This window comes from Variovorax endophyticus (genome assembly GCF_025376855.1).
Taxonomy (GTDB): Bacteria; Pseudomonadota; Gammaproteobacteria; order Burkholderiales; family Burkholderiaceae_C; genus Variovorax.
Genome location: NZ_JAHUTH010000025.1, coordinates 1 through 54659, shown reverse-complemented (window position 1 = coordinate 54659; position 54659 = coordinate 1). Strand labels below are relative to the sequence as shown.

Sequence of the window (54659 nt, the reverse complement as noted above, 5' to 3'; positions counted from 1 at the left end):
AGTACAAGCAGCGCGTCGACCCCGAGGGCCGCTTCAACAAGGGCAAGCTGCTGCGCGAGCCGGGTGCCGGCGCGCAGTCGCTGCATGCCGACCTGACCAATGCCTACACGCCGAGCTTCGGCCTGATGGGGCACGAGTCGATCATCATGCAGCAGAGCGACATCGGCGCCATCGCCGACAGCGTCAAGGACTGCCTGCGCTGCGGCAAGTGCAAGCCGGTGTGCGCCACCCACGTGCCGCGCGCCAACCTGCTCTACAGCCCGCGCAACAAGATCCTCGCGACTTCGCTCCTGGTCGAGGCCTTCCTCTACGAGGAGCAGACCCGGCGCGGCGTGAGCATCAAGCACTGGGAGGAGTTCGAGGACGTGGCCGACCACTGCACGGTGTGCCACAAGTGCCTCACGCCCTGCCCGGTGAAGATCGACTTCGGCGACGTGTCGATGAACATGCGCAACCTGCTGCGCAAGATGGGGCAGAAGAGCTTCCGTCCCGGCAACGCGGCCGCGATGTTCTTCCTCAACGCGACCAATCCGCAGACCATCAAGACGGTGCGCGCGGGCATGGTGGGCATCGGCTTCAAGGCGCAGCGCATGGCCAACGACCTGCTGCGCGGCCTCGCGAAGAAGCAGACGGCGGCGCCGCCGGCCTCGCTCGGGCCGGCGCCGGTCAAGGAGCAGGTGATCCACTTCATCAACAAGAAGATGCCGGGCAACCTGCCGAAGAAGACGGCGCGCGCGCTGCTCGACATCGAGGACGCCGACTACGTGCCGATCATCCGCAACCCCAAGGCCACGACCTCGGAGACCGAGGCGGTGTTCTATTTCCCGGGCTGCGGCTCGGAGCGGCTGTTCTCGCAGGTCGGGCTCGCGACGCAGGCCATGCTCTGGCATGCGGGCGTGCAGACGGTGCTGCCGCCGGGCTACCTGTGCTGCGGCTATCCGCAGCGCGGCAGCGGCCAGTTCGACAAGGCCGAGAAGATGATCACGGACAACCGCGTGCTGTTCCACCGGGTGGCGAACACGCTCAACTACCTCGACATCAAGACGGTGGTGGTGAGCTGCGGCACCTGCTACGACCAGCTGCAGGGCTACCAGTTCGACAAGATCTTCCCGGGCTGCCGGATCATCGACATTCACGAGTACCTGCTCGAGAAGGGCATCACGCTGGGCGACGCCGGCGGTGCCGGCTACCTCTACCACGACCCCTGCCACACGCCGATGAAGCAGCAGGACCCGATGAAAACGGTGAAGGCGCTGGTCGGCGACAACGTGCTCAAGAACGACCGCTGCTGCGGCGAGTCGGGCACGCTGGGCGTGTCGCGGCCCGACATCTCGACGCAGATCCGCTTCCGCAAGGAAGAGGAGCTGAAGAAGGGCGAGGCCGCGCTGCGCGACGGCGGCAAGATCGGCGCCGGCGAGAACGTGAAGATCCTCACCAGCTGCCCGAGCTGCCTGCAGGGCCTGTCGCGCTACGGCAGCGACCTGAACAACGGCCTGCTCGAGGCCGACTACATCGTGGTCGAGATGGCCAACAAGATCCTCGGCGCCGACTGGATGCCCGAGTACGTGGCGGCCGCGAACCAGGGTGGCATCGAACGGGTGCTGGTGTGAGCGCGGCGCCGGGCTGCGTGCTGTGCGAGGGGCCCGGCGGGCGCCTCGTGTTCGAGGGCGCGAAGCTGCGCGTGATCCATGCGCAGGAGGCGGGCTTCCCGGCCTTCTACCGCGTCGTGTGGGCCGCGCATGCGCCCGAGTTCTCCGACCTCGATGCGGCCGACCGCGTGCGGTGCATGGAGGCCGTGACGGTGGTCGAGCAGTGCCTGCGCGAGCACCTGCGGCCGGCGAAGATCAACCTGGCCGCGCTCGGCAACATGGTGGCGCACCTGCATTGGCACGTGATCGCGCGCTTCGCGGACGACAGCCATTTCCCGGGCTCGGTGTGGGCCGGCGCGCAGCGCGAACGCGATGCTGAGCGCGAAGCGCAAGTCGCGGCGAGCCTGCCGGCCGCGGAGGCTGCGATGATCGAGCGCCTCGGCCGCATGGGTGGTCGAGGCATCTGAGGAGTTCGTGATGGCAGGCTTGAAACAGGGCGCACCGACGCCGCAATCGATCACCGTTCACGGCCGCTCGCGCGTGCTCGAAGTGGGCTTCTCCGATGGCGCCACCTTCCGCATTCCGTTCGAGCTGATGCGCATCCATTCGCCCTCGGCCGAGGTGCAGGGCCATGGCCCGGGCCAGGAGACGCTGCAGACCGGCAAGCGCGAGGTCGAGCTGGTCGCGCTCGAGCCGGTGGGCAACTACGCGGTGCAGCCCACCTTCAGCGACGGGCACGACACCGGCATCTACTCGTGGGATCTGCTGTATCAACTGGGCTCGCAAGAGGCCGAACTCTGGGCCGCCTACGAGCAGAAGCTGGCCGAAGCGGGCGTCGATCGCGACGCGCCGATGGCCGCGAAGGGCGGCCACGCCTGCGGCAGCCATTGACCGGCGTTTGCTATTGAAAGCATAGCTTCGTCGGTAGACGTGACGGGCGTTACAAGACCTCTGCGTTTGCAGAAAAAGCAACAAATGACCGCCGGTACAGCGGGGTCGTCGTCTTGATGCGAGGACGAACGGCCTAACATCGGTCGCATGACCACCACCCATTTCGGCTTCGAGAAAGTCGACGAGAGCGAGAAGGCCGGCCGCGTGCGCGGCGTGTTCGACTCGGTCGCCACGCGCTACGACCTGATGAACGACCTCATGTCCATGGGGCTTCACCGCGCATGGAAGGCCTACACCGTCATGGTCGCGAACGTCGGCGAAGGCTCGCGCGTGCTCGACATCGCGGGCGGCACCGGCGACCTCGCACTGGCCTTCGCGAAGAAGGTCGGCGCCAGCGGCCAGGTGGTCCACACCGACATCAACGAGGCCATGCTGCGCACCGGCCGCGACCGCCTGCTCGACGCCGGCGTGGTGCTGCCCACCACGGTCTGCGACGCCGAGAAGCTGCCCTTCCCCGACGACCACTTCGACGTCGTCACCGTCGCCTTCGGCCTGCGCAACATGACGCACAAGGACGTCGCGCTCAAGGAGATGAACCGCGTGCTCAAGCCGCGCGGCAAGCTGCTGGTGCTCGAGTTCTCGAAGGTCGCGAAGCCGCTCGAGAAGGTCTACGACTGGTACTCCTTCAACGTGCTGCCGCGCCTGGGCAAGGTGGTGGCGGGCGACGACGCGAGCTACCGCTACCTGGCCGAATCGATCCGCATGCATCCGGGCCAGGACGAGCTCAAGTCCCTCATGAAAGAGGGCGGTTTCGGGCATGTGGACTATCACAACATGACGGGTGGCGTGGTCGCCCTCCATGTTGGAATCAAGTGTTGATCAGACGAGATTTCGTTCGAGAGGAGACGTTATGAAGAGTTTGGGTACTTTGCTTCTGGCCGGCGCACTGGCGCTCGTCAGCATCCAGGCCGACGCCGCACGCATGGGCGGTGGCAAGTCGGTCGGCCGCCAATCCTCGAACGTGACGCAACGCCAGGCCACGCCGCCGGCCGCGCCCGCGCAACAGAACGCCGCCAACGCGGCGCCGAGGCCCGGCACGCCGGCGCCCGCCGCCGCGGCTCCGAAGCGTCCGTGGGGCGCCATGCTCGGCGGCCTGGCCGCGGGCCTGGGCCTCGCCTGGCTCGCGAACTCGCTGGGCCTGGGCGCGGGCTTCGCCAACATCCTGCTGATCGGCCTGCTGGTGCTGGCCGCGGTGTTCGTGTGGCGCATGATCAAGTCGCGCTCGCAGCCCGCCGGTGCACGCCAGGGCGGCTTCGCCTTCCAGGGCGCGGGCGGTCCGGGCAACCCGGCGGCGCCGGCGCAGTACAGCCCGAACAACGTCGGCAACGATGCCTCGGCCCGTCCGTGGGAGCGCAACACGACGAACTTCGATGCCACGCCCGCCGCGACCTCGCACGGCAGCAGCCTCTCGTCCGCGGGTGCCGCGGCCGGTGGCGGCAGCATGATCGGCTCGGCCCTCGCGGGTTCGCAGAGCTGGGGCATTCCGGCCGGCTTCGACGTCGACGGTTTCCTGGCCGCGGCCAAGCGCAACTTCGTGACGCTGCAGGACGCCTGGGACCGTGCCGACATCACCATGCTGCGTTCGATGATGACCGACGAGATGATCGCGGAGATCCGCAGCCAGCTCGCCGACCGCGCCAGCCACACCGGTGGCGCGTCGAACAAGACCGAGGTCGTGATGCTCGACGCCAAGCTGCTCGGCATCGAGGAACTGGCCGATGCCTACATGGCCAGCGTGGAGTTCTCCGGCATGATCCGCGAAGACGCCTCGGCGGGCCCGGGCCCGTTCCGCGAAGTCTGGAACATGACGCGCCCGACCACCGGCGGCAACGGCTGGCTCGTGGCCGGCGTGCAAGCCCTGCAATAAGCAGCGGCTTCGAGGGCGGCCCGGCCGCCTGCAGAAAGGATAATGGGGACCATGGCCACACCATCGTCCCCTTTTTCTTTGCTCGGCGATCTGTTCAATCGTGTCGGCGAGCGCCTGCAGCCGCCGCCCTGGGCCGTGCACGAGATCCAGCACCGCGCCGTGCTGTTCCTCAACCACGTGCTGCAGCAGGAGCCCGAGGCCCAGCAGCGGCTGGTGCGCCAGCAGGGCCGCGTGGTGCGCTTCCAGTGGCGCTTCGTCACGATGGAACTGGTGGCCACGCCCGCCGGCCTGCTCGACCTGGCACCGCCGGGCTCGGTGCCAGAGCTCACGCTGTCGGTCACCGATGACAACCCCTTCGAGATCGCGCGCGCCACGCTGCGCGGCGACAAGCCCTCGGTGCAGATCGTGGGCGACGTGCAGCTCGCGGCCGAGGTCAACTGGCTGGTCGACCATGTGCGCTGGGACGTCGAGGACGACCTCGCGCGCGTGATCGGCGACGTGCCCGCGCATGCCATCGGCAATGCGGTGCGGCGCGTGGTGGGCGCTTTGCGCCAGTTCGTGGGCAACCGCGCGGCGGCCGGCAGATCCGGTATCGGTTCGGCGGGCACCGCCGAATGAGCCGCTTCTATCGCAGCCTCTTCATCGTCTGGGTCGCGCTGCGCTACGGCCTCGACGAGCTCGTGCTCACGAGCTTCCAGAAGCCCTGGCTGCGCGTGGTCGCGCGCATTGTCTCCTTCGGCCGCCGGCTCGATGCACCGCGCGGCCAGCGGCTGCGCGAGGCGCTCGAGCGGCTGGGCCCGATCTTCGTCAAGTTCGGCCAGGTGCTCTCCACGCGGCGCGACCTGCTGCCGCCCGACATCGCCGACGAACTGACCTTCCTGCAGGACCGCGTGCCGCCGTTCCCCTCGGCGGTGGCGGTGGCGACCATCGAGCGCGCGTTCCGCCGGCCCGTCGGCGACGTGTTCGTGCAGTTCGACGAAACGCCGATCGCGAGCGCCTCGATCGCGCAGGTGCACTTCGCGACCATCCGCACCGGCGACGGCCAGCTGCGCGAGGTGGCGGTCAAGGTGCTGCGCCCCAACATGCGCGGTGTGATCGAGAAGGACCTGGGCCTGATGGCCATGATGGCCGGCTGGGTCGAGAAGCTCTCGCCCGACGGCAAGCGGCTCAAGCCGCGCGAGGTGGTGGCCGAGTTCGACAAGTACCTGCACGACGAGCTCGACCTGGTGCGCGAGGCCGCCAATGCCGCGCAGCTGCGCCGCAACATGGCCTCGCTCGACCTGGTGCTGATCCCCGAGATGTTCTGGGACTTCTGCCATCCCGAGGTGATCGTGATGGAGCGCATGAAGGGCGTGCCGATCGCGCAGCTCGAGCGGCTGCGCGCCGCGGGCGTCGACATCCCGAAGCTCGCGCGCGACGGCGTCACCATCTTCTTCACCCAGGTGTTTCGCGACGGCTTCTTCCATGCCGACATGCACCCGGGCAACATCCAGGTCAGCCTCGAGCCCGAGGCCTTCGGGCGCTACATCTCGCTGGACTTCGGGATCATCGGCACGCTCACCGAGTCCGACAAGGAGTACCTGGCGCAGAACTTCGTGGCCTTCTTCCGGCGCGACTACAAGCGCGTGGCCGAGCTGCACCTCGAGAGCGGCTGGGTGCCCGAGGGCACGCGCATCGACGAGCTCGAGGCCGCGATCCGCACCGTCTGCGAGCCCTACTTCGACCGGCCGCTCAAGGAGATCTCGCTCGGCATGGTCTTGATGCGCCTCTTCCAGACCTCGCGCCGCTTCCATGTCGAGATCCAGCCGCAGCTGGTGCTGCTGCAGAAGACGCTGCTCAACATCGAGGGGCTGGGCCGCCAGCTCGACCCCGAACTCGACCTCTGGCACACGGCCAAGCCCTTCCTCGAGAAGTGGATGGTCGACCAGATCGGCCCCAAGAAGCTGTTCCAGCAGCTCAAGGACGAGGCGCCGCGGTACGCCAAGCTGTTGCCGGAATTGCCGCGCCTCTTGCACGATTTCCTGGAGAATCGGCCGCCCGACCACCGGCGCGAGCTGCTGGAGCTGCTGGCCGCGCAGAAGCGCACCAACCGGTTGCTCCAGTCCATCCTCTACGGTGGCATAGGTTTTGTATTGGGTCTGCTGGCCATGCAGTTGCTGGTGCGCGTTCGGATTTTCTGAACCGCGCGGGCGCTGGCCGCCACGGCCTGAAAGAAAGGCGTGCTGCCTTGGAACGAGGAAAGAGGAGAACCTGACGTGCTGCTGACCCTGGTCATCGTCTATCTGTTGCTCACCATCGCCATCGGCCTGTATGCGGCCCGGCGCGTGAAGAACACCACCGACTTCGCGATCGCCGGACGGCACCTGCCGCTCTTCATGATCGTCACGACCACCTTCGCGACCTGGTTCGGTTCCGAGACGGTGCTGGGCATCCCGGCCAAGTTCATCGAGGGCGGCCTCAACGGCGTGGTCGAGGACCCGTTCGGCGCCGGCACCTGCCTGATCCTCGTGGGCCTGTTCTTCGCGGGCAAGCTCTACCGCATGACCTTGCTGACCATCAGCGACTACTACCGCGAGCGCTACGGCCGCGGCGTGGAGGTGGCCTGCACGCTGATCATCATGCTGAGCTACCTGGGCTGGGTCTCGGCGCAGGTCACGGCGCTGGGCCTGGTGTTCAACGTGCTCTCGGGCGGCGCCATCGGGCTGTCGACCGGCATGGTGATCGGCGTGGTCTCGATCCTGGCCTACACGCTGTTCGGCGGCATGTGGTCGGTGGCGGTCACCGACTTCATCCAGATGATCATCCTGGTGGCCGGCCTGGCCATCATCGCGATGTTCGCGGGCAACATGGCCGGCGGCGCCGACAAGGTGGTCGCCTTCGCGGTCAGCAAGGACCTGTTCAAGTTCTGGCCCGAGCCCAACTGGCACGACATGGTCTTCTTCTTCGCGGCCGCCATCACCATGATGCTCGGCTCGATCCCGCAGCAGGACGTGTTCCAGCGCGTGATGTCGGCCAACAGCGTCAAGGCCGCCACCCGTGGCCCGGTGATCGGCGGCCTGGCGTACATCCTGTTCGCCTTCGTGCCGATGTTCCTTGTGGCCAGCGCGCTCCTGATCATGCCGGAGCAGACCGCCACGCTGCTCAAGGAGGATCCGCAGAAGGTGCTGCCCACGCTGGTGCTCGAGAAGATGCCGTTCGTGATGCAGGTGCTGTTCTTCGGTGCGCTGCTGTCGGCCATCAAGTCGACCGCCTCGGCCACCTTGCTGGCGCCCAGCGTCACCTTCACCGAGAACATCTGGCGCCAGTTCCGGCCCTCGGGCACCGACCGCGAAAACCTCATGACGATGCGCATCACGGTGCTGCTGTTCAGCGCCGCAGTGCTGGCCTACGCGATCCGCATGCAGGGCACGCCGATCTACGAACTGGTTTCGGGCGCCTACCAGGTGCCGCTGGTCGGGGCCTTCGTCCCGCTGGTGTTCGGCCTCTACTGGAAGCGCGCCACCACCCAGGGAGCGATCGCCGCGATCCTGTTCGGCATCGGCACCTGGCTGCTGTTCATGGCCATGCCCTGGGGCGCGGTGTTCCCGGCCCAGCTCGCGGGGGTGCTGGCCTCGTTCGCGGGCATGGTGCTCGGCTCGCTGGCGCCGCAGTGGGTGGTGAACACTCACACGCCGCACCGCCCGCTGGCGACCGAAACGGCCTGAATCCGGCCCGGGGCGCAATCCCCGGGGACGTCGGGCGGCCGGGGGGCGCCCCTATAATCGAGGGCTTTGCGAGCGGCCGCCTGGCCGCTTTCCCCACTCGATTTCCCATGCCCATCTACGCCTACAAGTGCAGCGCCTGCGGCTTCGCCAAGGATGCCCTGCAGAAGATGTCCGATCCGCCTCTGACGGTGTGTCCGGCATGCGGCGCGAGCGCGTTCGAAAAGCAGGTCACCGCGGCCGGGTTCCAGCTCAAGGGCTCGGGCTGGTACGTCACCGACTTCCGCGACGGCGGCGGCAAGAAGTCCGAAGCCGCCACCGCGCCGGTCGCCTCGGGCGATGGCGCCGCCAAGTCCGCCGATGCGCCCGCCGCCGCGCCCAGCCCGGCACCCGCGCCGGCTCCCGCCCCCGCGCCGGCCGCCAAGAGCGCCGACTGAGGCGCCGAACCGCCCGCCGCTGTCCCAGAAGAGAAACCTCCCGATGCTCGCCCTGCGCAAATGGTTGCTGTCCGGCCTGCTGGTGATCGTGCCGCTGGTCATCACGCTCGGCGTGCTGAACTGGATCATCGGCACGCTCGACCAGACGCTGTGGCTGCTGCCCGAGCAGTGGCAGGTCTGGCTCAGCGACCACCGGGTGCGCGGTCTGGGCGTGCTGCTCACGCTGGCGATCCTGCTGGTGGTGGGCGCCGCCGCGAGCAATTTCGTCGGCAAGCGCCTGCTCGGCTGGGGCGACGCCGTGGTGCGCCGCATCCCGGTGGTGCGCTCGATCTATTCGAGCGTCAAGCAGGTCTCCGACACGCTGTTCTCCGAGAACGGCAACGCCTTCCGCACCGCGGTGCTGGTGCAGTGGCCGCGCGAGGGCGTGTGGACCATCGCCTTCGTCACCGGCGCGCCCGGCAACGAGGTCGCGGAACACCTGGGCAACGAGGAGTTCCTCAGCGTCTACGTGCCCACCACGCCCAATCCCACGGGCGGCTACTTCGTGATGCTCAAGCGCAGCGACTGCATCGAGCTCCGGATGAGCGTGGACGAGGCGCTCAAGTACATCGTCTCGATGGGGGTGGTCGTTCCTGGCAGCCCCGCCAGCATCGCGACGACCAAACCGTCCAACCCATAAAAACGAACGCGCCGCAACGGCGCCGGAATCTAGCCATGGCCATGCGTACTCACTATTGCGGTCTCGTGACCGAAGCCCTGTTGGGCCAAACCGTCACCCTTTGCGGCTGGGTCAACCGTCGCCGCGACCACGGCGGCGTGATCTTCATCGACGTGCGCGACCGCGAAGGCTACGTGCAGGTGGTGTGCGACCCGGATCGCGCCTCGACCTTCGCCGTCGCCGAGAACCTGCGCAACGAGTTCTGCGTGCAGATCACGGGCCTCGTGCGCGCACGCCCCGAAGGCACCACCAACGACCAGCTCAAGAGCGGCAAGATCGAAGTGCTCGCGCACGAGCTCAAGGTGCTCAACCCCTCGGTCACGCCGCCGTTCCTGCTCGACGACGACAACCTGTCGGAAACCACGCGCCTCACGCACCGCGTGCTGGACCTGCGCCGCCCGGCGATGCAGCGCAACCTGATGCTGCGCTACAAGGTGACGATGGAAACGCGCAAGTTCCTCGACGCCAACGGCTTCATCGACATCGAGACCCCGATGCTCGGCAAGTCCACGCCCGAAGGCGCGCGCGACTATCTCGTGCCCAGCCGCGTGCACGACGGCAGCTTCTTCGCGCTGCCGCAGTCGCCGCAGCTGTTCAAGCAGCTGCTGATGGTGGCCGGCTACGACCGCTACTACCAGATCGTGAAGTGCTTCCGCGACGAGGACCTGCGCGCCGACCGCCAGCCCGAGTTCACGCAGATCGACATCGAGACCTCGTTCCTCGCCGAGGAAGAGATCCGCGAGATGTTCGAAGGCATGATCCGCAACGTGTTCCGCAACGCCGCGGGCATCGAGCTGCCGGTGTTCCCGACCATGACCTACGGCGAGGCGATGTTCAAGTACGGCTCGGACAAGCCCGACCTGCGCGTGAAGCTCGAATTCACCGAACTCACCGAGCTGATGAAGCGCGTGGAATTCAAGGTGTTCTCGAACGCCGCCACGATGAAGGGCGGCCGCGTGGTCGCGCTGCGCGTGCCGGGCGGCGGTGCCGAGGGCGGCCTGTCGCGCGGCGAGATCGACGCCTACCAGGAGTTCGTGAAGATCTACGGCGCCAAGGGCCTGGCCTACATCAAGATCAATGACGCGGCCGCGGGCCGCGAGGGCCTGCAGAGCCCGATCGTGAAGAACCTCGACGACAACGCGCTGGCCGAGATCATCGCCCGCACCGGCGCGCGCAACGGCGACATCCTGTTCTTCGGCGCCGACAAGGAGAAGGTGGTCAACGACGCCATCGGCGCGCTGCGCGTGAAGATCGGCCACAGCGCCTTCGGCAAGAAGAGCGGCCTGTTCGACGACCGCTGGGCACCGCTGTGGGTGGTGGACTTCCCGATGTTCGAGTTCGACGAGGAAGGCCAGCGCTGGAGCGCCGTGCACCACCCGTTCACCGCGCCGAAGGACGGCCATGAGGACCTCATGGACACCGCGCCCGAGAAGTGCATCGCCAAGGCCTACGACATGGTGCTCAACGGCATCGAGATGGGCGGCGGCTCGGTGCGTATCCACCGCGAGGAAGTGCAGAGCAAGGTGTTCCGCGCGCTCAAGATCAGCGCGGAGGACGCGCAGCTCAAGTTCGGCTTCCTGCTCGACGCGCTGCAGTACGGTGCCCCGCCGCACGGCGGCATCGCCATCGGCCTGGACCGCCTCGTCATGCTGATGACCGGCGCCGAGTCGATCCGCGACGTGATCGCCTTCCCGAAGACCCAGCGCGCGCAGGACCTGCTGACGCAGGCGCCGAGCCCGGTCGACGAGAAGCAGCTGCGCGAGCTGCACATCCGGCTGCGCAACGTGCAGCCGCAGCCGGCGGCCTGATCGGCGACAGGGGCACTCGATGAGTGCCCTTTTTTTCTTGTCAGCTTCCTTGCGAAGCCGGTGACACGAAGGAGCCTCGCCCCATGCGGCCTTTCAAGATCCCCCAGTCCGTGCTGGTCGTGATCCACACGCCCGCCCTCGACGTGCTGCTGATCCGCCGCGCCGACGCCGAGACCGAGTTCTGGCAGTCGGTCACGGGCAGCAAGGACGCGGAGGACGAGCCGCTCGCGCTCACGGCCGCGCGCGAGGTCGCGGAGGAGACCGGCATCCTGTGCGGGCAGGGCAGTGCGCTCGCGGCGCAGCTGGTCGACTGGGAGCTGCGCAACGTCTACGAGATCTATCCGCGCTGGCGCGCGCGCTATGCGCCTGGTGTCACGCACAACACCGAGCACCTGTTCGGCCTGTGCGTGCCCGAGCGCGTCGTGCCGGTGCTGGCGCCGCGCGAGCACACCGACTGGCGCTGGCTGCCGTACCGCGAGGCCGCCGACGCCTGCTTTTCCCCATCGAACGCCGAAGCCATTCTGTTGCTGCCAGAATTTGCGCGATGAACTCGCAGACGCCCAACTTCCGGGTCGCCACCTACAACATCCACAAGGGGGTGCAGGGCATCGGGCCCGCGCGGCGGCTCGAAATCCACAACCTCGGCCACGCCATCGAGCAGCTCGATGCCGACATCGTCTGCCTGCAGGAAGTGCGCAAGATGAACCGCCAGGCCGCGGTGCGCTTTCCGCGCTGGCCCGAGCTGCCGCAGGCCGATTTCCTCGCGCCCGAGGGCTACACGGCGGTCTACGAGACCAATGCCGTCACGCGCCACGGCGAGCACGGCAACGCGCTGCTCACGCGCTGGCCCGTGCTGCGCACCAACCACCAGGACATTTCCGACCACCGCTTCGAGCAGCGCGGCCTGCTGCACGTGGTGATGGAGGTCGAAGGGCGGCCGGTGCACGCCATCGTGGTGCACCTCGGGCTGATCAAGGGCAGCCGCGTGCGGCAGGTGGCGCGGCTGCGCGAATTCATCGAGCGCGAAGTACCCGATGGCGAGCCGGTGGTGGTGGCCGGCGACTTCAACGACTGGGGCGCGCGCATGCGCTACGCGATGAACGCCATGGGCCTGCGCGACACCAGCGACCTGCGCGGTCCGCGCACGCTGACCTATCCCTCGCGGCTGCCGGTGGCGCAGCTCGATTTCATCTACGGGCGCGAGCTCGAACCCCTGACCAGCAGCGTGCCGCGCGGCCCGATCTGGGCCCGCATGTCGGACCACCTGCCGCTGGTCACCGATTTCTTGCTGCCGAATTGATAGCAAGGCCCGCAGAAGGGGCGGGCATTCGCGGCCCGAACGGCGGGCATCGATTCACTGGTACGATGGCCCGATGCTGAGGAAAACCGAAGTGGACACGCTCCCCGTTCCCAAAGACGACGACGAGGGCACGCCCGTCTCCGTGAAGATCCGCGAGCGCCTGAACGCGGCGCGCCGGCGCTTCAACGCCAACGACAACATCGCCGAGTTCATCGAACCCGGCGAGCTCGAGGCCCTGCTCGACGAGGTCGAGGTCAAGATGAAGGGCGTGCTCGAGAGCCTGGTCATCGACATCGAGAACGACCACAACACCGACAACACCGCGCGGCGCGTCGCCAAGATGTACGTCAACGAGGTGTTCCGCGGCCGCTACGTGCCGGCGCCGCCGCTGACCGAATTCCCCAATGCCGAGCACCTCAACGAGCTGATGATCGTCGGCCCGATCACGGTGCGCAGCGCCTGCTCGCACCATTTCTGCCCGATCATCGGCAAGCTCTGGATCGGCGTGATGCCCAACGAGCACACCAACGTCATCGGCCTGTCGAAGTACGCGCGCCTCGCCGAATGGGTCATGGGCCGTCCGCAGATCCAGGAAGAGGCCGTGGTGCAGCTGGCCGACCTGATCCAGGAAAAGACCCAGCCCGACGGCCTCGCGCTGGTCATGGAGGCCGAGCACTTCTGCATGGCCTGGCGCGGCGTGAAGGAAATGGACAGCAAGATGATCAATTCCGTGATGCGCGGCGTGTTCCTCAAGGATCCGAGCCTGCGGCGCGAATTCCTGTCCCTCCTGCCCCGAAAGAGCTGACATGCTGGTCCGACTCCTCTACGCCAGCCGCGCCGTCGACACCAGCCCCGCGGCCATCGAGGCGATCCTCACGCAATCGCGCTCGCACAACACGGCCTGCGGCATCACGGGCATCCTCTGCTACGGCGGCGGCACCTTCCTGCAGGCGATCGAAGGCGGCCGCATGGCGATCAGCGAGCTCTACGGCCACATCCAGCGCGATGCGCGCCACAAGGACGTGGTGCTGCTGCACTACGAGGAAATCTTCGAGCGCCGCTTCGGCGGCTGGACCATGGGGCAGGTCAACCTCTCCAAGCTCAACGCCTCCACGCTGCTGAAATACTCCGAGAAGCCCGAGCTCGACCCGTACAAGGTCTCGGGCAAGGTCTCGCTGGCGCTGCTCGAGGAATTGATGGCCACGGCGGCCATCGTCGGGCGCCACTGAAATGCGTCGGGGGCCTCGGCCCCCTTTTTGTTGCCCGCCGGCCGGCGGGCGAGCGACTTCCCTGATCTGATCCCGTGCCTCTTTCCGCATTCGCGCTGATCCTGCTGGCAGGGCTCATCCACGCGGGCTGGAACATCGTCGCCAAGAAGGCCAACGGCGACGTGCGCTTCAGCTTCCAGACCAGCGTGTTCAACATGCTGATCTGGGCGCCCGTGGGCATCGCGCTGGGCTGGAACGTGGTGCCCCACTGGGGCGCGACCGAGTGGGGCTTCGTCGTGCTCAGCGGCGTGCTGCACATCTTCTATTTCATCGTGCTGCTGCGCGGCTACCGCAAGTCGGACCTCACGGTGGTCTATCCGCTGGCGCGGGGCTCGGGCCCGCTGCTGTCGTCGCTGGTGGCGGTGCTGTTCCTCGGCGAGAAGATCAGTCTCGTGGGCGTGGCGGGCATCCTGGGCGTGGTGGGCGGCGTGTTCCTGGTCGCCGGTGGCCCGAAGCTCTGGCACAAGGCGCACGACCCGGCGCAGCGCGAACGCGTGCACAAGGGCATCCGCTACGGCGTGCTGACCGGCGGCTTCATCGCGGCCTACACCGTGGCCGACAGCTACGCCGTCAAGTTCCTCGCGATGTCGCCGATCCTGCTCGACTACTTCGGCAACCTCGTGCGGCTGGTGCTGCTGCTGCCGGCCGCGCTGCACGATCGCGCCACCACCGCGCGCATGTGGCGCGCGCAGTGGAAGTACGCGCTGGTGGTGGCGGCCGTGAGCCCGGTGTCTTACGTGCTGGTGCTCTACGCGGTGCAGCAGGCGCCGATCTCGCACGTGGCGCCCGCGCGCGAGGTGTCGATGCTGTTCGCGGCGCTGATCGGCGGCCACCTGCTGCGCGAGGGCGACCGGCTGCTGCGCCTGCTGGGCGCGCTCTTCATCGCCGCGGGCGTGGTGGCGCTCGCGCTGGGCTGAGCCATGGGCGCGACGCTGCCGGCCCCGGTGGTGCTGTTCGGCTGCGACTTCTCGAGCGCTCCGACCGCGCGCAAGCCGATCGTGGTCGCCACCGGCGAATCGATGCCCGATGGCGTCCTGGCGCTGCGCGAGCTGCAGCGCTTCAGCACGCTCGAGGCCTGGAGCCGCTGGCTGCACGCCACGCCGGCCTGGGTCGGCGGGTTCGACTTCCCGTTCAGCCTGCCGCGCGAGCTGGTCGAACACCTGGGCTGGCCGCTGCACTTCGAGCCGCTGATCGCGCACTACGCCGCGCTCACCCGCGCCGAGATCCGCGAGACCTTCGCGGCCTTCTGCGCCGCGCGGCCGGTGGGCGGGAAATTCGCGCATCGCGCCACCGATGCGCCCGCGGGTTCCAGCCCGTCGATGAAGTGGGTCAATCCGCCGGTGGCCTTCATGCTGCACGCCGGGGTGCCGCCGCTGCTCGCGGCCGATGCGCATCTGCCGGGGCTGCGCGAAGTGCGGCCGGCCGAGCGGGTGGCGCTCGAGGCCTATCCCGGGCTGCTGGCGCGCGAGCTCGTCGGGCGCCGCAGCTACAAGAGCGACGAGCTCGCCAAACAGACGCCCGAGCGCCGTGACGTGCGGGTCGAATTGCTGGCCGCGCTCGAGGCCGGCCGCACGCGGCTCGGCCTGCGCCTCGAGCTCTCGCCCGGGCGGCGCCGCGAGTTGCTCGACGACCCGCGCGGCGACGACCTCGATGCCGTGCTGTGCCTGGTGCAGGCGGCCTGGGGTTTGCAGCGCGCGGACAGCGCGGGCCCTGGCTACGGACTGCCCGCGGGCATCGATCCGCTCGAGGGCTGGATCGTCTCCGCCTGACCCCGGCCGGCCCCGGTTGTCCTACAGCGCTTTGCGCCCCCGTCGTGGCGTGGCTCACAGGTCGCGTCGCTAGATTGAAGTCATGGGCCGCCGGCTCATGCATCCGGTCTCCGGGTGCTTCGTGACCGAATCAGGAAGGACATCGCAATGAACAAGGATCAAGTGGAAGGCCGCGTCGACCAGGCCAAGGGCAAGATCAAGGAAGTCGCCGGCAAGGTCGTCGGCAACGAGAAGCTTCAGGGCGAGGGCATCGCCGACCAGGCCGCCGGCAAGGTGCAGAGCACCTACGGCGACGTGAAGGAAAAGGCCAAGGACGCCATCAAGTCCGGCGCCGACAAGCTCTGATGCAACATGGCTGCGGCCCGCGGGCGCGCAGCCATTTTTCTTTTCATTCCATCGATGTGGAGGTTCCCATGACCCTCTCGATACAGCCGTCCGCCTCGCGCACGCGCACCTGGCTTGCCGTGCTGGCGATCGCCGGCGGCAGCCTTGCGCTCGCCGCCTGCGACAGGAACGACGGCCGCACCGCCGGCGAGAAGCTCGACAGCGCGGTGGCGCGCACGGGCCAGGCCGTCGACACCGCGCGCGACAAGACCGTCCAGATGGCCGAGGAGGCCAAGGCCAAGATCGATTCGCAAAGCGTGAGGGACGGTGCCGCCAATGCGAAGGAAGCCGTGAAGGACGCCGGTACCGCCGTGGCGAACACGGTGGACGACGCGGCCATCACAGCCGCCATCTCGGCCGGCCTGGCGAAGGATCCCGATCTCAGCGCCATCAAGATCGACGTCGACACCAAGGCCGGCGCCGTGAGCCTGCAGGGACCCGCGCCGAGCGCCGCCGCCAAGGAGCGCGCCGAGCAGATCGCCAAGGGCGTGCAGGGCGTGACCTCGGTCGACAACCGGCTCGAGGTGAAGGGCTGAGTTTCCGGATCCGCGTTTCCGCCTCCCCAAAAAAGAAAGCCCGGCATGCCGGGCTTTCTCTTGGGTGGCTGCCGGGTCAGTGGCCCAGCCAGTCCTTCAGTTCGTCGGCATGCTCTTCCTCGTCCGAGAGGATGTCCTCGAGCATGCGGCGGGTGGTCGGGTCCTTGTCGCCGATCAGGTTGATCATCTGGCGATACGACTCGACCGCGATGCGCTCGGCCACGAGGTTGGCGCGCACCATGGCCTGCAGGTCGGTCGATTCGTCGTAGCCGGCATGGCTGCGTTCGCGCAGGTGTTCGGGCGCGAAATCGGGCTCGCCACCCAGTTGCACGATGCGCTCGGCGATGCGGTCGGCATGCGCCGATTCCTCGTTGGCATGCACGAGGAATTCGTCGGCGATGGCCGGCGATTCCACGCCGTTGGCGGTGAAGTAGTGGCGCTTGTAGCGCAGCACGCAGACCAGCTCGGTGGCGAGCGCGTCGTTCAGCAGCTTGACGATGTCGTCGCGCCACGGACCGTAGGCCGGGGTGACGGCGCCGTCGTCGAGGCTCTTGGCCGCGGCGTCGAGGCCCTTCTGGTCCAGCACCAGGTGCTGGTGGTCCTTCGCCGGAGTGGAGGCATTGGCTTTCATGGGGGATCCTTTCGTGGGGGAGTTGTTTTCTGCTGCATGAGCGTGTTCACGATGTCGGCCAGGTCGGAAGTCTTGAGCACCGCCGCCAGCACCGCCGTCACCGACAGCAGCCGCCAGGGCCTGACCAGCACCACCACCGCGCCGGTGGCGGCGGCGATCGCCATCAGCTTGGCCGGCTCCTTGCGCGCATAGCGTTCGAGCAGCGGCCGCGCCAGCTGGCCCGCCGCATGCGCCGGATGGCGGCGCCACCAGCGCTCGGCCATGCTGCGCGCGACCGAGGCCCAGATGCGGGCATTGCCGCCGCGGCCGCCGCCCGGATCGTGCGCGCGCTGGCCTTCGAAGGCGGCGCCGGCATCGTCGGGGTCGGATGGCGCGAAGGCCGCCTCGGCATCGCGCCGGGCGCGTTCCTGCTGCGGCGTGCGGTGCTCCGGCTCGGGATCGCGGCCGCCGTTGAGCTCGCGCACCAGCGCGCGGCGCGACAGCGCCAGCCGTTCCTTCGGCGTCAGCAGGGCGCGGGGATCAGTGCCGGCCATGGCGGCCTCCGGCTTCGTGAAGGGCCTGCAGGTCGGCGTCGACCTGCGCACGCAGATCGTCGAACCCATGGGCGATGAAGGGACGGGATGCGATCCAGGCGCAGATCGCGGCGATCGCGAGCGCCACGCCGGGGACCGCGACCAGCACCCAATGAAAACTGCCGTGCAGCACGCCCAGCAGCACCGCCACGCCGATGAGTCCCAGCGCCAGCACGAAGGTGGCTGCGGCCAGGATGCCCGCGACGATGCGGGCGATCAGCCCGCGGGCCGCGGTGCCCGACTCCTGCCGGACCAGGGCCGCGTAGTTGGCGATGTGTTCGGCGATGAGCTCCGGATGCCCGAGCACCGTGGAAAAGATCGGATGAAGCATGGTGCTGCGGAGCGGAGCCGATGCTTCAGTCGATCAATAGTCGTCCCGACGGCGGCTGGCCAGCACGATCAGTGCGGTGATGGCGGCACCGGCCGCGGCGGCGATCAGCACCGAGCGCACGGGCTGGTCGGAGATGTAGCGGCCGGTCACGTCGGCGGCCTGCTCGAGACGGCGCTGCGCGCGCGCGCTGGTGGTCGAGGCGGCATCGAGGCCGCGCTGCACGGCCTGCTGCACGCGCGCCGCCAGTTGCTCGACCGCCGGTTCCGCGTCGCGACGCAGCTCGCGGACCTTTTCGCCCGCCGCATTCACCGCATTCTGTGCATAGGCGCGCGTGGTATCGACAGCGTCGTTGGCGGTCTGGCGTGCGTCGTCGGCGAGTTGCTGGGGGGTCTTGGTCGTGTTCATGAAAAGTCCTTTCCGGGAATGAATTGCGAGAGCCTGTGGATCGTACCGACGCTACTTGCTTCGTAGCAAGCCGGCCAGGAAGCTCGCGATGGCGAGCACCGCGAAGATCACGAAAAGGATCTTGGCGATACCGACGGCGCTGGCGGCGATACCGCCGAAGCCGAACAAGGCGGCGATCAGCGCGATGACCAGAAAGACCACTGCGTAGTGCAACATGCGGAACTCCTTGGAGGCTGCCCTCGTTGTTGGAAAAGCCGCGTGTCCGAGGAGGAGGAACACGGCATGGACAGACCTTAAGGGCCGGCCCATGGCGGACCTGTCAGTGGCAGGGGGGGCGGGGCGTAGGAGATGGCCGAGTCCGCCCGGCGGCCCTGGAAATCGCGTGAATTCCGGCACGGATGCGCCGGCGCGGGGGGGGCGTGGTCCGGGCCTATGCCACCGGCAGCATCGCCGCGATGCGCGTGCCGTGCCCGGGCGTCGATGTCACCGTGAGCTTGCCGCGCGCGGCCTCCACGCGGTGGCGCATGCCGGCCAGGCCGTGCGTCGACGGGCGCATCTTCTGGGCGTCGAAGCCCTTGCCGTTGTCGAGCACCTCGACCACCACGTGCGTGTCGTGGTTCTTCATCGCGATCGTGGCCTCGGTGGCCTCGGCGTACTTGCCGATGTTGGTGAGGCTCTCCTGCACCATCCGGTAGATGGTGAGCTGGCGCGACTCGTCGGTGCTGACCGGCTCCAGCTGCATGTCGACGCGAATGCCCGAGCGCTCGCCGAACTCGCGCCCGAGGATCTCGAGCGAGGCCACCAGCCCGAGGTTGGCCAGGGACGACGGGCGCAGGTCCTCGATGATGCGGCGCTTGAGCGCGATGCCGCTGTTGAGCAGCTCGGTCAGATGCTGCAGCCGCTGGATCGCATCGGGCGCGTCGGCCAGCCGCGACTTCAGCCGCGCCACGTCGAGCTTGGCGGCGGTCAGCAGCGAACCCAGCTCGTCGTGCAGCTCGCGCGCCAGGAAGCCGCGCTCGGTCTCGCGCACGTCCTGCAGGTGGGTCGCCAGCTCGGCCAGCGAGGCGGTGCGCTCGCGCACCTCGTCCTCCAGGGCATTGCGCTCGCGCTGCAGGGTCTCCTGCTGGCGCTCGCCGATCGAGCGCAGCACGTGCGTCTGGCGCAGGTACAGAAAGAAGGCGAACAGGGCGGCCAGCGCCACGATGCTGGTGCCGAAGCGCGCCAGCCGCAGCGACAGCATCACCTGGGTCTGGCTGTCGTGCAGGGTCTTGTTGCTGAGTTCCACCAGGCCCCGGGCCTTCTCGCGGATGGCATCCATTTCCTCGCGGCCGACGTCGGTGGTGATGACGAACTTCCAGGCGTCCTCCTTGCCGTCCGAGCGCAGGCGCACGCTCATGTCCATCTCGGACACCTTGCGCAGCACGTGTTTCGACAGCTCGGCCAGCTGGGCCGTCTCGGCCGGCCGGCCGGCGTACTGCTCGCGCAGGCTCGCCAGGTTGCCGTCGATCTGCTTGATGGCGTTGTCGTAGGGCTGCCGGTAGGCGGCTTCCCCTGTCAGCAGATAGCCGCGCTGGCCCGTTTCGGCATCGAGGATGTTCTGCAGCAGCTGGTTGAGCACGCTGCGCACCTTCTGCGCGGCGTCGATCTCGGCCAGGGCGATACTGGACTGCCGGTAGCCCGCCTCGTTGATGCCGACGAGCGCCAGCGCCGCCAGTGCGGCGAGCAGCAGGCTCAAGGCCATTTTTGGGAACGCTAGCCAACGCATGAAACTTTTGGATCCGCTTTCAAGACAAGATCGTGAATAATTGACAACGATCAGGGAACCGGCATGTTGCGGCCCGCGGACCGGCAACACAACGACGAAAGTAACAGATGATCAAAATTGGAATTGTGGACGACCACGCCATCGTGCGATCGGGCCTCAGGCAGTTCTTCTCCGAGCACGTGGATCTGCGCGTGGCCGGCGAGGCCGCCAGCGGTCGCGAGGCGATCGAGCTCGTGCGCACCACCGAGCTCGACGTGCTGGTGATGGACCTGTCGATGCCGGGCCAGAGCGGGATCGATGCGCTTGCCATGATCCGTGCCAAGGCGCCCGACGTCGGCATCCTGATCCTGAGCGGCTACCCCGAGGAGCACTACGCGATGAACCTGATCCGGCAGGGCGCGAGCGGCTACCTCAACAAGGAGTGCGATCCGATGGAGATCGTCAACGCGATCCGCACCATCGCGCTGGGCCGCCGCTACATCACCCCGGCCGTGGCCGAACTGCTGGCCCGCCAGCTCGACCGCAAGGACGACGCCGCGCCGCACGAGCAGCTCTCGGAGCGCGAGTTCCAGGTGTTCCTGAAGCTGGCCAAGGGCGAGACCGCGGGCGACATCGCCAAGACGCTGTCGCTGTCGGTGAAGACCGTGAGCACCTACCGCACGCGGCTGATGGAGAAGATGAACCTCTCCTCCAACAGCGACCTCACGTACTACGCCCTCAAGAACAAGCTGATCGACTGAGAAAGCCACCGTTCGCGCCGGGCCTCAGCCCGGCTCCGGTGGCTGCAGCGCCACCGCGCGCAGGCAGAAATCGACCAGCGCGTCGATCTCGTTGGACTTGTCGAACACCGCGTCCACGCCGAACTGCGCACAACGCCTGCGGATGTCGGGCGTCGCATAGTTGCTGAGCACCACCACCTTCTGTTCGGGGCGCCGCTCGGTGCAGGCCTTCAGCACGCCCAGCCCGCTGCCCTGCTTGAGAAAGAGATCGACCACCGCGAGGTTCCAGTCGGCGGCATGCGTGCGCAGCCATTCGACCGCGTGGTCTTCGGTTTCCGCGTAGCCGATCACCACGGTGCGCGCCAGTTCTTCCAGGGTGCCGATGAGGTTTTCACGGATCGTGAGGTTGTCCTCGACGATGTAGGTCTTCAATCTGGAATCCATGACGAACCGCGCTTCCTCCGACGTTGCCCGAATGATGTGGGCCGCGGCGCCCGCCGTGTTCTCGTGGCTGGCGGCGGCTGGACCGGGCTCTGGACGATGAGGCCTCCCTGCCGCGCATCATGCAGGGTTCAGTGCGAGGCATCTGTAGGCGGGTTCCGACGCCCCCGCAGGCGAGGGCCCTGGCGTCGCTCGGCGCGCGGTAGGTGATGCCGCACGCGGGTTGCGGCCCTGCGCCGACCTGGACGGCGCGCGCGATGCGGTCATCATGCAGCCATGGCGATGGATTCCACCCGCACCCTCCCGCGCAGATTTCCGCTGTGGCAGAAGCTGATCGTGCTGCTGCTCGCGGCGCTGGTGATCGCCATCCTGTTCTTTCCCTGGGACGTGCTGCGCGAGCCCGTCAACCGCTACGTGAGCGAGAAGACCGGCCGCAAGTTCGAGATCACGCGCCGGCTCGACGTCGATCTCGGCTGGCGCCGCGCCACCGTCAAGTTCGACGGCATCGAGTTCGCCAACCCCTCGTGGGCGCGTGACCCCTACCTCGTGAAGGCCGAGCGCGCCGAGTTCGACATCCGCCTCTGGCCGCTGGTGTCGCGCCGCATCGAGATTCCGCGGCTGGTGCTCGCCTCGCCCACCGTGGGCCTGCAGATGGAAGCCGACGGCCGGCGCACCTGGGCCTTCGGCAAGGACACCTCCGACGCCGGCACCGCGCCCACCATCGGCACCATCGAGGTCGATGGCGGCGCCATCGACTTCCTGGCCAAGCACCTGGGCGTGGACATCCATGCCGATGTCAGCTACGACACCGCGCGCGGCGCGCTGCCGGTGCACTACCGAATCAAGGGCCGCTACAAGGGCCAGCCGCTCACGGCCCAGGGCCGCGCCGGCAACGTGATGCAGATCAACGCGGCCGGCGCGCCGCCGTTCCCGCTCGAGATCGACGCGGCCGCCGGCCAGACCAAGCTCAAGGCGGGCGGCACCGTGGGCTCGCTCGCCGACCTCGACGGCATCGATGCGAAGTTCGACATCCGTGGCCAGACCCTGGGCGCGCTGTTCCCGTTGCTGGGCATCGCGCTGCCGCAGACCTCGCCCTACGCGGTACGCGGCAATCTCAGCAAGCGCGGCAGCCTGTGGGAGGCCAAGGCGCTGCAGGGCAAGCTGGGCCTGTCCGACATCGCGGGCGACATGCGCTTCGACCAGGCGACCCAGGTGCCCTACCTCGCGGGCGAACTGCGCTCCAAGGTGATGGACATGGACGACCTCGGCCCGCTGATCGGCCTGCCGCCGACCGCGCGCACCGCCGCCACCGTCGAGGGCGTGGCGCCGCCGCCGACCGTGACCCAGGTCAAGCGCCCGGGCGGCAAGGTGCTGCCGACCGCGCCGCTGGACTTCGAGCGCCTGCGCGCGATGAATGCCGACGTGAAGTACACGGCCGACCGCATCCGCAACGTGCGCGACGTCCCGCTCGACAGCGGCAGCGTGCAGGTCAAGCTCAAGGACGGCGTGCTCACGCTCGACCCGCTGCTGCTCGGCGTGGCCGGCGGCAAGCTGGGCGGCGCGATCCGCATCGACGGCTCGAAGAACCCGGCCGACATCCGTGCCGCGCTCGACGTGCGCGCGATGCAGCTCGCGCGGCTGTTCCCCAAGCTCGAGACCACCGGCAACAGCCTGGGCCGGCTCGACGGCCGCATCAACCTCTCGGGCTCGGGCAGCACGGTCGCCAACTGGCTCGGCGGCGCTTCGGGCGACGTGGCGGTGCTGGCCGGCCGCGGCCAGTTCGGCAACCTGCTGCCGGTGTTCGCGACGCTGGTGGGCGGCGACATCCTCAAGTTCCTGCTGCGCGGCGACCGCGACGTCGAACTGCGCTGCGCGGCCGTGGCCTTCGACGTGAACAAGGGGCTGGCGACCGGCCGCACGCTGATGGTCGACACCACCAACGCGCTGTTCACGGCCACGGGGCAGGCCAATTTCGCCACCGAGGGGCTGGACTTCGTGGTCCACCAGGAGCCCAAGAGCAAGAGCCTGCTGTCGATCCGCACGCCGCTGGTGGTCAGCGGCAGCTTCGGCGATCCCAAGGGCGGGCTGCAGGTCGGGCCGTTGGCGGGCCGTGGGCTGGCTGCGCTGGCGCTGGGCGCGGTCAATCCGCTGCTGGCGCTGGCCGCGACCATCGAGACCGGTCCCGGCGAGGATTCCGACTGCAAGGCGGTGCTGGCCCAGGCGAACAAGCCGACCGCCGGTGCCGCCGCCAACGGTGCGGCACGGGCCAAGGGCGCGAAGCAGCAGCCCTGACCCCGAGCAGGGCTAGGGTGCGGGGCGGTGCGCCGCGCAGACGCCGCAATGCGGATCGCGCGCCACGCGAAGCGTGTCGAACGAAGCGCTTCGCCCATCGAACATCAGCAGCCGGCCCGCCAGCGACGGCCCGATGCCCGCGAGCAGCTTGAGCGCCTCGAGCGCCTGCAGGGTGCCGATGGTGCCGACCACCGGCCCGAACACCCCGAGCACCGCGCACAGCGTCTCCTCGAAGGCCGCGTCGGGCGGGAACAGGCAGGCATAGCAGGGCGAGGCCGGATCGCGCACGTCGTACACGCTGAGCTGCCCGTCGAAGCGGATCGCGGCCCCCGCCACCAGCGGCTTGCCGTGCGTCACGCAGGCGCGGTTGACGGCCTGGCGCGTCACGAAGTTGTCGGTGCAGTCGAGCACCACGTCGGCCGCCGCGACCAGCGCCGACAGCTGGTCGGCGTCGGGGCGCAGCACGTGGGTCTCGATGGCGATGCCGGGATTGATGTCGCGCATGGCCTGCGCCGCCGACGCCACCTTGGGCTGGCCCACGCGCGCCTCGGTATGGGCGACCTGGCGCTGCAGGTTGGTGAGGTCGACCTCGTCGTCGTCGACCAGCACGATGCGCCCCACGCCCGCCGCCGCGAGGTAGAGCACGGCCGGCGATCCCAGCCCGCCGGCACCGATCACCAGCACCCGGCCGGCGCTCACGCGCGCCTGGCCATCGATGCCGAATTCCTCGAGCAGGATGTGGCGCGAATAGCGCAGCAGGTCGTCGTCTTCGTTCATGGCGGGGAGAAAGCAAAAGGGACCGGTCTGGCCGGTCCCCTGCGATGGGATGCGAAGTCGGAGCGTCCGGAAGGGGCTCGCGCCCCGGCCGGTCAGTTCTCCTTCTTCTCTTCCTTGTTGTCGACGATCACCTGCGTCTTGCTGACCAGCACCGGCTGGCCCTTGAGGCGGTTGAGCGCCTGCACCAGCGGGAAGTCCTTGTCGGAGCCGAACTCGGGCACCTTGCGGTCCTGCGGCGGCTTCTTGGCTTCTTCCTCGAGGCGCTTGCGGGCCTCGTCGCGGGCCTTCTCGCGCTCGGGGTCCTTGACCTCGGGGCCCTGGCCGCTGGCCAGGTGCTTCTCGAGGTCGGCCTCGCGCATGCGCAGCGCGGCGAAGGGGCTGCCCTCGGCGCTCTCGTCGACCAGCACGTTCGGCACGATGCCCTTGGCCTGGATCGAGGTGCCGCTGGGCGTGTAGTAGCGCGCGGTGGTGATCTTCAGGCCGGTGTCGGGGCCGAGCGGACGCACCGTCTGCACCGAGCCCTTGCCGAAGGTCTGGCTGCCCATGATGGTGGCGCGCTTGTGGTCCTGCAGCGCGCCCGCGACGATCTCGCTGGCCGAGGCCGAGCCTTCGTTCACGAGCACCACCAGCGGCACCGACTTCAGCGCGGCCGGCAGGCTGCGCAGCGGGTCGCTGCCGGAGCGGCGCTGGTAGAACTCGGGCGCCGCCTTGTAGACCGCCTTGCTCTCGGCGAGTTGGCCGTCGGTGGTGACCACCGTGGCGTTCTCGGGCAGGAAGGCCGCTGATACCGCCACGGCCGCGTCGAGCAGGCCGCCCGGGTCGTTGCGCAGGTCGAGCACCAGGCCCTTGAGGTTCGGGTCTTCCTTGTACAGGTCGTCGATCTTCTTCACGAAGTCGTCGACCGTGCGCTCCTGGAACTGCGACAGGCGGATCCAGCCGTAGCCCGGCTCGATCATCTTGCCGCGCACCGATTGGGTGCGGATTTCCTCGCGCGTGATCGTGACCGGGAAGGTGCGGCTCTCGTCCTTGCGGAAGATCGTCAGCAGCACCTTGGTGTTGGCCTCGCCGCGCATGCGCTTGACCGCCTCGTTGAGCGACAGGCCGCGCACCGCGGTGTCGTCGATCTTGGTGATCAGGTCATTGGGCTTGAGGCCGGCGCGGAACGCGGGCGAGCCCTCGATCGGGGAGACCACCTTGATCAGGCCGTCTTCCTGCGAGATCTCGATGCCCACGCCGACGAAGCGGCCGGTAGTGCCTTCCCTGAATTCCTTGAAGGACTTCTTGTCGAAGTACTGGGAATGCGGGTCGAGCCCGGCGACCATGCCGGAGATGGCGTCGGAAATCAGCTTCTTCTCGTCGACCGGTTCGACGTAGTCGCTCTTGACCATGCCGAACACGGCAGCGAGTTGCTGCAGTTCCTCGAGCGGCAGTGGCGCGAGCGAGCCGCGCGCGACGGTCTGCAGCGAGGCGGTGGTCAGGACGCCTGCGACGGCGCCGGCGGCGACCCAGCCGGTGATCTTGAGTTTCTGGCCCATGGGTAAGTGTCCTTGTCGGCTGTCGAACCAATATACACAGCTTGGAAACAAATTGCCCGCCGGGGTTCCACGGGTGGAGCGGCGGGCACGGTTTTTCTACAGCGCGGCTTCAGCCTTTGCCTTGCGAGGCGACCGCGGCGGCGGCTTTCTCGGCGGCGGCGGCATCGCCCAGGTAGTAGTGCCGCAGCGGCTTGAGATCGTCGTCGAGCTCGTACACCAGGGGAATGCCGTTCGGGATGTTCAGGCCGACGATGTCGTCGTCCGAGATGCCGTCCAGGTACTTCACCAGCGCGCGGATCGAGTTGCCGTGCGCCGCCACCACGAGGCGGCGGCCGGTGCGGATGGCCGGGGCCATCGACTCGTTCCAGAACGGCAGCACGCGCGCCACCGTGTCCTTCAGGCATTCGGTCAGCGGGATCTGCTCGGGCGCGAGCTTGGCGTAGCGCACGTCGCCGCGCTCGCTGCGCGGGTCGTCGGCTTCCAGCGGCGGCGGCGGCGTGCCGTAGCTGCGGCGCCAGACCAGCACCTGCTCGTCGCCGTACTTCTTGGCCGTCTCGGCCTTGTTCAGGCCCTGCAGGCCGCCGTAGTGGCGTTCGTTGAGGCGCCACGAATGCACCACCGGCAGCCAGGTGCGGTCGAGTTCGTCGAGCGTGTGCCACAGGGTGCGGGTGGCGCGCTTGAGCACGCTGGTGTAGGCCACGTCGAAGTCGTAGCCCTCGGCCTTCAGCAGCCGGCCCGCCTGCTTGGCCTGCTCGACGCCGGTCTCGGTCAGGTCGACGTCGGTCCAGCCGGTGAAGCGGTTTTCGAGGTTCCAGGTCGATTCGCCGTGGCGGATCAGTACCAGTTTGTGCATGTCGGAGGCCTTTGGCAGCGCTTTGTAAACCCGACATTCTAAAATCCCGGGTTTGCCTCTCTCCAAGGAACCCCCGTGAAATTGATCGAATTCGTCACCGCGAACTGGATGCTGGTCCTGATCGTGCTCAGCTCGGGCGCCATGCTGGCCTGGCCGCTGATTCGCGGCGCGGGGGGCGGCACGCTGACGGCCGACGCGGCGGTGCACCTCATCAACCGCGAGCGCGCGGTGCTGGTGGACCTGCGCGATCCCGAGGAATTCGCCGCCGGCCACATGATCGGCGCGAAGAACGTGCCGCTGGCCCAGCTCGAGGAAAAGCTGGCCTCCACGGTCAAGAACAAGAACGTGCCGCTGCTGCTGGTGTGCGAGAACGGCTCGCGCGCGCAGCGCGCGGTGGCCGCGGCCAAGAAGCTGGGTTACGAGCAGGCCCAAGCGGTGTCCGGCGGACTCAAGGCGTGGAAAGCGGCTAACCTGCCGGTTGAAAAGGCCTGAACCCCACCGAGATACGAACCATGCAAGCCGTCAAGATGTACACCACCGCCGTGTGCCCCTACTGCACACGCGCCAAGCAGATCCTCAAGTCCAAGGGCGTCGAGCAGATCGAGGAGATCCGCATCGACAGCGATCCCCAGGCGCGCATGGCCATGATGGAGATCACCCAGCGCCGCACGGTGCCGCAGATCTTCATCGGCGACACCCACGTGGGCGGCTGCGACGACCTGATGGCGCTCGACAGCCGTGGCGGCCTGGTACCGCTGCTGCAGGGCCAGGCGGCCTGATTCAAGGCCGGCCGACCGCCGGTCCGTAGCCGTCACATCGCCGGGCGATAATCGCCCGTTCACCATCTGCGGCCCGCCGCGGGAAACCATCCCCCGGCGGGCCTTGTTTTGACCCTCGAAAGTTCAGCCATGGCCGACCAGCAAGCCCAAGATCCCGTGTTCCAGATCCAGCGCGTCTACCTCAAGGACCTGTCGCTCGAACAACCCAACTCGCCCGCGATCCTGCTGGAACAGGAACAGCCCACCGTCGACATCCAGCTCGGCGTGGACGCCCAGCCCGTGGCCGACGGCATCTTCGAGGTGTCGGTGTCCGCCACCGTGCAGACCAAGATCGGCGACAAGACCGTGTTCCTGGTCGAAGCCAAGCAGGCCGGCATCTTCGAGATCCGCAACCTGCCCGAAGACCAGATGGGCCCGATCCTCGGCATCGCCTGCCCGCAGATCGTCTACCCCTACCTGCGCGGCAACGTGGCCGACGTGATCCAGCGCGGCGGCTTCCCGCCCGTGCACCTGGCCGAGATCAACTTCCAGGCCATGTACGAGCAGCAGCAGGCCCAGGCCGCCGGCCAGCCTTCGCCCATCGTCACGCAATAAGCCTGACGGCACGCAACGCCGCGACGCCGATGAAGATCTGCGTTCATGGCGCCGGCGCCTGGGGCACGGCGGTGGCCGTCAATGCGGCCGCCCGCCACGAGGTCACGCTGTGGGCCCGTGACGCGGCCCAGGCCGAGGCCATCTCCCGGGCCCGCGAGAACACCCGCTACCTGCCGGGGCTGGCCTTGCCGGCCTCGCTCGCGGTGCGCGCGGGCGGCATCGGCCAGGCGCAGGCCGGCGCCGACCTGGTCATCGTGGCCACGCCCATGGCCGCGCTGCGCCGGCAGCTCGAGACCCTGCGCGACAGCGGCACCCGCGTGCCGGTCGCCTGGCTCTGCAAGGGCGTGGAGCCCGCGCAGGCCGCGAACACCACCGCCTCCTCCTTCGGCCTGCTGGCCCACGAAATCCGCGCGCAGGTCGCGCCCGATCTGCTGGCCGGCGTGCTCAGCGGCCCGAGCTTCGCGCAGGAAGTGGCCGAGGGCCGCCCGACCGCGCTGGTCGCGGCCAGCCCGCATGCCGCCGTGCGCGACGCGCTGGTCGACGCCTTCCATGGTCCCGCGCTGCGCGTCTACGCCAATGACGACATCGTCGGCGTCGAGGTCGGCGGCGCGGTCAAGAACGTGCTGGCCATCGCCACCGGCCTGTGCGACGGCCTCGCGCTGGGCCTCAACGCGCGCGCCGCGCTGATCACGCGCGGCCTGGCCGAGATGACCCGCTTCGGCCTCGCGCTCGGCGCCCGCACCGACACCTTCATGGGCCTGTCGGGCCTGGGCGACCTGGTGCTCACCGCCACCGGCGACCTGTCGCGCAACCGCAAGGTCGGCCTGCTGCTGGCCCAGGGCCGCACCCTGGCGCAGGCGGTCGATTCGCTGGGCCACGTGGCCGAGGGCGTCTACTGCGCCCGCACCGTGGTGCAGCGCGCGCGCGGGCTGGGCGTGGAAATGCCCATCGCCGAAGGCGTGGTCGCGCTGCTCGACGGCCGCGTGAGCCCCGCCGACGCCGTGGCCGCGCTGACCGGGCGCGACCCGGTGCCCGAATCGGTTCGGCCGCCCCCATAACAACATCCGGAAGACAAACCGCCCCATGCGTTCCCGTTTCGATTTCTCCGCGCCGGCCATCGCCGCGCTGGCCCAGGCCGATGCGGCCCGCGCACTGCAGGAGGACGTCGCCGACGGCGACCTCACCGCCTCCCTGGTCGATGCCGGCCGCCGCGCCCACGCGCGCGTGCTGGTGCGCGAGCCGGCCGTGCTGTGCGGCGCGCCCTGGGTCGAGGCCACGCTGGCGCAGCTCGATCCGCAGGTGCGCATCGACTGGCGCTGCGCCGAGGGCGGGCGCTGCGAGCCGAACCAGGTCGTGCTCGAGATGGAAGGCCCGGCCCGCGCGCTGCTGACCGCCGAGCGCACCGCGCTCAACTTCCTGCAGCTGCTGAGCGCCGTCGCGACCAAGGCCGCGCTCTACAGCGACATCGTCGAGGGCACGCGCGCGCGCATCGTCGACACCCGCAAGACGCTGCCGGGCCTGCGCCTGGCGCAGAAGTACGCGGTACGCACCGGCGGCGGCCTCAACCACCGCATCGGCCTGTACGACGCCGTGCTGATCAAGGAAAACCACATCGCCGCGGCCGGTGGCGTGGCCGCCGCGCTGCGCGCCGTGGCTCCGGCCGCCGAGCGTGCCGATTTCGTCGAGATCGAGGTCGAGACCCTGGCGCAGCTGCGCGAGGCGCTCGACGCCGGCGCGCGCATGGTGCTGCTCGACAACATGGACCTGCCGACCCTGCGCGAGGCGGTGCGCATCAACGACGCCGCCGGCGAAGGCCGCGCGGTGCTCGAGATATCGGGCGGCGTCACGCTCGACGGCCTGCGCGAACTGGCCGAGACCGGCGTCGACCGGATCTCGGTCGGTGCGCTGACCAAGGACGTCAAGGCCATCGATTTCTCGATGCGCTTCCAGGACCGCTGAGGGAGACGCGCACATGGCTTCCTCCGCCGTCATCGATGTCGAGTACGAACAGCCGGCCGAAGGGAGCGTCTGCGACACCCGCCGCGCCTGGGCCCGCGTACCGCCCGAGCCCACGTCCACCGAGCGAGAGGCGCTCAAGGAGCGCATCCGCCGCCTGCTGCGCGAGCGCAACGCGGTCATGGTGTCGCACTTCTACGTCCACCCCGACCTGCAGGACCTGGCCGAGGAAACCGGCGGCATCGTCAGCGATTCGCTCGAGATGGCGCGCTTCGGTCGCGACCATGCGGCCGGCACGCTGGTGGTGTCGGGCGTGCGCTTCATGGGCGAGACCGCCAAGATCCTGTCGCCCGAGAAGCGGGTGCTGATGCCCGACCTCGACGCCAACTGCTCGCTCGACCTGGGCTGCCCGGTCGACGAATTCGGCGCCTTCTGCGACGCCCATCCCGACCGCACCGTGGTCGTCTACGCCAACACCAGCGCCGCCGTGAAGGCGCGCGCCGACTGGCTCGTCACCTCGAGCTGCGCGCTCGACGTGGTGGGCGCGCTGCATGCGCAGGGCCGCAAGATCCTCTGGGGCCCCGACCGCCACCTCGGCGACTACATCCAGCGCCAGACCGGTGCCGACATGGTGAGCTGGAACGGCGCCTGCATCGTGCACGACGAATTCAAGGCGCTCGAGCTCGAGCTGCTCAAGCAGGCCCATCCGCGCGCCAAGGTGCTGGTGCATCCCGAGTCCTCGGCCGAGGTGATCGCGCTGGCCGATGCCGTGGGCTCGACCTCGGCGATCCTCAATGCCGCGCGCCAGCTCGACGCGACCGAGTTCATCGTCGCGACCGACAACGGCATGCTGCACAAGCTGCGCACGCTCAATCCGGGCAAGACCTTCATCGAGGCGCCCACGGCCGGCAACGGCGCCACCTGCAAGAGCTGCGCGCATTGCCCGTGGATGGCGATGAACGGGCTGGCCGACCTCGCGAACGCGCTCGAGACCGGCGCCGGCGAGATCCACGTCGACCCGGCGCTGGGCCTGCGCGCGCGCGTGCCGATCGACCGCATGCTGGCCTTCACGGCCGGGCTGAAGAACGGCATCGCGCCGGGCAGCCTGGTGGCGGGGATCGGCGCGGCCTGACCAGCCGGGCCGGGGCTAGAACTCCAGCGTGCAGGAGTCTCCCAGCGCCTCGCGCCACACCCGCACGCGCGCCAGCGAAGCCTGAAGCTCGCCCAGCGCCTCGGCGATGAACAGGCACAGGTTCTCCAGCGTGGGCGGATGCAGCCCCGGCACCTCGTCGAGCAGCCGGTGGTCAAGCCGATCGCGCACGTCGTCGAGCCGCCGCCGCAGCAGGCCCAGGTCGATCACCATGCCGGTCGCGGGATCGCGCTCGCCCGCGAGCCAGACCTCGGCGTGGTAGGTGTGGCCGTGGATGCGGCGGCTGCCTTCGGCCTCGATCTCGCGTTTCAGGGTGTGGGCGGCGTCGAAGAAGAAGCGTTGGCTGATCGTGAATCGCATGGGGAGCGCAGGAACGGGGAAGCGGGCATCAGCGGATGCCGGTGAACTTGTGGGTCTGCACGCTGAGGCGCCAGCGCGGCTGGCGCAGGCAGGCGTCGATGCACAGCGCGGTGTTGGCGGCCTGCCGCGGGCCGTCCATGGGCTGCAGGAAGCGGTGCGCGAACTCGCCGCTGCGCGCCATCGCGTCGAGGTCGATGCCCTCCTGCGGCCACACCAGCTTGAGTTCCTGGCCGCGCCGCTGCACCCAGGGCGCGCCGGCCTTGGGACTGATGCAGAGCCAGTCGATGCCCTCGGGCGCGGCCACGGTGCCGTTGCTCTCGACGGCGATGCGGAAGCCGCGCGCATGCAGCGCATCGATCAGCGCGGCGTCGACCTGCAGCAGCGGCTCGCCGCCGGTCAGCACCACGAGGCGGTGGCCGGCATCGTCGGCGGGCCACTGCGCGGCAATGGTGTCGGCCAGCGCATCGGCCTCCTTGAACTTGCCGCCCAGCGTGCCGTCGGTGCCGACGAAATCGGTGTCGCAGAAACGGCAGACCGCGCTGGCGCGGTCTGCCTCGCGGCCGCTCCAGAGGTTGCAGCCCGCGAAGCGGCAGAACACGGCCGGCATGCCGGCCTGGCCGCCTTCGCCCTGCAGCGTGTAGAAGATCTCCTTGACGCTATAGCTCATCGCGTCGCCACCCAGGGCTCGATCTCGAGGTTGTCGATCAGCCGCGTGCTGCCCAGGCGCGCGGCCGCGAGCGCCACCAGCGGCTCGGTGCCGTCGAGCGCGGCCGGCGGCTGCAGGTCGAGGCGGCGGCGCACCGTCAGGTAGTCGGGCTGCCAGCCGCGCTGGGCCAGTGCCTGCATCGCGCGCGCCTCGATTGCCGCGAGCTCGCCGCCGCCGCGCACGGCCTCGGCGATCTCCTTGAGCGCACGCGAGAGCTGCACCGCCTCGGCGCGCTCGCCTTCGCTCAGGTAGCCGTTGCGCGAGGAGAGCGCGAGGCCGTCGTCGGCGCGGCGCGTCTCGCCGCCCACGATCTCGATAGCCAGCGCGAACTGCCGCACCAGGTGGCGGATCATCATCAGCTGCTGGTAGTCCTTCTTGCCGAACACCGCCACGCGCGGCTGCACGCAGCTGAACAGCTTCATCACCACGGTGCACACGCCGACGAAGAAGCCGGGCCGGAAGTGGCCCTCGAGGATGTCGGCCAGCGCCGGGTCGGGATGCACCTTGCAGGTCTGGGGCTCGGGATAGAGCGCCTTCTCGTCGGGCGCGAACAGCACGTCGCAGCCGGCGGCTTCCAGCTTGGCGCAGTCGCTGTCCCAGGTGCGCGGATAGGTGTCGAAGTCCTCGTGCGGCAAAAACTGCAGCCGGTTCACGAAGATGCTCGCGACGGTGGCGTCGCCCAGCGGCTTCGCTTGCGTGACCAGCGCGATGTGGCCGTCGTGCAGGTTGCCCATGGTCGGCACGAAGGCAGGGCGCTCGAAGCGCGCCAGGTGGTCGCGCAGCTCGGGGATGGTGCGGGCGATGAACATGAGGCGGTCCTCCTTGGAACGATGGAAAAAAGAAGAGGGGGGCTTACCAGGCGTGCAGCCGGTCGTCGGGAAAGCTGCCGTCCTTGACGGCGCGCACATAGGCCGCGAGCGCCTGCGGGATGCCGCCGGCGCCGTCCATGAAGTTGCGCACGAACTTCGGCATGCGGCCCAGGTTCAGGCCCAGCATGTCGTGCAGCACGAGCACCTGGCCCGCGGTGCCGCGGCCGGCACCGATGCCGATGGTGGCGCAGCGCGTGAGTTCGGCCGTGAGCGCGGTGGCCAGCGCGGCCGGCACCATCTCGAGGACCAGCATCGCGGCGCCCGCGTCCTGCAGCGCCTGGGCTTCCTCGCGCAGCCGGGCCGCGGCGGCGTCGCCCTTGCCCTGCACGCGGTAGCCGCCGAGCGCATGCACGGTCTGCGGCGTCAGGCCCAGGTGCGCGCACACCGGGATGCCGCGCTCGACCAGGAAGCGCACGGTCTCGGTGGTCCAGCCGCCGCCCTCGAGCTTCACCATGTGGGCGCCGGCCTGCATCAGCACGGTGGCGCTGCGCAGCGCCTGTTCGCGCGACTCCTGGTAGCTGCCGAAGGGCAGGTCGGCGATCAGCCAGGCCGTGCCCTGCACGCGCCGCAGCCCGCGCGAGACGCTGTCGGTGTGGTGGCGCATGGTCTCGAGCGTGACGCCGACCGTGCTCGACAGGCCCTGGCAGACCATGCCGAGCGAATCGCCGACCAGCAGGCATTCGACGCCCGCGGCATCGGCCACGGCCGCGAAGGTGGCGTCGTAGGCCGTGAGCATCGCGATCTTCTCGCCGCGCGCATGCAGCTCGGCCAGCCGCGGCAAGCTCAGCGGCTTGCGCGTGGCGGGCTGCGAGGCCGGCGGCAGCGTGCCGTAGGGCGTGGCGGCGGTGGCTTCGTTCGGGGTTGAGGCGTTGGACATGGTTGGGTTTCTCCCTGCGGGCGTCGGTGGCCGGGCATCCTGGGTTGAAGAAAGCGGGAACGGGTGGGTCTATCGGTCGGCCGGTACCAGCACCGTGGGCGCGGTGGGCTCGGCGAGCGAAGGATAGTCGCGGCTGAAATGCAGGCCCCGGCTCTCGTGGCGGGCCTGCGCGGAACGCACGATCAGCTCGGCCACCTGCACCAGGTTGCGCAGTTCGAGCAGGTCGCGCGTGACGTGGAAATTGGCGTAGAACTCGTGGATCTCGGCCTGCAGCAGCGCGATGCGGTGGCTGGCGCGCTCCAGGCGCTTGTTGGTGCGCACGATGCCCACGTAGTCCCACATGAAGCGGCGCAGCTCGTCCCAGTTGTGCGAGATCACCACCGCCTCGTCGGCATCGGTCACCTGGCTCGCATCCCAGGCCGGCAGCGCCACCGCTTCGCGCGCCGGCGCGGCGCCGATGGCCGCGGCCGCCGCGCGCGCGAACACCATGCACTCCACCAGCGAATTGCTGGCCAGCCGGTTCGCGCCGTGCAGCCCGGTGCAGGCGGTCTCGCCGATCGCGTAGAGGCCCGGCAGGTCGGTGCGGCCGGCCAGGTCGGTGACCACGCCGCCGCAGGTGTAGTGGGCCGCCGGCACCACCGGGATCGGCTCGCGCGTGATGTCGATGCCGAGTTCGGCGCAGCGCGCGAGGATGTTCGGGAAATGCGCGCGCAGGAAATCCGGGCTCTGGTGCGAGATGTCGAGGTGCACGCAGTCCAGGCCATGCTTCTTCATCTCGAAGTCGATCGCGCGCGCCACCACGTCGCGCGGCGCGAGTTCGGCGCGCCCGTCGTGCCGCGGCATGAAGCGGGTCCCGTCGGGCAACTTGAGCAGCCCGCCTTCGCCGCGCACCGCCTCGCTGATCAGGAAGGACTTGGCATGCGGGTGGTACAGGCAGGTCGGGTGGAACTGGATGAACTCCATGTTCGACACCCGGCAGCCCGCGCGCCAGGCGGCCGCGATGCCGTCGCCGGTGGCGGTGTCGGGGTTGGTGGTGTAGAGGTAGACCTTGCCCGCGCCGCCCGTCGCCAGGATGGTGTGCGGCGCGCGGAAGGCCAGCACGTCGCCGCTGGCGTCGTCGAGCGCGTAGAGGCCCGCGCAGCCCGCCTCGGGCGCACCGAGCCGCTCGCCGGCGACCAGGTCGACCAGCGTGTGGTGCTCGAACAGCGTGACGTTGGGCGTGCGGCGCACGCGCTCGATCAGCACCTGCTGCACGGCCGCGCCGGTGGCGTCGGTCACGTGCACGATGCGGCGCTGGCTGTGGCCGCCCTCGCGCGTGAGGTGCAGGTCGCCGTCCTCCTCGGAGAAGGGCACGCCGAGCTCGCGCAGCCAGCCGATGGCCTCGGGCGCGTGCTCGACCACGAAGCGCGTGGCGGCCGCATCGCACAGTCCGGCGCCGGCCACCAGCGTGTCGTCGACATGGGCGTCGAAGCTGTCGCCCGCGGCCAGCACCGCCGCGATGCCGCCCTGGGCCCAGCCGCTCGAGCCGTCGGCCAGCGCGCGCTTGGTCAGCACCGCCACGCGGTGCGTGGGCGCCAGCAGCAGAGCCGCGGAGAGCCCGGCGAGGCCGCTGCCGACGATGAGGACGTCGAAATCGAGGGAGGAGGCCATGGCGCGCGGGAAGGGACGAGGGTCAGGGTCGGTGGTGCGGCAGCGCACCGGTCCGGCCCGACGGCAGGGTGAGAGGAAGTTGCCGCGCCGCCGGGCGGCGCGCGAAGGAGGTGGGCCGCATGGGACTCAGGCTGGGGAGTAGGCCAGCCGCACGTAGATCGGCGCGAAGGCCTCGGCCTGCGTGATCTCGATCAGCGTTTCCTTGGCCAGCTCGAGCATCGCGATGAAGGTCACGACCATCACCGGCGCGCCGCGCGAGACGTCGAACAGCTTCTCGAACTCCACGAAGCGCTGGCCCTGCAGGTGGCGCAGCACGATGCTCATGTGCTCGCGCACGCTGAGTTCCTCGCGCGAGATCTTGTGGTGCTGCACGAGCTTGGCGCGCTTCATGATGTCGGCCCAGGCATCGCGCAGGTCGACCACCGCCACCTCGGGGAAGCGCGGCTTGAGCGACTGCTCGATGTAGACCTGGGCGCGCCAGAAGTCGCGCCCGTAGGTCGGCATCGCGTTGAGCGAGGCGGCCTGCAGCTTGGTCTGCTCGTACTCGAGCAGCCGGCGCACGAGCTCGGCGCGCGGGTCCTCGGCTTCCTCGCCCTCGGCCGCCTTCTTGGGCGGCAGCAGCATGCGCGACTTGATCTCGATCAGCATCGCGGCCATCAGCAGGTATTCCGCTGCGAGCTCGAGGTTGGTCTGGCGGATCTCGTCGACGTAGCTCAGGTACTGCCGCGTCAGCGCGGCCATCGGGATGTCGAGGATGTTGAAGTTCTGCTTGCGGATCAGGTACAGCAGCAGGTCCAGCGGGCCCTCGAAGGCCTCGAGGAAGACCTGCAGCGCCTCGGGCGGGATGTACAGGTCCTTCGGCATCGCGAACAGCGGCTCGCCGTAGAGCCGGGCGAGCGCGACCTGGTCGACCACCTCGGGCATGGCCACGACCAGCGTGTCGCTGTCCTCGTCGCGCGGTCCGCTCATCGGGCAGGCGCTATCGAAAAAGTAGCGCCGTGCCCAGCATTGGCGGGCGACGGATGCCGCATCGGCATCATGTTCTTACTTGGCCTGGGTCTGGTAGACGTAGGGCTGCTGCGGTACGCGGGCTTCCGCGTATTCCTCGAGCAGGCCGCGGTCGAGGTGCTTGTCCCAGAGCAGGGCGCGGCCCGCGCGCTGTTCCGCCTCGAGCGTCGGCTTCTTGGTTTTCATCTCGTCGATGAAGCTGGTGATCTCGGAGGTGTAGTGGGGGCGGCGGAAGATGGACATAGACTGAACCTTTGTGGGCGCGAATTTTACCGGGGGACAGCATGGGGCAGGTACGAGTCTGGCGGATCGGGGTGGCGGCCGTGTGGCTGGCGGTGGTGGCGGCCCTCGTCGCGGGCTGCGATTCGCAGCGCATCGAGCAGCTCGAGGAGGGCGTGTCGACCGAGGCCGACGTGCGCGCGCGCTTCGGCGAACCCGAGAACGTCTGGGACGCGCCCGGCGGCCGGGTGTTCGAATACAACCGCCAGCCCCAGGGCCAGAAGAACTACATGATCACCATCGGCGCCGACGGAAAGATGAGCGCGCTGCGCCAGGTGCTCACGCCCGAGAACTTCGCGCGCGTGACCAACGGCATGGCGATGGAGGACCTGCGCAAGATGCTCGGCAAGCCCGCCAAGGTCACGCCCTATCCGCTGCGCCGCGAGTACGAATGGGAATGGCGCTGGGTGCAGCCGCCCAACTCGCCGATGGTGTTCACCGCGGTGCTCAACGACGACCAGCGCGTGGTGCGCAGCGGCTCCTCGCCCGACCGCGGCACCGAGGCGCCCTGAGGCCGGGAAACGCGCCCCGGTCACCCCATGAAAATGGGGGGCGCGAAGCGCGCGGCGCCGACTAAGCTCGGCGCCACCGCCATGCCCGACGCCGCCGCCATTCCCGCCGCTTCCTTCCCCGCGCTGCGCTGGCGCGTCGCATTGCTCGAGGACGATGCCGAGGTCCGGCATTTCTTCGAGGCCTGCATTGCGGCCCATCCCGAACTCGAGCTGGTTGCCTCGCTGGGCCTGATGGCCGAGGCCGTGGCCTGGTTCGACAGCCACCAGGCCGACATCCTGCTGACCGACCTCGCGCTGCCCGACGGCCATGCGCTCGAGCTGCTGCGCCAGGTGGTGCGCAGCCAGCCGGCCTGCGAGGTGCTGGTGGTCTCGGTCTTCGGCGACGAGGACACGGTGCTCGACTGCGTGCGCGCGGGCGCGGTGGGCTACATCCAGAAGGACTCCTCGCCGGCCGACATCGCGCAGGTGATCGTCGACATCAAGCACGGCGCCTCGCCGATCTCGCCGATGATCGCGCGCAAGCTGCTGCTGCACGTGCGCGGCGGCGCCGACGCCCGGCCCGCGGCCGCGCCCGACCCGGCGGCCGCCATGATGCTGACCCCGCGCGAGACCGAGGTGCTGGAGCTGATCTCGCGCGGCTACTCGTACGGCGAAATCGCGCGCCTGCAGGGCGTGACCAAGCACACGGTGCAGGGCCACATCAAGAACCTCTACAGCAAGCTCGCGGTGCATTCGCGCGGCGAGGCCGTGTTCGAGGCCAGCCGCATGGGGCTGCTGGGGCGCATGCTGGGCTGATGCGCCGCCTGCTGCTTGCCGTCCTCGTGCTGGTCGCCGCTTTGCTGGCGCCTGCCGCGGCAGGGGGCACCCACGAGGTGCTTGCGCTCGACCGCGGCGAACTGCAGCTGCGCTTCGTCGGCCGCCCTTCGCCGCCGCCGGCCGAGGTCACGCTGCCGCTGCACTGGGACGCCCACTGGCCGCGCGCCGTCGGCTGGGCCCAGGTGCGCATCCGCTTCGCCGCGCCCGCGGGCCATGCCGACGAGCCGCAGGCGCTGCTCGTCAGCCGCATCGGCAACGCCTACCGCGTGAAGCTCAACGGCCAGGTGATCGCGGCCGCCGGCAAGCTCGAGCAGATCAACGACGGCTGGTCGAACCGCCGCCCGCTGTGGCTGCGCGTGCCGCCCTCGCTGCTGCGCGACGGCGAGAACCTGCTCGAGATCGCCGTGCGCGCCGATCCCTCGCGCCGCGCCGGCATCGCGCCGGTGCGCCTGGGCGCCGAGCGCCTGCTGCAGCCGCAGTGGGACGCGCTCGAATGGCGCCACGTCACCCTGCCGCGCGTGATCACGCTGTTCAGCTTGCTGGTGGCGGTGTTCTGCCTGATGCTGTGGGCGCAGCAGCGCGAGGCCGTCTACGGCTGGGCCGCGCTGTGCGAGGCGCTGTGGAGCCTGCGCATCGCCGCCACCTGGTGGGAGGAGGGCCTGCTCGCCTGGCCGAGCTGGTTCAAGGTGGTGCTCGCGGTGTTCTGGCTCGGCCACATCGCCACCTACCTCGTGATCCGGGAGGTCTGGCACGGCCGGCCGCGGCGCGAGCAATGGCTGGTCTGGGGCGTGCTGGGCCTGGGCCCGGTGGCACTGGCGCTCGGCACGCTGCAGCAGACGCAGAACTGGGTGCTCGGCTGGATCCTGCTGCTGGTGGCCGGCTGGCTCGCGCTGTCGCTGCGACTGGGCTGGGAGACCTGGCGCCACCGGGCCGGCGAGCGCGCCTGGATGCTGCTGATCCTGGTCGCGGGCTGGGTCGCGCTGGTGCGCGACAGCGTGATCGCGCGGCTCCTGGTCGAGCGCTTCGACGAGGCCGGCTGGACCAAGTTCGCGGCCGTGCTGGTGAGCCTCGCGATCCTCGCCATCGTGGGCATCCGCTTCCAGCGCACGCGCGAGGAACTGCGCCAGCTCCATCTGTCACTCGAGGACCGCATCCGCCTGCGCGAATCCGAGCTGGCCGACAAGCATGCCGAGCTGCGCCGGCTCGAGCATGCGAGCGCGGTCGCGGCCGAGCGCGCCCGCATCCTGCGCGACATGCACGACGGCGCCGGCGCGCACCTGATCACCGCCATGCTGCAGCTCGAGCGCGGCGTGGCCACCAAGTCGGAGGTGATGCAGACCCTGCGCGAATCGCTCGACCAGCTGCGGCTGTCGATCGATGCCATCAACCTGCCGGCCGGCGACGCCAACGCGCTGCTCGCGAGCATGCGCTTCCGGCTGCAGCCGCGCATCGAGGCCGCGGGGCTCGCGCTCGACTGGTCGGTGGCGAACCTGCCGCGCTGGCGCTGCGATTCCGACGAGGCCACGCGGCACCTGCAGTACATGCTGCTGGAGGCGATCTCGAACGTGCTGCAGCATGCGCGCGCACGCGTGCTCGCGGTCAGCGCGGCGGTCAGCACGACGGTCGGTGGCGATGCCATCGAGATCGTGCTGCGCGACGACGGCTGCGGCCTCGGCGAGGCGCGCGGCAACGGCCTGCGCTCGATGCGCCAGCGCGCCGCGCAGGCCGGCGTCGAACTGCGCATCGAGAAGGCCGAGCCCGGCACGCGCGTGGTGCTGCGGCTGCCGCTGGCGTAGGAACCGCCATCTTTATGGGGCGCGCCGCGCGCCCCGTTTTCCTAGATTCGAACGCAGCCCCCGCTGCGCATCGCACAGGCCCGCCAGGCCTCGTGCGCACGGGTCGTTCCACCCCTTTGCGCCTCCTCGCCATGACACCTGCTTCCCGGCCGCGTGCCGTCTTCACGCCGACCCTGATCGCCGCCGCCGTCGCCGGCCTGGTGTGCGCATCCGCCTTGCCGCGCGCCTTCGCGCAGAGCGCGTGGACCTCCGCGCCGCCCTATGCCGACATGGCGCGCGCCGACTGGTTCAACGCCGCCAACTGGAGCGCGGGCGTGCCCGGCGCCGGCACGGCCGTGACCGTGAACCTCGTGCCGGGCACCGTCGTCGGCATCGTCTCGGGCCCGGCCAGCGCGGCCTCGGTCGATGCCTCCAACGGCACGCTGATGGTGGTGGAGGGCGCGGGCCGGCTCGACACGGGCCTGTTCAACCTCGGCAGCAGCGACGGCCGCGACGTGCAGACCCTGCTGCGCATCGGCGGCGGCGGCATCGTGAATGCCGCGCGCTTCGTCTCGCAGGGCGGCGGCGGCACCGAGAACACGGTGTCGCTGAGCGGCGCGGGCAGCGCGCTCAACGTCGCCGGCGAGCTGCAGATCGGCCGCAGCGGCACCGGGATGATGCAGCTCGACGAGGGCGCGCGCGTGAGCGCGGGCACGCTGCAGCTCGGGCAGGCGGGCACGGCCGACGGCCATGTGCTGGTGATCGGCGAGACCCCGGTCGATGCGCTGGTGGCCGAGCGCATCGTGCTCGCCACGCCGGGCTCGACGCTGGCCATCTCGCGCGCCGGCACGGCGCCGCTGGTGCTGGGCGCGGCGATCTCCGGCCCGGGCCGGCTCGAGGTCTCGAGCCCGGTCACGCTGACCGGCGACAACACCCAGGGCGGCGACATCGTGCTGGGCAGCACGCTGCGCGTGGGCGACGGCGCGAACGCGGGCTCCATCACGGGCAACCTCTCGGGCTTCGGCCGCGTGGTGTTCGACCGCGGCCCGGGCCGCGTGGCCTACGACGGCGCCATCGGCGGCAGCATCGCGATCGACAAGGAGAACGCCGGCACCCTGGCGCTCGGCGGCGCGCACGACACCGACGGCCGCACCCGCGTGCTCGGCGGCACGCTGCTGGTCAACGGCGCGTTGCCGCGCAGCACGGTCGAGGTGGCGAGTGGCGCCACGCTGGGCGGCCTCGGGCAGGTGAAGGCGGCCACGGTGCGCGCGGGCGGCACGCTGGCGCCCGGCGACGGCGGCGTGGGCACCTTCGCCGTGCTCGGCGACCTGACACTCGATCCCGGCAGCCGGCTGCACTACGACCTCGGCACGCCGGGCGTGCCGGGCGCCGGCGACCTCGTCACCGTGGCCGGCAACCTCACGCTCGACGGCAGCCTCGACGTCAGCGAGCGCGTGGGCTACGGCAACGGCGTGCAGACCCTGATGCGGGTCGACGGCAGCATCGCCGACAACGGCCTCGAGCTCGGCGCCATGCCCACGGGCTTCACGCACGCCGTGCACGTGCGCGGCTCGACGGTGGAGCTCGAGGTCAGCGGCGGCGCGGTCGGCACCAACCAGTTCTGGGACGGCGGCGGCACGGCCGGCGACGGCGTGGTCGCGGGCGGCGACGGCAACTGGCGCTATCTCGAGCCGCAATGGACCGACATCGCGGGGCGCAACGCGGAGGCCTGGAACGGCAACATGGCGATCTTCCAGGGCCGCGCGGGCGCGGTCACCATCGACGGCCTGTTCGACTTCAAGGGCATGCAGTTCCGCAGCGACGGCTACCGGCTCGAGGAGGGCTCGCATGCCGAGGGCTCGCTGCCCGGGCGGCTGGTGCCGCAGCTGGACGAAGCGCCGGTGCGCGTCGACGCGGGCGTCACCGCCACCTTCAACGTGGGCATCGAGGGCCCGGGCGGCATCCTCAAGACCGGCCCCGGCACGCTGGTGCTCGCGGGCCGCAACGACCACGGCGGCGTCACCGCGGTCGACGAGGGCGTGCTGCGCGCGGGCCGCGCCAACACCTTCAGCGAGGCCTCGCACCACGACGTGCGCCGCGGCGGCACGCTCGACCTCGCGGGCCACGACCAGACCGTGGCCGGCCTCACGGTGGCGGGCACGGTCTCGCTGGTCGGCACCGAGCCCGGCACGCGGCTGACCGTGCGCGGTCCCTATGTGGGGCAGGACGGCACCCTGCGCCTGGGCACGCGGCTCGGCGACAGCGGCAGCCTCAGCGACCGGCTGGTGATCGACGGCGGCGTCCGCGAGGAGACCCTCGCCCTGAAGGCCGGCACCGTGAGCGCCACCGCGACCGGCCTGCGCGCCAATGCCGCCGCCAGCGTCACGGGCCGCACCCAGGTGCAGATCGTCAACCTCGGCGGCCTGGGCGCGCTGACCACCGGCGACGGCATCGAGGTCGTGAGCGCGATCAATGGCGCCACCACCACCGCGCAGACCACGCGCGACGCCTTCGCGCTCGTGGGCGGCCACGTGGACGCGGGCGCCTTCGAATACCGGCTGCACGCGGCCGATGCGCAGGGGCTCGGCGAGAACTGGTACCTGCGCTCGAGCGTGGGGGTGACGCCGCCCCCGCCGCCACCCCCTCCGCCCCCCGCGCCGCCTTCGTCCGGCGGCGGCAGCGCCGAGCCGCCGCCCGCGCCCCCGCCGACGCTGCCGCCGGCCCCCGTGCCGGTCGAGCGCCCGGCCTACCGCGTGCAGGTGCCGATGCTCGCCGCGCTGCCCGCGCAACTGCGCGAGAGCGACCTCACGATGCTGTCGAACCTGCACCAGCGCAGCGGCGCGCTGCCGGCCGCCGGCGACGGCCCGCCCCTGCGCCGCGCCTGGGGCCGCGTCATCGTGGCCGATCCGACGCTGGCGCAGCGCGGCGCGGTCGACCCGCGCAGCGAGATGCACCTGGGCGGTTTCCAGGCCGGCACCGACCTCTGGGCCGGCGCCGGTTGGCGCGCCGGCGTCTACGTGGGCCAGCTCGAGGGCAAGGCCGACGTGCAGGGCTTCGCGAGCGGGCTGTGGGGCGCCATCGGCCGCACCGACCTGCGCAGCCGCTACCTCGGCGGCTACGCCACCTATGCGAATGCCGCGGGCTTCTATGCCGACGCGGTGCTGCAGTTCGGCCGCCACGACTACACGGCCCGTCCGCTGGCCGCACTGCCGGTCGAGGGCAAGGGCCGCAGCACCGTGGCCTCGGTGGAGATCGGCCAGCCCTTCGAGCTCGGCGCCGGCTGGGCGCTCGAGCCGCAGCTGCAGCTGATCCACCAGAGCCGCTCGATCGACGAGGCGCTGATCCCCGCCGCGGTGGTGTCGCAGGACAGCGCCAACGGCTGGCTGCTGCGCGCCGGCCTGCGCCTGAAAGGCCGCATCGCCGCGGGCGATGGCGTGGTCGAGCCCTATGGCCGGCTCAACGTCTACAAGGCCTCGGCCGGCCACGATATCGCGCGCTTCGCGGGGCCGGCCGCCTCCACCGACATCGCGAGCGGCGCGAGCGGCACCTCGGCCGAGCTCGCGGGCGGCTTCTCGTGGCGCCTCGGGCCCGCGGTCAGCGTCTACGGCGAACTGGGCCGCCGCTTCGCGCTCGACGGCAACCTGCGCTCGCGCGCCTCGGTGCAGGCGAGCGCGGGGATCAACGTGCGCTGGTGAGGACTCAGGCCGCCGCGTGCAGCGCCGGCCGCCGCGCGCTCCAGGGCATCGCCTGCTCGAGCTGCGCCGCGAGTTGCAGCAGCGTGGCCTCGTCGCCCATCGGCGCCATGCACTGCACGCCGATCGGCAGGTCGCCGGCCATTGCCAGCGGCAGCGAGATCGCGGGCTGGCCCGTGAGGTTGGCCAGCGGGGTGCAGGCGGCGTAGTCGAACAGGTGGTCGAAGAAGCCCTGCGCATCGCGCGCGGCATCGTCCTGGTCGAGCACGCCCAGCGCCACCGGCGGGGTGCGCATCGTGGGCGAGAGCAGGATGTCGTGCCGCGCGAAGAAGGGCGCGACCTCGCGCGACACCGCGTTCATCTGCATCAGCGCCAGTTCCAGGTCGAGCGCGCTCAGCCGCAGCCCGTGCTCGGCGGTGGCGCGCGTGCAGGCCTGCACCTGGGCCAGCGCCTGGTCGACGGTGATCTGCAGCGCCTGCGCCACCCCCGCCACGCCGGCCGCGAGGAACGAGGACCAGAAGGTGCGCGTGGCCGCGAGGAAGGCCTCGTGCGCATAGGCGGGCGTGTCCCATTCCACGACGTGGCCCTGGTCGGCGAGCACCGCCGCCGTGGCCTCGACCGCCTCGACGCAGGCGCGCGCGGCCGGCTGCGTGCCCGGGAACTGCGTCGTGACCGCGATGCGCAGCCGGCGCGGCGGCGTGCCGATGGCCTGCGCATAGGGCTGCGCGGGCGGCGCCATCAGGAAGGGATCGCCGAGCTCGGGGCCGTGCATCGCGTCGAGCGCGCCGGCGGCATCGCGCACCGTGCGGCACACCACGCCCTCGATGCCCAGCCCCATCAGCGGCAGGCCGTAGCCCGGGCCCGCGCTGACGCGGCCGCGGCTGGGCTTGAGCCCGACCAGGCCGCAGGCCGCGGCCGGGATGCGGATCGAGCCGCCGCCGTCGTTGGCATGCGCGACCGGCACGATGCCCGCGGCCACCGCCGCGGCCGAGCCGCCGCTGGAGCCGCCCGTGCTGTGCGCTGGGTTCCAGGGGTTGCGCGTGGCGCCGCCGAAGGCGCTCTCGGTGGTGGCGTTGAAGCCGAACTCGGGCGTGTGCGTGCGCCCCAGCGTGGCGAAGCCCGCGCGGCGGAAGCGCGCCATCAGCGCGCTGTCGGCCGGCGCGGGCAGGCCCGCTCCGAACAGCCGGCTGCCGGCCTGGCAGCGCACGCCCTCGGCCTGCAGCACCAGGTCCTTGATGAGGAAGGGCACGCCGCCGAACGGACCCTGCGCCTCGTGCGCGAGCGGCGCGTCGAACAGCTCGATGATGGCGTTGAGTTGCGGGTTCAGCGCGGCCGCGGCCTCGCGCGCGCAGCGCTGCGCCTCGGCGGCGGTGGTCTCCTTGCGGCGGATGGCGTCGGCGAGCGCGGTGGCGTCGAGGCGGCTGTAGTCGGCGAGATGCATGGCGGGGTCCTGTGTCTTCGTTGGAGTGAAAGGCCGCCCGCAGCGTAGGTGGGGCTCGGCAATCGCGGCAGTCGTTCAGATGAACGATGCGGGAATCTCCGTGCCCCGCGCGCACGGCGCGCGCCTAAGATCGCGCCGCATGGCGCAGCAGGCTTTTCCGTCGGTGTCGGGCGTTCCCGCCGAGCAGCTCGGTGCGATGCTGCTCGGCCTCTATCCGCTGGCGGCCGAGCCCGAGCGGCTGGGCGCGGGCGCGCTGCTCGACTGGCTGGCGCGCCACATCGCCTTCGACGGCGCCTGGTTCGGCCGCTCGCTGTTCGAGGCTGGCACCCTGCGGCCGCAGGGCGGCCACACGCGCGGCCTGGCGCCCGGTTTCGTGAACGACTGGTGCCGCGTGCGGCATATCGATCCCGTGGTGCCGGCGGCCATGGCGCAGCCCGGCCATGGCGTCGCGCTGGCCGCGCACGAGCTGCCGCCCGTGGCCTCGATGCGCGCCTTCGCGGCCGACCACGGCATCGGCCAGGCGCTCAGCGTGATCGTGCCCGCGCCCGGTTCGCCGTGGTGGATGCACCTGTCGCTCTACAGCCGCGAGGCGGCCGGCCTCGGGGCGCGCGCGCAGGCGCTGGTCGAGCTGCTGATGCCGCACCTGGTGCTGGTGCAGGGGCTGGGATTGCACGAGGCGCCGGTGCCGGCGCCGGCTGCCCTCACGCTGCTGAGCCGCCGCGAGGCCGAGGTGGCGCGGCTGTTCGCGCAGGGGCAGAGCTACAAGATGGTGGCGCGCACGCTCGGCAGCTCGCCGGCCACGGTGCGCCATCACCTGCGGCAGGTCTATGCCAAGCTGGGTGTCACGAGCAAGGTGCAGATGGCGCGGCTGGTGGGCGCGCAGGCCGCATAGGCCCGAACGCCGCGCCTGCTCGCTTACTTGTCGCCGTCGGGAATCACCGCATCGGCCGCCGCGCCCACCGCCTTGCCGGTGATGCGCGCGGTGCCGATCGCCGCGTCGGCCGCGAGGCCCACGGCGCCCGCGGTTACGCTGACCGCGGTGCTCGCCACCGAGACCACCGCGCAGCCGCCGAGCACGGCCAGCAGCGCCGCCGCGAGGGTGGCGCGAAAGAACATCGGCAGCGGTGTCGTCATGGCGGGACCTCTTCGGAAGAACGCGGGATTCAGCGCACGCGCATGCCGGGCGTGGCGCCGGGCCAGGGCTCGAGCACGTGGATGCCCGGCTGGGCCTTCTCGTCGGCGTGGCTGGCGGCGAGCACCATGCCTTCGCTGACGCCGAACTTCATCTTGCGCGGCGCGAGGTTCGCGACCAGCACCGTGAGCTTGCCCACGAGCTGCTCGGGCTGATAGGCCGAGGCGATGCCGCTGAACACGTTGCGCGTCTTGCCTTCGCCGGCGTCGAGCGTGAGGCGCAGCAGCTTGGTCGAGCCTTCGACCTTCTCGCAGGCCACGATCTTCGCGATGCGCAAGTCGATCTTCACGAAGTCGTCGATGCCGATGGTGGGCGCGATGGCCTCGCCGCCGGGCAGCGCATCCGCCGCGGGTTCGGCGGCGGGGGCCGCCACCGGCTCGGGCGCGTCGAACAGCTGGTCGACCACCTTGGCGTCGGCACGCTGCATCAGGTGCTTGTACTCGCCGATCGCATGGCCCGCGGGCAGCGCCTGCGCGGCATCGGCCCACTCGAGCGGCGCGATCTTCAGGAAGGCCTCGACGTTCGCGGCCAGCGCCGGCAGCACCGGCTTGAGGTACAGCGTGAGCAGGCGGAAGGCCTCGATGCAGACCGTGCACACGTCGTGCAGCCGCGCCTCGGCGCCTTCCTTCTTGGCCAGTTCCCAGGGCTTGTTCTGGTCGACGTATTCGTTGACCTTGTCGGCCAGCGCCATCACCTCGCGCAGCGCGCGCGCATAGTCGCGGCCGTCGTAGAGCGCATGGACCTCGCCGGCCGCCTCGCGCAGCGCGAACAGCAGCGCGTCGCCATCGGCCGACACCTCGCCGAGCTTGCCGCCGAAGCGCTTGCCGATGAAGCCGGCCGCGCGGCTCGCGATGTTGATGTACTTGCCCACCAGGTCGCTGTTGACGCGCGCGACGAAGTCTTCGGGGTTGAAGTCGATGTCCTCGTTGCGGCCGTTGAGCTTGGCCGCGATGTAGTAGCGCAGCCATTCGGCGTTGAGGCCGAGCGACAGGTACCTGAGCGGGTCGATGCCGGTGCCGCGGCTCTTGCTCATCTTCTCGCCGCTGACCGTCAGGTGGCCGTGCACGTAGACCGCGTCGGGCGCCTTGCGGCCGCTGAAGTGCAGCATCGCGGGCCAGAACAGCGTGTGGAAGGTGATGATGTCCTTGCCGATGAAGTGCACCTGCTCGAGCTCGGGATCGGCCATGTACTCGGTGTACGAGATGCCGTCGCCGCCGAGTTCGATGCAGCGCTTGTCGAGCAGGTTCTTGAGCGAGGCCAGGTAGCCCACGGGTGCGTCGAGCCAGACGTAGAAGTACTTGCCCGGCGCATCGGGGATCTCGATGCCGAAGTAGGGTGCGTCGCGGCTGATGTCCCAGTCGCCGAGGCCGCCCTTGCCCTCGTCGTCCTTGTAGAGCCACTCGCGGATCTTGTTCTGCACCTCGGGCTGCACATGGCCGGGCGCGGCGGTCCATTCCTTGAGGTAGGCCTCGCAGCGCGGGTCCGACAGCTTGAAGAAGAAGTGCTCGGAGCTGCGCAGCTCGGGCTTGGCGCCCGAGAGCGCCGAGTAGGGATTGATCAGCTCGGTGGGCGCGTAGACCGCGCCGCAGACCTCGCAGTTGTCGCCGTACTGGTCTTTCGAGTGGCAGTTCGGGCACTCGCCCTTGATGAAGCGGTCGGCCAGGAACATGCCCTTCTCGGGGTCGTAGAACTGTTCGACGCTCTTGGTGCTGATCAGGCCGTTGGCGCGCAGGTCGCGGTAGATGTCCTGCGCCAGCTGGTGGTTCTCGGGGCCGTCGGTCGAGTGCCAGTTGTCGAAGGCGATGTGGTAGCCGTCGAGGTACTGCTTGCGGCCCGCGGCGATCTCGGCCACGAAGGCCTGCGGCGTCACGCCGGCCTTGTCGGCCGCGATGGTGATCGCCGCGCCGTGCGCGTCGTCGGCGCAGACGAAGTTGACGTCGGCACCGTTCATTCGCTGGTTCCGCACCCAGATGTCGGCCTGGATGTACTCCATCATGTGGCCGATGTGGAACTTGCCGTTGGCGTACGGCAGGGCGGTGGTGACGAAGAGCTTGCGCGGGGCGGACATCGGGGGAGGCGCTTTCGGAGTTGCGGGAGCGTCGGAAGCGACGCAGCGGGAGAACCGGGCATTTTAGGTGGCGCCGCGTTCCGGCGGGTTCGATGGCAGCATCGACCCCATGCCGCACCCCGCCGACTCCGATCTTCTCCAGGCCCACGTCGCCACCCTGGCCGCCTCGCCACTCGCGCCCTGGGCCGCGCTGGCGCCCTGGGCGCTGCCGCCGCAGGCGCCGGCCATCGTGCGCCGGCTGCTGGCGGCGCTGCCGGCCGCCGACTACGACATCGACGGCGACGTGGCCGTGCACCGCAGCGCCACCGTCGAGCCCGGCGCGGTGCTCAAGGGCCCGCTGGTCGTGGGGCCGGGCTGCTTCATCGCCGCGGGCGCCTACCTGCGCGGCGGCAACTGGCTCGACGCGCGCTGCAGCATCGGGCCGGGCGCCGAGCTCAAGTCCTCCTTCGTGTTCGCGGGCACCGCGCTCGCGCACTTCAACTTCGTCGGCGATTCGGTGCTGGGCGCGGGCGTCAACCTGGAGGCCGGCAGCATCGTCTGCAACCACCGCAACGAGCGCGCCGCCAAGGAGATCCTGGTGCGCGGCGCGGACGGCACGCTGCGGCCCACCGGTTGCGAGAAGTTCGGCGCCCTGGTCGGCGACGGCGCGCGCATCGGCGCCAACGCGGTGATCGCGCCGGGCGCGCTGCTGGCGCCGGGCCGGGCCGGGTCGTGGCGCGGGCATCGCTGCTCGACCAGGAGATCGCGCCATGAACGCGTCCGCCCGCCACGCGCTGCTGGTCCACGGCCCGGCGCGCATCGTCGAATGGACCCATCCGCTGACCGACGCCCGCGAGGCCACCGACGTGGTCGGCGCCTGCTTCGAGCACGACACCGACCGCCTGCTGCTCGACGAGGCCGTGCTGCCGCCGGCCTTCTTCGCGCTGCGCACCCGCTTCGCGGGCGAATTCCTCGAGAAGCTGCAGACCTACCGCCTGCGCGCGGCCGTGGTGGTGTCGCCCGCGGCCGAGCATGGCGAGCGCTTCGCCGAATACCTGCGCGAGGCCCGCCAGGGCCGCTACTGCCGTTTCCTCGACAGCCGCGAGGAGGCGTTGGCCTGGCTGGCCCGCGAATGACCCTCGCGACGCCGGGCCTCGTCAAGGCGGTGCCATGGGCCCGGCGTTATTCTTCGGCCTCCGCGCGCCCCGGCGGCCGCGACTCCCCATTCCTCGACCAAGGGCGCCCCTCATGACCACCCCCATTCCCGCAACCCTGATCCCCGGCGACGGCATCGGCCCCGAGATCGTCGACGCCACGCTGGCCGCGCTCGACGCGCTGAAGGCGCCCTTCACATGGGACCGCCAGATCGCCGGCCTGGGCGGTGTCAAGGCTTCGGGCGATCCGCTGCCCGCGGCCACGCTCGACAGCATCCGCCGCACCCGGCTCGCGCTCAAGGGCCCGCTCGAGACGCCCTCGGGCGGCGGCTACCGTTCGTCGAACGTGCGGCTGCGCGAGGAGTTCGAGCTCTACGCCAACCTGCGCCCGGCGCGCACCATCATCCCGGGCGGGCGCTTCGACAAGATCGACCTGATGGTGGTGCGCGAGAACCTCGAGGGCCTGTACATCGGCCACGAGCACTACGTGCCGATCGACGGCGACCCGCATGCCGTGGCCATGGCCACCGGCATCAACACGCGCCAGGGCAGCCGCCGCATCCTCGAGTACGCGTTCCAGACCGCCGTGGCCACCGGCCGCAAGAAGGTCACGATCGTGCACAAGGCCAACATCATGAAGGCGCTCACGGGCATCTTCCTCGAGACCGGCCTCGACCTCTACGAGAAGAAATACAAGGGCCAGTTCGAACTCGACACGGTCATCATCGACGCCTGCGCGATGAAGCTGGTGCTCAACCCCTGGCAGTTCGACATGCTGGTCACCACCAACCTGTTCGGCGACATCCTGTCGGACCTGGTGGCGGGCCTGGTCGGCGGCCTGGGCATGGCGCCCGGCGCCAACATCGGCACCAACGCCGCGATCTTCGAGGCGGTGCACGGCTCGGCGCCCGACATCGCGGGCAAGGGCATCGCGAACCCGATCGCGCTGATGCTTGCGGCCGCGCTGATGCTCGATCACTGCAAGCTGCCCGAGCTCGCCACGCGCCTGCGCCAGGCCATCGACGACACGCTCAACATCGACCAGGTGCGCACCGGCGACCTGGGCGGCAGCGCCGGCACCGGGGCCTTCACGAAGGCGCTGGTGGCGCGCATCCAGAACGCCTGAGGCGCGGCGCGCCGGCCGACGATCCCGATGCCCAGGCGCCTGCTGTGGCTGTCGATGCTGGTGGCGGGGCTCGTGCTGGGCCTGGCAGCGTCGGCGCGCGCCGAGCCGGCGCGCTACACGGTGGTGCGCGTCGACCTGCGCAAGGACCGGCTCTCGCTGTTCCTCAACGATGACAGCGGCACCGCCTTCAAGCGCTTCGACCGGCTGCAGGCCTGGCTGGCCGAGCGCGGGCGCCGGCTCGACTTCGCGGTAAATGCCGGCATGTACCACGCCGACTTCGCGCCCGTGGGCCTCCTGGTGCGCGAGGGCCGCGAGGAGTCGCCGCTCAACCTCGAGGTCGGCACCGGCAATTTCTTCCTCCGGCCCAACGGCGTGTTCTTGGTCTCGGACGAGGGGCCGCGCGTGATCGAGTCGTCGGAATACCCGGCGCTCGCGCCGCGGCTGCGCGGCCTGTCGATCGCCACCCAGTCGGGCCCGCTGCTGCTGCGCCATGGCGCGGTGCATCGCTCGTTCATCGTCGACTCGCCCTCGCGCAAGATCCGCAACGGCGTCGGCGTGTCGGGCCACACGGCGATCTTCGTGCTCAGCGAGACGCCCGTGAACTTCCACGAGTTCGCGCTCTATTTCCGCGACGTGCTGCACTGCCGCGACGCGCTCTATCTCGACGGCACCGTCTCGGCCCTGCATTCGACCGCGCTCGGGCGCAGCGACTTCGTGCGCGAGCTCGGGCCCATACTCGCGGTCGTTTCGCCCTGAATCCCGTTCCCCTTCGTTTTCCCGCCGAGCCATGACCACTGCGCTGCCCGTCCTGTCCCTTGTCGAAACCCGCGTCCTCGGCGTGCTGGCCGAAAAGCAGCGCACCGTGCCCGACAGCTATCCGCTGACGCTCAACGCGCTGGTGTCGGGCTGCAACCAGAAGACCAGCCGCAACCCGGTGCTCGAGCTCAGCGAGTCGCAGGTGCAGGCCGCGATCGACAGCCTCAAGGGCTACAGCCTGGTGGCCGAGACCAGCGGCGGCCGCGCCTGGCGCTATGAGCACAACATCGACCGCGTGCTGCGCATTCCCTCGCAGTCGGTGATCCTGCTCACGGTGCTGATGCTGCGCGGCCCGCAGACCGCGGGCGAGCTGCGCATCGCCTGCGACCGCATGCACAACTTCGCCGACATCTCCTCGGTCGAGGGCTTCCTCGACGAGCTGTCCGAGCGCTCGGCCGGCGCGCTGGTGGTGAAGCTCGCACGCCTGCCCGGCGCGCGCGAGAGCCGCTGGGCGCACCTGCTGAGCGGCACGCCGGCCGAGGAGGCCGCGCCCGCGGGCGGCTACGAGGCGCCGCGCGCCGCGCACGATGTCTCGCTGGGCGAGGTGGCGGCGCTCAAGGCCAACGTGGCGCGGCTCGAGGCCGAGGTGGCGCAGCTCAAGGCGCTGCTCGGGCGGGTGTGCTCGGAGCTCGGGATTTCCGACGCGGGCTGAACGGCCGGCGCTCAGGCCTCCGTCGATTGCGGCTGCAGCGCCTCCTCCCAGCCGAAGAAGCGCAGCACCTCCTCGCGCTGCTTCATCGCGTCGGCATGCCCGAGTGCCATCAGTTCGCGCGTGTAGCCCGACTCGAACAGCAGGTAGCTCGCGAGCGCGCCGCCCTTGACGTCGGCCGCGACCTGCGAGCCGCCGAGCAGGTGGCGCACGGCGCCGGGCAGGGCGTCGACGTGGCGCGCGGCGATCACGTCGAGGCGTTCCGAGGGCGAGATCACCAGCAGGTCGATCGGTCGCAGCGCGCTCTCGGCGCGCGCCTCCTCGGGGATCAGGCCCAGCGTGTGGTTGATGCGGCGCAGGCGCTCGATGTCGACCGCCAGCGCGTCGAGGAAGATGCTCGACAGCGCATGGCCCGCGATCTGCGCCATGGTCGGGTAGCCGCTGTGGGTGTTGGGCGCGGGCGCCTCGCGCGGCTCGTGCATGCGACCCGCGCCGATCACCACGATGCGCTGCGCGCCCAGGTGGATGGCCGCGGCGATCGGGGCCGACTGGCGCATCGAGCCGTCGCCGAAGTACTCGGTGTGGCCTTCCATCGGCAGCGCCGTGGCCGGGAACACGAAGGGGATCGCGGCCGAGGCCAGCAGGTGGGCGTGCGAGATGCGGCAGCCCACCGACAGCCGCTGCGAGCGCACCCAGGGCGCCATCGGCGTGCCCGACTCGAAGAAGGTCACGTGCTCGCCCGAGCTGTAGCTCGAGGCCGTGACCGCCAGCGCCCGCAGGTGGCCCTGCTGCATCAGCTTCGGCAGGCGGTCCAGCGGCACCATGCGCTCGAGCATCTGCGACAGCGGCGTGTTGTCGAGCAGGGAGCGCGGCTTCACGCGCATCCAGTTGGCCGCGAAGCGCCCCAGGCCCAGCAGCATGCGCCAGCGCGCGCCGCTGCCGATGACCGAGAGCGAATCGGCGCGATAGACCTGGCCGGCGCGAAATTCGCCCCAGAACTGCGCGATGTGGGCCACCACGGCGTCGAAGTCGTCGGCGCCGCAGGCCAGCACGGCCGCGTTGATGGCGCCGGCCGAGGTGCCGGTGATGACCGGGAAGGGGTTGCCGCCACCGGCGGCGCCGGCCGCGCGCCGGATCTCGGCGATGGCCTGCAGCACCCCCACCTGGTAGGCGGCGCGGGCGCCGCCGCCGGTGAGCAGCAGGCCGGTCGTCGCGGGGCTTGTCTCTGGCATTTTTCGGTTATTCGAGGCGTTGGAGGTCGCCCCGGGTGGGGCGCACTAGACTACCCGCCTTCCAGGAGTTAGATCAATGGCCATCACCCCCGAGGCAGTCTCGAACGCGCTCAAGAGCGTCGCAGACCCCAACACCGGCAAGGACTTCGTGTCCACCCGCGCGCTCAAGAACCTGCAGGTCTCGGAGGGCGACGTGTCCTTCGACATCGAGCTCGGCTATCCCGCGAAGAGCCAGCACGCGGCGCTGCGCAAGGCCCTGGTGGCCGCGGCCAAGACGGTGCCGGGCGTGGACAACGTGTCGGTCAACATCACGACCAGGGTCATCAGCCATGCGGTGCAGCGCGGCGTGCAGCTGATGCCCAACGTGAAGAACATCGTGGCCGTGGCCTCGGGCAAGGGCGGCGTGGGCAAGAGCACCACCGCGGCCAACCTGGCGCTGGCGCTGGCGGCCGAGGGCGCGCGCGTGGGCCTGCTCGACGCCGACATCTACGGCCCGAGCCAGCCGATGATGATGGGCATCGAGGGCCGCCCCGAGAGCACCGACAACAAGACCATGGAGCCGCTGGAGAACCACGGCGTGCAGGTGATGTCGATCGGCTTCCTGGTCGACGCCGATCAGGCCATGATCTGGCGCGGCCCGATGGCCACGCAGGCGCTCGAGCAGCTGCTGCGCCAGACCAATTGGAAGGACCTCGACTACCTGATCGTCGACATGCCCCCGGGCACCGGCGACATCCAGCTCACGCTGAGCCAGCGCGTGCCGATGACCGGCGCGGTGATCGTGACCACGCCGCAGGACATCGCGCTGCTCGACGCCAAGAAGGGCATCAAGATGTTCGAGAAGGTCGGCGTGCCGATCCTCGGCCTGGTCGAGAACATGGCGGTGCACGTGTGCTCGAACTGCGGCCACGTCGAACACATCTTCGGCGCCGATGGCGGCAAGAAGCTGGCCGAGCAGAATGGCATGGCCTACCTGGGCGCGCTGCCCTTGTCGATCGACATCCGGCTGCAGGCCGACAGCGGCAAGCCCACGGTGGTGGCCGATCCCGAGGGCGAGATCGCCGGGCTCTACCGTGCCGTGGCGCTGCAGGTGGCGGTGGGCATTGCCGAGAAGGCCAAGGATTTCTCGGCGAAGTTTCCGACGATCACGGTCAGCAAGAGTACCTAGGATGGGTTGCGGGGGCTTGGTGGGTTGTGCTTCTTTTCGGTGGAGCTACGTGCGGGAGCGGGCTCACGCCGACGGGGTACTCCCCTCCGCGAATGTCCCCCGGCCTGCGGCCTCCTCCTTTATTTCGCTGCGGGGAGTACCCCATCGACGTGAGCCTGGACA

General features: G+C 70.1%; 58 protein-coding genes (1 of these 58 running past the window's edge). 37 read left to right on the top strand and 21 right to left on the bottom strand.

Features of this window, described 5'->3' with window-relative positions; all coding sequences use genetic code 11:
- The 19 genes from KV106_RS28110 to KV106_RS28020 form a co-directional block, all read left to right on the top strand.
- A protein-coding gene (locus KV106_RS28110) for an FAD/FMN-binding oxidoreductase (protein WP_261214000.1) crosses the window boundary here: on the top strand, positions 1 to 1610 show its final stretch. 2269 nt of this gene lie to the left of the window's left edge; only the last 1610 of its 3879 coding nucleotides appear in the window; its start codon lies off the left edge, out of view; the stop codon is at positions 1608 to 1610.
- The gene (locus KV106_RS28105) at positions 1607 to 2056 is read left to right on the top strand and encodes an HIT family protein (protein WP_261213998.1); all 450 of its coding nucleotides are present in this window, start codon (positions 1607 to 1609) and stop codon (positions 2054 to 2056) included. Before KV106_RS28110 ends, KV106_RS28105 begins: the two co-directional genes overlap by 4 nt.
- A 10-nt stretch (positions 2057 to 2066) precedes the next feature.
- The gene (locus KV106_RS28100; protein ID WP_261213996.1) at positions 2067 to 2480 is read left to right on the top strand and encodes a gamma-butyrobetaine hydroxylase family protein; all 414 of its coding nucleotides are present in this window, start codon (positions 2067 to 2069) and stop codon (positions 2478 to 2480) included.
- Positions 2481 to 2627: 147 nt separating this feature from the next.
- The gene (gene ubiE / locus KV106_RS28095) at positions 2628 to 3359 is read left to right on the top strand and encodes a bifunctional demethylmenaquinone methyltransferase/2-methoxy-6-polyprenyl-1,4-benzoquinol methylase UbiE (protein ID WP_057592061.1); all 732 of its coding nucleotides are present in this window, start codon (positions 2628 to 2630) and stop codon (positions 3357 to 3359) included.
- A gap of 31 nt (positions 3360 to 3390) precedes the next feature.
- Entirely contained in the window at positions 3391 to 4407 is a 1017-nt protein-coding gene (locus KV106_RS28090; RefSeq protein WP_261213994.1) for a Tim44 domain-containing protein, read from the top strand.
- A gap of 51 nt (positions 4408 to 4458) precedes the next feature.
- Complete coding sequence (locus tag KV106_RS28085; protein WP_057592116.1) at positions 4459 to 5025, top strand: hypothetical protein; 567 nt, start codon at positions 4459 to 4461, stop codon at positions 5023 to 5025.
- Positions 5022 to 6587 (top strand): ubiquinone biosynthesis regulatory protein kinase UbiB, encoded by a 1566-nt coding sequence (ubiB, locus tag KV106_RS28080; RefSeq protein ID WP_057592059.1) that lies wholly within the window; start codon positions 5022 to 5024, stop codon positions 6585 to 6587. The genes KV106_RS28085 and ubiB overlap by 4 nt, the downstream gene beginning before the upstream one ends.
- Positions 6588 to 6662: 75 nt before the next feature.
- Positions 6663 to 8111: a high affinity choline transporter 1 gene (locus KV106_RS28075; RefSeq protein WP_261213993.1), complete on the top strand. Its 1449-nt coding sequence runs from the start codon at positions 6663 to 6665 to the stop codon at positions 8109 to 8111.
- Between the two features lie 107 nt (positions 8112 to 8218).
- Positions 8219 to 8545 (top strand): FmdB family zinc ribbon protein, encoded by a 327-nt coding sequence (locus KV106_RS28070; RefSeq protein ID WP_057592057.1) that lies wholly within the window; start codon positions 8219 to 8221, stop codon positions 8543 to 8545.
- Between the two features lie 43 nt (positions 8546 to 8588).
- Positions 8589 to 9224, top strand: coding sequence for a DUF502 domain-containing protein (locus KV106_RS28065; protein WP_057592056.1), 636 nt, complete (start codon positions 8589 to 8591; stop codon positions 9222 to 9224).
- Between the two features lie 35 nt (positions 9225 to 9259).
- On the top strand, positions 9260 to 11071 hold the full coding sequence (gene aspS / locus KV106_RS28060) for an aspartate--tRNA ligase (protein WP_261213986.1): 1812 nt from the start codon (positions 9260 to 9262) through the stop codon (positions 11069 to 11071).
- An 83-nt stretch (positions 11072 to 11154) separates the two neighbouring features.
- Positions 11155 to 11619, top strand: coding sequence for a dihydroneopterin triphosphate diphosphatase (nudB, locus tag KV106_RS28055; protein WP_261213984.1), 465 nt, complete (start codon positions 11155 to 11157; stop codon positions 11617 to 11619).
- Positions 11616 to 12371, top strand: coding sequence for an endonuclease/exonuclease/phosphatase family protein (locus KV106_RS28050; RefSeq protein WP_057592053.1), 756 nt, complete (start codon positions 11616 to 11618; stop codon positions 12369 to 12371). The genes nudB and KV106_RS28050 overlap by 4 nt, the downstream gene beginning before the upstream one ends.
- 73 nt (positions 12372 to 12444) lie before the next feature.
- On the top strand, positions 12445 to 13176 hold the full coding sequence (gene folE / locus KV106_RS28045) for a GTP cyclohydrolase I (RefSeq protein ID WP_057592052.1): 732 nt from the start codon (positions 12445 to 12447) through the stop codon (positions 13174 to 13176).
- Position 13177: 1 nt separating this feature from the next.
- Complete coding sequence (locus tag KV106_RS28040; protein WP_057592051.1) at positions 13178 to 13600, top strand: BLUF domain-containing protein; 423 nt, start codon at positions 13178 to 13180, stop codon at positions 13598 to 13600.
- A 74-nt stretch (positions 13601 to 13674) separates the two neighbouring features.
- On the top strand, positions 13675 to 14556 hold the full coding sequence (locus KV106_RS28035) for an EamA family transporter (RefSeq protein ID WP_261213982.1): 882 nt from the start codon (positions 13675 to 13677) through the stop codon (positions 14554 to 14556).
- A gap of 3 nt (positions 14557 to 14559) precedes the next feature.
- Positions 14560 to 15408: a DUF429 domain-containing protein gene (locus tag KV106_RS28030; RefSeq protein ID WP_261213980.1), complete on the top strand. Its 849-nt coding sequence runs from the start codon at positions 14560 to 14562 to the stop codon at positions 15406 to 15408.
- A 147-nt stretch (positions 15409 to 15555) separates the two neighbouring features.
- On the top strand, positions 15556 to 15753 hold the full coding sequence (locus KV106_RS28025; protein WP_057592048.1) for a CsbD family protein: 198 nt from the start codon (positions 15556 to 15558) through the stop codon (positions 15751 to 15753).
- A gap of 68 nt (positions 15754 to 15821) precedes the next feature.
- Positions 15822 to 16328 carry a BON domain-containing protein gene (locus KV106_RS28020; protein ID WP_261213978.1) on the top strand — a complete coding sequence of 169 codons (507 nt, stop codon included), beginning with the start codon at positions 15822 to 15824 and terminating at the stop codon, positions 16326 to 16328.
- A 76-nt stretch (positions 16329 to 16404) separates the two neighbouring features.
- On the opposite strand, the gene KV106_RS28015 is transcribed toward KV106_RS28020, so the two are convergent.
- From KV106_RS28015 to KV106_RS27990, 6 genes are all read right to left on the bottom strand, one after another.
- Positions 16405 to 16959: a ferritin-like domain-containing protein gene (locus KV106_RS28015; RefSeq protein WP_261213976.1), complete on the bottom strand. Its 555-nt coding sequence runs from the start codon at positions 16957 to 16959 to the stop codon at positions 16405 to 16407.
- Positions 16956 to 17492: a hypothetical protein gene (locus tag KV106_RS28010; RefSeq protein ID WP_261213974.1), complete on the bottom strand. Its 537-nt coding sequence runs from the start codon at positions 17490 to 17492 to the stop codon at positions 16956 to 16958. The genes KV106_RS28015 and KV106_RS28010 overlap by 4 nt, the downstream gene beginning before the upstream one ends.
- Complete coding sequence (locus KV106_RS28005; RefSeq protein ID WP_261213972.1) at positions 17479 to 17862, bottom strand: hypothetical protein; 384 nt, start codon at positions 17860 to 17862, stop codon at positions 17479 to 17481. The genes KV106_RS28010 and KV106_RS28005 overlap by 14 nt, the downstream gene beginning before the upstream one ends.
- Before the next feature lie 33 nt (positions 17863 to 17895).
- Positions 17896 to 18267 carry a hypothetical protein gene (locus KV106_RS28000; RefSeq protein WP_057592043.1) on the bottom strand — a complete coding sequence of 124 codons (372 nt, stop codon included), beginning with the start codon at positions 18265 to 18267 and terminating at the stop codon, positions 17896 to 17898.
- 51 nt (positions 18268 to 18318) lie between these two features.
- Positions 18319 to 18483, bottom strand: coding sequence for a DUF1328 domain-containing protein (locus tag KV106_RS27995; RefSeq protein WP_082321940.1), 165 nt, complete (start codon positions 18481 to 18483; stop codon positions 18319 to 18321).
- Positions 18484 to 18697: 214 nt separating this feature from the next.
- A complete protein-coding gene (locus tag KV106_RS27990) occupies positions 18698 to 20008 on the bottom strand; it encodes a CHASE3 domain-containing protein (protein WP_261213971.1) in 1311 nt (436 codons plus the stop codon).
- 131 nt (positions 20009 to 20139) lie between these two features.
- Here KV106_RS27990 and KV106_RS27985 point away from each other — a divergent pair, with 131 nt between their 5' ends.
- A complete protein-coding gene (locus KV106_RS27985; RefSeq protein ID WP_057592041.1) occupies positions 20140 to 20772 on the top strand; it encodes a response regulator in 633 nt (210 codons plus the stop codon).
- Positions 20773 to 20796: 24 nt separating this feature from the next.
- Here KV106_RS27985 and KV106_RS27980 read toward each other — a convergent pair whose 3' ends face one another.
- Positions 20797 to 21195 carry a response regulator gene (locus tag KV106_RS27980; protein ID WP_057592040.1) on the bottom strand — a complete coding sequence of 133 codons (399 nt, stop codon included), beginning with the start codon at positions 21193 to 21195 and terminating at the stop codon, positions 20797 to 20799.
- A 279-nt stretch (positions 21196 to 21474) separates the two neighbouring features.
- On the opposite strand from KV106_RS27980, the gene KV106_RS27975 reads away from it, so the two are divergent.
- On the top strand, positions 21475 to 23484 hold the full coding sequence (locus tag KV106_RS27975; protein ID WP_261213968.1) for an AsmA family protein: 2010 nt from the start codon (positions 21475 to 21477) through the stop codon (positions 23482 to 23484).
- A 12-nt stretch (positions 23485 to 23496) separates the two neighbouring features.
- Here the strand turns inward: KV106_RS27975 and KV106_RS27970 are convergent, their stop codons facing one another.
- The 3 genes from KV106_RS27970 to gpmA all read right to left on the bottom strand — a co-directional run bounded on the left by KV106_RS27970 (position 23497) and on the right by gpmA (position 26649).
- Positions 23497 to 24261, bottom strand: a complete 765-nt coding sequence (locus KV106_RS27970) for a HesA/MoeB/ThiF family protein (RefSeq protein WP_261213966.1) — start codon at positions 24259 to 24261, stop codon at positions 23497 to 23499.
- Between the two features lie 92 nt (positions 24262 to 24353).
- A complete protein-coding gene (locus KV106_RS27965) occupies positions 24354 to 25796 on the bottom strand; it encodes a S41 family peptidase (RefSeq protein ID WP_057592038.1) in 1443 nt (480 codons plus the stop codon).
- 109 nt (positions 25797 to 25905) lie between these two features.
- On the bottom strand, positions 25906 to 26649 hold the full coding sequence (gene gpmA / locus KV106_RS27960; RefSeq protein WP_057592037.1) for a 2,3-diphosphoglycerate-dependent phosphoglycerate mutase: 744 nt from the start codon (positions 26647 to 26649) through the stop codon (positions 25906 to 25908).
- A gap of 108 nt (positions 26650 to 26757) precedes the next feature.
- Here gpmA and KV106_RS27955 point away from each other — a divergent pair, with 108 nt between their 5' ends.
- The 6 genes from KV106_RS27955 to nadA all read left to right on the top strand — a co-directional run bounded on the left by KV106_RS27955 (position 26758) and on the right by nadA (position 31110).
- The gene (locus tag KV106_RS27955) at positions 26758 to 27141 is read left to right on the top strand and encodes a rhodanese-like domain-containing protein (RefSeq protein WP_281077002.1); all 384 of its coding nucleotides are present in this window, start codon (positions 26758 to 26760) and stop codon (positions 27139 to 27141) included.
- A 20-nt stretch (positions 27142 to 27161) separates the two neighbouring features.
- Complete coding sequence (gene grxC / locus KV106_RS27950; protein WP_057592036.1) at positions 27162 to 27428, top strand: glutaredoxin 3; 267 nt, start codon at positions 27162 to 27164, stop codon at positions 27426 to 27428.
- A gap of 129 nt (positions 27429 to 27557) precedes the next feature.
- Positions 27558 to 28022 (top strand): protein-export chaperone SecB, encoded by a 465-nt coding sequence (secB, locus tag KV106_RS27945; RefSeq protein WP_057592035.1) that lies wholly within the window; start codon positions 27558 to 27560, stop codon positions 28020 to 28022.
- A gap of 29 nt (positions 28023 to 28051) precedes the next feature.
- Entirely contained in the window at positions 28052 to 29080 is a 1029-nt protein-coding gene (locus tag KV106_RS27940) for an NAD(P)H-dependent glycerol-3-phosphate dehydrogenase (RefSeq protein ID WP_057592034.1), read from the top strand.
- Positions 29081 to 29105: 25 nt separating this feature from the next.
- A complete protein-coding gene (gene nadC, locus KV106_RS27935; protein ID WP_057592033.1) occupies positions 29106 to 29981 on the top strand; it encodes a carboxylating nicotinate-nucleotide diphosphorylase in 876 nt (291 codons plus the stop codon).
- A 13-nt stretch (positions 29982 to 29994) separates the two neighbouring features.
- On the top strand, positions 29995 to 31110 hold the full coding sequence (gene nadA / locus KV106_RS27930; protein ID WP_261213960.1) for a quinolinate synthase NadA: 1116 nt from the start codon (positions 29995 to 29997) through the stop codon (positions 31108 to 31110).
- A 15-nt stretch (positions 31111 to 31125) separates the two neighbouring features.
- Here the strand turns inward: nadA and KV106_RS27925 are convergent, their stop codons facing one another.
- The 7 genes from KV106_RS27925 to KV106_RS27895 form a co-directional block, all read right to left on the bottom strand.
- Positions 31126 to 31488: a 6-carboxytetrahydropterin synthase gene (locus tag KV106_RS27925; protein WP_057592031.1), complete on the bottom strand. Its 363-nt coding sequence runs from the start codon at positions 31486 to 31488 to the stop codon at positions 31126 to 31128.
- 28 nt (positions 31489 to 31516) lie between these two features.
- Positions 31517 to 32155: a 7-carboxy-7-deazaguanine synthase gene (gene queE / locus KV106_RS27920; protein WP_057592030.1), complete on the bottom strand. Its 639-nt coding sequence runs from the start codon at positions 32153 to 32155 to the stop codon at positions 31517 to 31519.
- Positions 32152 to 33003, bottom strand: coding sequence for a pantoate--beta-alanine ligase (gene panC / locus KV106_RS27915; protein WP_261213959.1), 852 nt, complete (start codon positions 33001 to 33003; stop codon positions 32152 to 32154). Before panC ends, queE begins: the two co-directional genes overlap by 4 nt.
- Positions 33004 to 33046: 43 nt before the next feature.
- Positions 33047 to 33940: a 3-methyl-2-oxobutanoate hydroxymethyltransferase gene (panB, locus tag KV106_RS27910; RefSeq protein ID WP_261213957.1), complete on the bottom strand. Its 894-nt coding sequence runs from the start codon at positions 33938 to 33940 to the stop codon at positions 33047 to 33049.
- 69 nt (positions 33941 to 34009) lie between these two features.
- Positions 34010 to 35590: an L-aspartate oxidase gene (gene nadB, locus KV106_RS27905; RefSeq protein WP_261213955.1), complete on the bottom strand. Its 1581-nt coding sequence runs from the start codon at positions 35588 to 35590 to the stop codon at positions 34010 to 34012.
- A 126-nt stretch (positions 35591 to 35716) separates the two neighbouring features.
- Positions 35717 to 36559, bottom strand: coding sequence for a segregation and condensation protein A (locus KV106_RS27900; RefSeq protein WP_261213953.1), 843 nt, complete (start codon positions 36557 to 36559; stop codon positions 35717 to 35719).
- Positions 36560 to 36634: 75 nt separating this feature from the next.
- Positions 36635 to 36841, bottom strand: coding sequence for a DUF3460 family protein (locus tag KV106_RS27895; protein ID WP_057597652.1), 207 nt, complete (start codon positions 36839 to 36841; stop codon positions 36635 to 36637).
- 41 nt (positions 36842 to 36882) lie between these two features.
- Between KV106_RS27895 and KV106_RS27890 the strand changes: the two genes are divergently transcribed.
- From KV106_RS27890 to KV106_RS27875, 4 genes are all read left to right on the top strand, one after another.
- On the top strand, positions 36883 to 37389 hold the full coding sequence (locus KV106_RS27890; protein ID WP_261213951.1) for a YjgB family protein: 507 nt from the start codon (positions 36883 to 36885) through the stop codon (positions 37387 to 37389).
- An 81-nt stretch (positions 37390 to 37470) separates the two neighbouring features.
- Positions 37471 to 38184, top strand: coding sequence for a response regulator (locus KV106_RS27885; protein WP_057597655.1), 714 nt, complete (start codon positions 37471 to 37473; stop codon positions 38182 to 38184).
- Complete coding sequence (locus KV106_RS27880; RefSeq protein WP_261213948.1) at positions 38184 to 40001, top strand: sensor histidine kinase; 1818 nt, start codon at positions 38184 to 38186, stop codon at positions 39999 to 40001. Before KV106_RS27885 ends, KV106_RS27880 begins: the two co-directional genes overlap by 1 nt.
- A 131-nt stretch (positions 40002 to 40132) precedes the next feature.
- A complete protein-coding gene (locus KV106_RS27875) occupies positions 40133 to 43675 on the top strand; it encodes an autotransporter outer membrane beta-barrel domain-containing protein (RefSeq protein ID WP_261213947.1) in 3543 nt (1180 codons plus the stop codon).
- 4 nt (positions 43676 to 43679) lie between these two features.
- On the opposite strand, the gene KV106_RS27870 is transcribed toward KV106_RS27875, so the two are convergent.
- Positions 43680 to 45113, bottom strand: coding sequence for an amidase (locus tag KV106_RS27870; RefSeq protein ID WP_057597498.1), 1434 nt, complete (start codon positions 45111 to 45113; stop codon positions 43680 to 43682).
- 139 nt (positions 45114 to 45252) lie between these two features.
- Here KV106_RS27870 and KV106_RS27865 point away from each other — a divergent pair, with 139 nt between their 5' ends.
- Entirely contained in the window at positions 45253 to 46005 is a 753-nt protein-coding gene (locus KV106_RS27865) for a response regulator transcription factor (RefSeq protein WP_261213943.1), read from the top strand.
- A gap of 23 nt (positions 46006 to 46028) precedes the next feature.
- Here the strand turns inward: KV106_RS27865 and KV106_RS27860 are convergent, their stop codons facing one another.
- Both KV106_RS27860 and metG read right to left on the bottom strand, forming a co-directional pair.
- The gene (locus KV106_RS27860) at positions 46029 to 46247 is read right to left on the bottom strand and encodes a hypothetical protein (protein ID WP_177239243.1); all 219 of its coding nucleotides are present in this window, start codon (positions 46245 to 46247) and stop codon (positions 46029 to 46031) included.
- 29 nt (positions 46248 to 46276) lie between these two features.
- A complete protein-coding gene (gene metG / locus KV106_RS27855; protein ID WP_261213939.1) occupies positions 46277 to 48373 on the bottom strand; it encodes a methionine--tRNA ligase in 2097 nt (698 codons plus the stop codon).
- Positions 48374 to 49122: 749 nt separating this feature from the next.
- On the opposite strand from metG, the gene KV106_RS27845 reads away from it, so the two are divergent.
- From KV106_RS27845 to KV106_RS27830, 4 genes are all read left to right on the top strand, one after another.
- On the top strand, positions 49123 to 49488 hold the full coding sequence (locus KV106_RS27845) for a DUF4180 domain-containing protein (RefSeq protein ID WP_261213937.1): 366 nt from the start codon (positions 49123 to 49125) through the stop codon (positions 49486 to 49488).
- 112 nt (positions 49489 to 49600) lie between these two features.
- Positions 49601 to 50632 (top strand): isocitrate/isopropylmalate dehydrogenase family protein, encoded by a 1032-nt coding sequence (locus KV106_RS27840; RefSeq protein ID WP_261213936.1) that lies wholly within the window; start codon positions 49601 to 49603, stop codon positions 50630 to 50632.
- Between the two features lie 27 nt (positions 50633 to 50659).
- Positions 50660 to 51388, top strand: a complete 729-nt coding sequence (locus KV106_RS27835) for a phosphodiester glycosidase family protein (RefSeq protein WP_261213934.1) — start codon at positions 50660 to 50662, stop codon at positions 51386 to 51388.
- A 31-nt stretch (positions 51389 to 51419) separates the two neighbouring features.
- Positions 51420 to 52100 (top strand): YceH family protein, encoded by a 681-nt coding sequence (locus KV106_RS27830; RefSeq protein WP_261213931.1) that lies wholly within the window; start codon positions 51420 to 51422, stop codon positions 52098 to 52100.
- 11 nt (positions 52101 to 52111) lie between these two features.
- Here KV106_RS27830 and KV106_RS27825 read toward each other — a convergent pair whose 3' ends face one another.
- On the bottom strand, positions 52112 to 53329 hold the full coding sequence (locus KV106_RS27825) for a patatin-like phospholipase family protein (RefSeq protein ID WP_261213929.1): 1218 nt from the start codon (positions 53327 to 53329) through the stop codon (positions 52112 to 52114).
- 76 nt (positions 53330 to 53405) lie between these two features.
- Here KV106_RS27825 and apbC point away from each other — a divergent pair, with 76 nt between their 5' ends.
- Positions 53406 to 54497, top strand: coding sequence for an iron-sulfur cluster carrier protein ApbC (gene apbC / locus KV106_RS27820; protein ID WP_261213927.1), 1092 nt, complete (start codon positions 53406 to 53408; stop codon positions 54495 to 54497).
- The last annotated feature ends 162 nt before the right edge of the window (positions 54498 to 54659 follow it).

Coding starts and splice junctions, on each gene's coding strand:
- KV106_RS28100 (WP_261213996.1), top strand. CDS start 2,067: ATGGCAGGCTTGAAACAGGGCGCACCGACGCCGCAATCGATCACCGTT.
- ubiE (WP_057592061.1), top strand. CDS start 2,628: ATGACCACCACCCATTTCGGCTTCGAGAAAGTCGACGAGAGCGAGAAG.
- KV106_RS28090 (WP_261213994.1), top strand. CDS start 3,391: ATGAAGAGTTTGGGTACTTTGCTTCTGGCCGGCGCACTGGCGCTCGTC.
- KV106_RS28085 (WP_057592116.1), top strand. CDS start 4,459: ATGGCCACACCATCGTCCCCTTTTTCTTTGCTCGGCGATCTGTTCAAT.
- ubiB (WP_057592059.1), top strand. CDS start 5,022: ATGAGCCGCTTCTATCGCAGCCTCTTCATCGTCTGGGTCGCGCTGCGC.
- KV106_RS28070 (WP_057592057.1), top strand. CDS start 8,219: ATGCCCATCTACGCCTACAAGTGCAGCGCCTGCGGCTTCGCCAAGGAT.
- KV106_RS28065 (WP_057592056.1), top strand. CDS start 8,589: ATGCTCGCCCTGCGCAAATGGTTGCTGTCCGGCCTGCTGGTGATCGTG.
- aspS (WP_261213986.1), top strand. CDS start 9,260: ATGGCCATGCGTACTCACTATTGCGGTCTCGTGACCGAAGCCCTGTTG.
- nudB (WP_261213984.1), top strand. CDS start 11,155: ATGCGGCCTTTCAAGATCCCCCAGTCCGTGCTGGTCGTGATCCACACG.
- KV106_RS28050 (WP_057592053.1), top strand. CDS start 11,616: ATGAACTCGCAGACGCCCAACTTCCGGGTCGCCACCTACAACATCCAC.
- folE (WP_057592052.1), top strand. CDS start 12,445: ATGCTGAGGAAAACCGAAGTGGACACGCTCCCCGTTCCCAAAGACGAC.
- KV106_RS28040 (WP_057592051.1), top strand. CDS start 13,178: ATGCTGGTCCGACTCCTCTACGCCAGCCGCGCCGTCGACACCAGCCCC.
- KV106_RS28030 (WP_261213980.1), top strand. CDS start 14,560: ATGGGCGCGACGCTGCCGGCCCCGGTGGTGCTGTTCGGCTGCGACTTC.
- KV106_RS28025 (WP_057592048.1), top strand. CDS start 15,556: ATGAACAAGGATCAAGTGGAAGGCCGCGTCGACCAGGCCAAGGGCAAG.
- KV106_RS28020 (WP_261213978.1), top strand. CDS start 15,822: ATGACCCTCTCGATACAGCCGTCCGCCTCGCGCACGCGCACCTGGCTT.
- KV106_RS28015 (WP_261213976.1), bottom strand. CDS start 16,959: ATGAAAGCCAATGCCTCCACTCCGGCGAAGGACCACCAGCACCTGGTG.
- KV106_RS28010 (WP_261213974.1), bottom strand. CDS start 17,492: ATGGCCGGCACTGATCCCCGCGCCCTGCTGACGCCGAAGGAACGGCTG.
- KV106_RS28005 (WP_261213972.1), bottom strand. CDS start 17,862: ATGCTTCATCCGATCTTTTCCACGGTGCTCGGGCATCCGGAGCTCATC.
- KV106_RS28000 (WP_057592043.1), bottom strand. CDS start 18,267: ATGAACACGACCAAGACCCCCCAGCAACTCGCCGACGACGCACGCCAG.
- KV106_RS27995 (WP_082321940.1), bottom strand. CDS start 18,483: ATGTTGCACTACGCAGTGGTCTTTCTGGTCATCGCGCTGATCGCCGCC.
- KV106_RS27990 (WP_261213971.1), bottom strand. CDS start 20,008: ATGGCCTTGAGCCTGCTGCTCGCCGCACTGGCGGCGCTGGCGCTCGTC.
- KV106_RS27985 (WP_057592041.1), top strand. CDS start 20,140: ATGATCAAAATTGGAATTGTGGACGACCACGCCATCGTGCGATCGGGC.
- KV106_RS27980 (WP_057592040.1), bottom strand. CDS start 21,195: ATGGATTCCAGATTGAAGACCTACATCGTCGAGGACAACCTCACGATC.
- KV106_RS27975 (WP_261213968.1), top strand. CDS start 21,475: ATGGATTCCACCCGCACCCTCCCGCGCAGATTTCCGCTGTGGCAGAAG.
- KV106_RS27970 (WP_261213966.1), bottom strand. CDS start 24,261: ATGAACGAAGACGACGACCTGCTGCGCTATTCGCGCCACATCCTGCTC.
- KV106_RS27965 (WP_057592038.1), bottom strand. CDS start 25,796: ATGGGCCAGAAACTCAAGATCACCGGCTGGGTCGCCGCCGGCGCCGTC.
- gpmA (WP_057592037.1), bottom strand. CDS start 26,649: ATGCACAAACTGGTACTGATCCGCCACGGCGAATCGACCTGGAACCTC.
- KV106_RS27955 (WP_281077002.1), top strand. CDS start 26,758: ATGCTGGTCCTGATCGTGCTCAGCTCGGGCGCCATGCTGGCCTGGCCG.
- grxC (WP_057592036.1), top strand. CDS start 27,162: ATGCAAGCCGTCAAGATGTACACCACCGCCGTGTGCCCCTACTGCACA.
- secB (WP_057592035.1), top strand. CDS start 27,558: ATGGCCGACCAGCAAGCCCAAGATCCCGTGTTCCAGATCCAGCGCGTC.
- KV106_RS27940 (WP_057592034.1), top strand. CDS start 28,052: ATGAAGATCTGCGTTCATGGCGCCGGCGCCTGGGGCACGGCGGTGGCC.
- nadC (WP_057592033.1), top strand. CDS start 29,106: ATGCGTTCCCGTTTCGATTTCTCCGCGCCGGCCATCGCCGCGCTGGCC.
- nadA (WP_261213960.1), top strand. CDS start 29,995: ATGGCTTCCTCCGCCGTCATCGATGTCGAGTACGAACAGCCGGCCGAA.
- KV106_RS27925 (WP_057592031.1), bottom strand. CDS start 31,488: ATGCGATTCACGATCAGCCAACGCTTCTTCTTCGACGCCGCCCACACC.
- queE (WP_057592030.1), bottom strand. CDS start 32,155: ATGAGCTATAGCGTCAAGGAGATCTTCTACACGCTGCAGGGCGAAGGC.
- panC (WP_261213959.1), bottom strand. CDS start 33,003: ATGTTCATCGCCCGCACCATCCCCGAGCTGCGCGACCACCTGGCGCGC.
- panB (WP_261213957.1), bottom strand. CDS start 33,940: ATGTCCAACGCCTCAACCCCGAACGAAGCCACCGCCGCCACGCCCTAC.
- nadB (WP_261213955.1), bottom strand. CDS start 35,590: ATGGCCTCCTCCCTCGATTTCGACGTCCTCATCGTCGGCAGCGGCCTC.
- KV106_RS27900 (WP_261213953.1), bottom strand. CDS start 36,559: ATGAGCGGACCGCGCGACGAGGACAGCGACACGCTGGTCGTGGCCATG.
- KV106_RS27895 (WP_057597652.1), bottom strand. CDS start 36,841: ATGTCCATCTTCCGCCGCCCCCACTACACCTCCGAGATCACCAGCTTC.
- KV106_RS27890 (WP_261213951.1), top strand. CDS start 36,883: ATGGGGCAGGTACGAGTCTGGCGGATCGGGGTGGCGGCCGTGTGGCTG.
- KV106_RS27885 (WP_057597655.1), top strand. CDS start 37,471: ATGCCCGACGCCGCCGCCATTCCCGCCGCTTCCTTCCCCGCGCTGCGC.
- KV106_RS27880 (WP_261213948.1), top strand. CDS start 38,184: ATGCGCCGCCTGCTGCTTGCCGTCCTCGTGCTGGTCGCCGCTTTGCTG.
- KV106_RS27875 (WP_261213947.1), top strand. CDS start 40,133: ATGACACCTGCTTCCCGGCCGCGTGCCGTCTTCACGCCGACCCTGATC.
- KV106_RS27870 (WP_057597498.1), bottom strand. CDS start 45,113: ATGCATCTCGCCGACTACAGCCGCCTCGACGCCACCGCGCTCGCCGAC.
- KV106_RS27865 (WP_261213943.1), top strand. CDS start 45,253: ATGGCGCAGCAGGCTTTTCCGTCGGTGTCGGGCGTTCCCGCCGAGCAG.
- KV106_RS27860 (WP_177239243.1), bottom strand. CDS start 46,247: ATGACGACACCGCTGCCGATGTTCTTTCGCGCCACCCTCGCGGCGGCG.
- metG (WP_261213939.1), bottom strand. CDS start 48,373: ATGTCCGCCCCGCGCAAGCTCTTCGTCACCACCGCCCTGCCGTACGCC.
- KV106_RS27845 (WP_261213937.1), top strand. CDS start 49,123: ATGAACGCGTCCGCCCGCCACGCGCTGCTGGTCCACGGCCCGGCGCGC.
- KV106_RS27840 (WP_261213936.1), top strand. CDS start 49,601: ATGACCACCCCCATTCCCGCAACCCTGATCCCCGGCGACGGCATCGGC.
- KV106_RS27835 (WP_261213934.1), top strand. CDS start 50,660: ATGCCCAGGCGCCTGCTGTGGCTGTCGATGCTGGTGGCGGGGCTCGTG.
- KV106_RS27830 (WP_261213931.1), top strand. CDS start 51,420: ATGACCACTGCGCTGCCCGTCCTGTCCCTTGTCGAAACCCGCGTCCTC.
- KV106_RS27825 (WP_261213929.1), bottom strand. CDS start 53,329: ATGCCAGAGACAAGCCCCGCGACGACCGGCCTGCTGCTCACCGGCGGC.
- apbC (WP_261213927.1), top strand. CDS start 53,406: ATGGCCATCACCCCCGAGGCAGTCTCGAACGCGCTCAAGAGCGTCGCA.